The 47,548-nt window shown below is 50.6% G+C and carries 36 protein-coding genes and 2 pseudogenes (1 of these 38 only partly in view); 19 read left to right on the plus strand and 19 right to left on the minus strand.

Annotated features, from left to right (window positions below):
* Nucleotides 1-1,706: the 3' portion of a TonB-dependent receptor domain-containing protein gene (locus B880_RS0107290; RefSeq protein ID WP_017346734.1), read on the plus strand. It extends 298 nt beyond the left edge of the window; 1,706 of the gene's 2,004 nt are visible here — the last part of the coding sequence; its start codon lies beyond the left edge, outside the window; its stop codon occupies nucleotides 1,704-1,706.
* Here B880_RS0107290 and B880_RS0107295 read toward each other — a convergent pair.
* From B880_RS0107295 to tnpA, 3 genes and pseudogenes are all read right to left on the minus strand, one after another.
* The gene (locus B880_RS0107295) at nucleotides 1,694-3,025 is read right to left on the minus strand and encodes an ATP-binding protein (protein WP_237760994.1); all 1,332 of its coding nucleotides are present in this window, start codon (nucleotides 3,023-3,025) and stop codon (nucleotides 1,694-1,696) included. The two genes, B880_RS0107290 and B880_RS0107295, sit on opposite strands and share 13 nt — an antisense overlap.
* Complete coding sequence (locus B880_RS0107300) at nucleotides 3,022-3,744, minus strand: response regulator transcription factor (RefSeq protein ID WP_017346736.1); 723 nt, start codon at nucleotides 3,742-3,744, stop codon at nucleotides 3,022-3,024. The genes B880_RS0107295 and B880_RS0107300 overlap by 4 nt, the downstream gene beginning before the upstream one ends.
* Nucleotides 3,745-4,301: 557 nt before the next feature.
* A pseudogene (tnpA, locus tag B880_RS27320) lies at nucleotides 4,302-4,635 on the minus strand (IS200/IS605 family transposase); the annotation flags it as partial.
* 66 nt (nucleotides 4,636-4,701) lie between these two features.
* On the opposite strand from tnpA, the gene B880_RS0107310 reads away from it, so the two are divergent.
* Nucleotides 4,702-5,793: an RNA-guided endonuclease InsQ/TnpB family protein gene (locus B880_RS0107310; RefSeq protein ID WP_026042476.1), complete on the plus strand. Its 1,092-nt coding sequence runs from the start codon at nucleotides 4,702-4,704 to the stop codon at nucleotides 5,791-5,793.
* 195 nt (nucleotides 5,794-5,988) lie between these two features.
* Here B880_RS0107310 and B880_RS0107315 read toward each other — a convergent pair whose 3' ends face one another.
* Complete coding sequence (locus B880_RS0107315) at nucleotides 5,989-8,259, minus strand: FepA family TonB-dependent siderophore receptor (protein WP_017346739.1); 2,271 nt, start codon at nucleotides 8,257-8,259, stop codon at nucleotides 5,989-5,991.
* Between the two features lie 211 nt (nucleotides 8,260-8,470).
* On the opposite strand from B880_RS0107315, the gene B880_RS0107320 reads away from it, so the two are divergent.
* Nucleotides 8,471-9,331 (plus strand): helix-turn-helix domain-containing protein, encoded by an 861-nt coding sequence (locus tag B880_RS0107320; protein ID WP_192841074.1) that lies wholly within the window; start codon nucleotides 8,471-8,473, stop codon nucleotides 9,329-9,331.
* A gap of 77 nt (nucleotides 9,332-9,408) precedes the next feature.
* On the opposite strand, the gene B880_RS0107325 is transcribed toward B880_RS0107320, so the two are convergent.
* Nucleotides 9,409-11,370 (minus strand): sigma-54-dependent Fis family transcriptional regulator, encoded by a 1,962-nt coding sequence (locus tag B880_RS0107325; RefSeq protein WP_017346741.1) that lies wholly within the window; start codon nucleotides 11,368-11,370, stop codon nucleotides 9,409-9,411.
* Nucleotides 11,371-11,597: 227 nt separating this feature from the next.
* Here B880_RS0107325 and B880_RS0107330 point away from each other — a divergent pair, with 227 nt between their 5' ends.
* From B880_RS0107330 to B880_RS0107340, 3 genes are all read left to right on the plus strand, one after another.
* The gene (locus tag B880_RS0107330) at nucleotides 11,598-12,617 is read left to right on the plus strand and encodes a Gfo/Idh/MocA family oxidoreductase (protein ID WP_017346742.1); all 1,020 of its coding nucleotides are present in this window, start codon (nucleotides 11,598-11,600) and stop codon (nucleotides 12,615-12,617) included.
* Entirely contained in the window at nucleotides 12,617-13,396 is a 780-nt protein-coding gene (locus B880_RS0107335; protein WP_017346743.1) for a TIM barrel protein, read from the plus strand. Before B880_RS0107330 ends, B880_RS0107335 begins: the two co-directional genes overlap by 1 nt.
* An 88-nt stretch (nucleotides 13,397-13,484) precedes the next feature.
* Complete coding sequence (locus B880_RS0107340; protein WP_017346744.1) at nucleotides 13,485-14,402, plus strand: substrate-binding domain-containing protein; 918 nt, start codon at nucleotides 13,485-13,487, stop codon at nucleotides 14,400-14,402.
* 65 nt (nucleotides 14,403-14,467) lie between these two features.
* Here B880_RS0107340 and B880_RS0107345 read toward each other — a convergent pair whose 3' ends face one another.
* The 5 genes from B880_RS0107345 to B880_RS0107365 all read right to left on the minus strand — a co-directional run bounded on the left by B880_RS0107345 (nucleotide 14,468) and on the right by B880_RS0107365 (nucleotide 21,348).
* Complete coding sequence (locus B880_RS0107345) at nucleotides 14,468-15,769, minus strand: c-type cytochrome (RefSeq protein WP_017346745.1); 1,302 nt, start codon at nucleotides 15,767-15,769, stop codon at nucleotides 14,468-14,470.
* Between the two features lie 10 nt (nucleotides 15,770-15,779).
* Nucleotides 15,780-17,552, minus strand: coding sequence for a GMC family oxidoreductase (locus B880_RS0107350; RefSeq protein ID WP_017346746.1), 1,773 nt, complete (start codon nucleotides 17,550-17,552; stop codon nucleotides 15,780-15,782).
* A gap of 13 nt (nucleotides 17,553-17,565) precedes the next feature.
* The gene (locus B880_RS0107355) at nucleotides 17,566-18,297 is read right to left on the minus strand and encodes a gluconate 2-dehydrogenase subunit 3 family protein (protein WP_017346747.1); all 732 of its coding nucleotides are present in this window, start codon (nucleotides 18,295-18,297) and stop codon (nucleotides 17,566-17,568) included.
* A 189-nt stretch (nucleotides 18,298-18,486) separates the two neighbouring features.
* On the minus strand, nucleotides 18,487-19,503 hold the full coding sequence (locus B880_RS0107360; protein WP_017346748.1) for a LacI family DNA-binding transcriptional regulator: 1,017 nt from the start codon (nucleotides 19,501-19,503) through the stop codon (nucleotides 18,487-18,489).
* A gap of 387 nt (nucleotides 19,504-19,890) precedes the next feature.
* On the minus strand, nucleotides 19,891-21,348 hold the full coding sequence (locus B880_RS0107365; protein WP_017346749.1) for a sugar porter family MFS transporter: 1,458 nt from the start codon (nucleotides 21,346-21,348) through the stop codon (nucleotides 19,891-19,893).
* A gap of 802 nt (nucleotides 21,349-22,150) precedes the next feature.
* On the opposite strand from B880_RS0107365, the gene B880_RS0107370 reads away from it, so the two are divergent.
* Nucleotides 22,151-22,888: a YoaK family protein gene (locus B880_RS0107370; protein ID WP_017346750.1), complete on the plus strand. Its 738-nt coding sequence runs from the start codon at nucleotides 22,151-22,153 to the stop codon at nucleotides 22,886-22,888.
* Between the two features lie 33 nt (nucleotides 22,889-22,921).
* Here the strand turns inward: B880_RS0107370 and B880_RS0107375 are convergent, their stop codons facing one another.
* The 4 genes from B880_RS0107375 to B880_RS0107390 are packed head-to-tail and all read right to left on the minus strand — an operon-like array spanning nucleotide 22,922 to nucleotide 26,270.
* On the minus strand, nucleotides 22,922-23,755 hold the full coding sequence (locus tag B880_RS0107375; RefSeq protein ID WP_017346751.1) for a metal ABC transporter permease: 834 nt from the start codon (nucleotides 23,753-23,755) through the stop codon (nucleotides 22,922-22,924).
* On the minus strand, nucleotides 23,748-24,608 hold the full coding sequence (locus B880_RS0107380) for a metal ABC transporter permease (RefSeq protein ID WP_017346752.1): 861 nt from the start codon (nucleotides 24,606-24,608) through the stop codon (nucleotides 23,748-23,750). The genes B880_RS0107375 and B880_RS0107380 overlap by 8 nt, the downstream gene beginning before the upstream one ends.
* Nucleotides 24,592-25,383, minus strand: a complete 792-nt coding sequence (locus B880_RS0107385) for a manganese/iron ABC transporter ATP-binding protein (protein ID WP_017346753.1) — start codon at nucleotides 25,381-25,383, stop codon at nucleotides 24,592-24,594. The genes B880_RS0107380 and B880_RS0107385 overlap by 17 nt, the downstream gene beginning before the upstream one ends.
* Nucleotides 25,380-26,270, minus strand: coding sequence for a metal ABC transporter substrate-binding protein (locus B880_RS0107390; protein ID WP_237760996.1), 891 nt, complete (start codon nucleotides 26,268-26,270; stop codon nucleotides 25,380-25,382). Before B880_RS0107390 ends, B880_RS0107385 begins: the two co-directional genes overlap by 4 nt.
* 464 nt (nucleotides 26,271-26,734) lie before the next feature.
* Here B880_RS0107390 and B880_RS0107395 point away from each other — a divergent pair, with 464 nt between their 5' ends.
* From B880_RS0107395 to B880_RS0107405, 3 genes are all read left to right on the plus strand, one after another.
* Nucleotides 26,735-28,711, plus strand: coding sequence for a ligand-gated channel protein (locus tag B880_RS0107395; RefSeq protein WP_017346755.1), 1,977 nt, complete (start codon nucleotides 26,735-26,737; stop codon nucleotides 28,709-28,711).
* Nucleotides 28,712-29,072: 361 nt separating this feature from the next.
* On the plus strand, nucleotides 29,073-30,026 hold the full coding sequence (locus B880_RS0107400; protein WP_017346756.1) for a glycosyltransferase family 2 protein: 954 nt from the start codon (nucleotides 29,073-29,075) through the stop codon (nucleotides 30,024-30,026).
* Nucleotides 30,023-31,555 carry a glucosyltransferase domain-containing protein gene (locus B880_RS0107405; RefSeq protein WP_017346757.1) on the plus strand — a complete coding sequence of 511 codons (1,533 nt, stop codon included), beginning with the start codon at nucleotides 30,023-30,025 and terminating at the stop codon, nucleotides 31,553-31,555. The genes B880_RS0107400 and B880_RS0107405 overlap by 4 nt, the downstream gene beginning before the upstream one ends.
* 116 nt (nucleotides 31,556-31,671) lie before the next feature.
* Here B880_RS0107405 and B880_RS0107410 read toward each other — a convergent pair whose 3' ends face one another.
* Nucleotides 31,672-33,084, minus strand: coding sequence for a coniferyl aldehyde dehydrogenase (locus tag B880_RS0107410; protein ID WP_017346758.1), 1,413 nt, complete (start codon nucleotides 33,082-33,084; stop codon nucleotides 31,672-31,674).
* A gap of 103 nt (nucleotides 33,085-33,187) precedes the next feature.
* Between B880_RS0107410 and B880_RS0107415 the strand changes: the two genes are divergently transcribed.
* From B880_RS0107415 to B880_RS0107425, 3 genes and pseudogenes are all read left to right on the plus strand, one after another.
* Nucleotides 33,188-34,087: a LysR family transcriptional regulator gene (locus tag B880_RS0107415; protein WP_017346759.1), complete on the plus strand. Its 900-nt coding sequence runs from the start codon at nucleotides 33,188-33,190 to the stop codon at nucleotides 34,085-34,087.
* Between the two features lie 258 nt (nucleotides 34,088-34,345).
* Nucleotides 34,346-36,646 (plus strand): TonB-dependent siderophore receptor, encoded by a 2,301-nt coding sequence (locus B880_RS0107420; protein ID WP_017346760.1) that lies wholly within the window; start codon nucleotides 34,346-34,348, stop codon nucleotides 36,644-36,646.
* Between the two features lie 596 nt (nucleotides 36,647-37,242).
* A pseudogene (locus tag B880_RS0107425) lies at nucleotides 37,243-37,497 on the plus strand (LysR family transcriptional regulator); the annotation flags it as partial.
* Nucleotides 37,498-37,508: 11 nt separating this feature from the next.
* Here B880_RS0107425 and B880_RS0107430 read toward each other — a convergent pair.
* Complete coding sequence (locus B880_RS0107430; protein WP_017346762.1) at nucleotides 37,509-38,576, minus strand: MFS transporter; 1,068 nt, start codon at nucleotides 38,574-38,576, stop codon at nucleotides 37,509-37,511.
* Between the two features lie 410 nt (nucleotides 38,577-38,986).
* Between B880_RS0107430 and B880_RS0107435 the strand changes: the two genes are divergently transcribed.
* From B880_RS0107435 to B880_RS0107450, 4 genes are all read left to right on the plus strand, one after another.
* A complete protein-coding gene (locus B880_RS0107435) occupies nucleotides 38,987-40,225 on the plus strand; it encodes an MFS transporter (RefSeq protein ID WP_017346763.1) in 1,239 nt (412 codons plus the stop codon).
* 16 nt (nucleotides 40,226-40,241) lie between these two features.
* On the plus strand, nucleotides 40,242-41,306 hold the full coding sequence (locus B880_RS0107440; RefSeq protein WP_017346764.1) for a sugar phosphate isomerase/epimerase family protein: 1,065 nt from the start codon (nucleotides 40,242-40,244) through the stop codon (nucleotides 41,304-41,306).
* Between the two features lies 1 nt (nucleotide 41,307).
* On the plus strand, nucleotides 41,308-42,453 hold the full coding sequence (locus B880_RS0107445; protein WP_017346765.1) for a Gfo/Idh/MocA family protein: 1,146 nt from the start codon (nucleotides 41,308-41,310) through the stop codon (nucleotides 42,451-42,453).
* 98 nt (nucleotides 42,454-42,551) lie between these two features.
* Nucleotides 42,552-43,532 carry a LacI family DNA-binding transcriptional regulator gene (locus B880_RS0107450; protein ID WP_017346766.1) on the plus strand — a complete coding sequence of 327 codons (981 nt, stop codon included), beginning with the start codon at nucleotides 42,552-42,554 and terminating at the stop codon, nucleotides 43,530-43,532.
* Between the two features lie 6 nt (nucleotides 43,533-43,538).
* Here the strand turns inward: B880_RS0107450 and B880_RS0107455 are convergent, their stop codons facing one another.
* Both B880_RS0107455 and B880_RS0107460 read right to left on the minus strand, forming a co-directional pair.
* Nucleotides 43,539-44,387, minus strand: a complete 849-nt coding sequence (locus B880_RS0107455) for a sugar phosphate isomerase/epimerase family protein (protein WP_017346767.1) — start codon at nucleotides 44,385-44,387, stop codon at nucleotides 43,539-43,541.
* 205 nt (nucleotides 44,388-44,592) lie between these two features.
* A complete protein-coding gene (locus B880_RS0107460) occupies nucleotides 44,593-45,207 on the minus strand; it encodes a TetR/AcrR family transcriptional regulator (RefSeq protein ID WP_051005684.1) in 615 nt (204 codons plus the stop codon).
* A 58-nt stretch (nucleotides 45,208-45,265) separates the two neighbouring features.
* Here B880_RS0107460 and B880_RS0107465 point away from each other — a divergent pair, with 58 nt between their 5' ends.
* On the plus strand, nucleotides 45,266-46,294 hold the full coding sequence (locus tag B880_RS0107465) for an MDR family NADP-dependent oxidoreductase (protein ID WP_017346769.1): 1,029 nt from the start codon (nucleotides 45,266-45,268) through the stop codon (nucleotides 46,292-46,294).
* Between the two features lie 95 nt (nucleotides 46,295-46,389).
* On the opposite strand, the gene B880_RS0107470 is transcribed toward B880_RS0107465, so the two are convergent.
* The gene (locus B880_RS0107470; protein WP_017346770.1) at nucleotides 46,390-46,854 is read right to left on the minus strand and encodes a nuclear transport factor 2 family protein; all 465 of its coding nucleotides are present in this window, start codon (nucleotides 46,852-46,854) and stop codon (nucleotides 46,390-46,392) included.
* A gap of 137 nt (nucleotides 46,855-46,991) precedes the next feature.
* Between B880_RS0107470 and B880_RS0107475 the strand changes: the two genes are divergently transcribed.
* The gene (locus tag B880_RS0107475; RefSeq protein WP_017346771.1) at nucleotides 46,992-47,399 is read left to right on the plus strand and encodes a winged helix-turn-helix transcriptional regulator; all 408 of its coding nucleotides are present in this window, start codon (nucleotides 46,992-46,994) and stop codon (nucleotides 47,397-47,399) included.
* Nucleotides 47,400-47,548 lie beyond the last annotated feature (149 nt).

Below are 47,548 nucleotides of genomic sequence, written 5' to 3' on the forward strand. Positions count from 1 at the left end.
AGATCACCATGCGCGGCATGGCAAGTGACTACACGCTCCTGTTAGTCGATGGAAAGAAGGTGGATATGCGTGAGAGTGAATCTGAAACCACCACCACGGGATATCAGTTTTTGCCAGGTATTGAGGCCATTGATCATATTGAAGTGATTCGCGGCCCCGCGTCATCGCTGTATGGTTCTGATGCGATTGGCGGGGTGATCAATATCATCACTAAAAAATCGAATCGCCAAACGTGGCATGGATCGGTGACTGCGGGCTCAATGATCCAGGAGCACAGTCGTTCTGGCGATGTTAATCAAACCAGTATGCATCTTGATGGCCCCTTAATTAAAGATCAGCTCAGTATGAAACTGGATGGGACTTTCCAGCAGAGAAATGAAGATAACTATGACGGTGGAGCAGCAAAGCGAAAATTACTCAACGGTGGGGTCGGTTTTACCTGGACACCGGACGTCGATAATATCATCGACTTTGATGTGACCCGCGCGTTGCAGGAGCAGCTCGCAACCACTAAAACGTCGGGTGGTATTACGAATCATACCTATACGCGTACCAACTACACGCTGAGCCATAAAGGTTATTACGGCATTCTGGAAACCAGCTCTTACGCACAGATCGAAGATTCAACTAATTCCAGCAGCAACATTACCGGGCGCAATACCACGCTTAATACCATTGATAAACTCTACCTCGGTGACAGCCACACCCTCTCTGTGGGGGCCATGTTCCTGAATGAGACCATAAAAGACGCCAACAATGTGATTAAGGTGGACAGTGGCGATCCGGCGTCAAAGCTGGATCGTAATAGCTGGGCGTTAACGGCTGAGGACCGCTGGAACATTATTGATCCGTTTGATTTAGTGCCAGCGATTCGCCTGGATGAAAATGAAAAGTTTGGCTCGCACGTCACGCCGAAACTTTATGGCGTCTGGAGCATTAATCCGCAATGGACAGCCAAAGGAGGGATTTCGGGTGGCTATAAAAACCCAACGCTCCGCCAGTCGGCCTCCAACTGGGCTGACTCGGCCGGGTCCGGTCATCGTGATGGTGTGAGTATTGGTAATCCCGATCTTAAACCGGAAACCAGCACCAACTATGAGCTGTCACTTAACTGGGATGCCGGTGATATCAAAGCGGGTGTGACCGGGTTTTACAGCAAATTCAGGAATAAAATTGAGTTAGAGACGTTGTGTACCGGCGATGCCGGATCTTATGCCTGCGACTATAATGGCGAAAAATATGATTTTGTCTCCTCGTACTACAACGTCAGCAAGGCGATGATGCGTGGTATTGAAAGCACCTTTGCATGGGACATTCTCAGTAACCTGCACTTGAATACGTCTTACACCTATACCGAAACCAAACAGCAGTCAGGCGAATATGCTGGCCAGCCTCTGAACCAGCAACCGAAGCATTTGATCAGCGCGCGACTGGATTATGATTTCTCGCAGGATATTAGCCCGTGGATGCGCGTTTACTATCGTGGCAAAACGTCTGAGCACTATGCCGGTAACTCGCGTTCAATGATGACCGAAGGATATCCAGCTTACACGCTGGTGGATTTAGGGGTAAACGTTAAGCTGACGCCAAAAGTAAACCTCAATACCAGCGTCTCCAACCTGTTTGACAAGTATATTGACAGTGACACCTATGGCGGTAACGTCGATGGCCGTCGCTACAATGTCAGCCTGACTTATAATTTCTGAGGACTTGTTTCGCCCTGGCGTGCCAGGGTGATTCGTGCAGTCAACCCCTGCGGAAAGCGATTGAACAGCTCAAGCTTCCCACCGTGCAAACGGGCGATATCACTGACAATCGCTAATCCCAAACCTGCGCCGCCCCGGTTTTGTTGCCGGGCGGCATCGATGCGATAAAACGGTTCTGTCACTTTTTGCAGCAAGCCTGCAGGAATGCCTGGACCATTATCGCTAACCTCAATCAACGTCAGTTGTTCGGTTTGCCAACTCTCTACCGTTATTCTTGTGGCGACTACGGCGGCGTTATCGATCAAATTGGTCAATGCACGCTGTACGGCATCGGGTTTACACCACAGAGTAAGGGGGTCCGCAGATTGATAACTCACCTGAATACCTGCATCTTCATAATCATCGCAGAGGGTGGTAATCATTGAATCCAGATCGCACCATTCGGCCGATTCGCCATCGGAGCCGGTTTTAATAAACGACAGCGCACTGCCAATCAGCTTATTCATCAGGTCGATATCGCGGACTAATTTCTCTCGTACGCGAGTGGGCTCCGTATCCTCAAGACATAAGCGCATCCGAGTGAGCGGGGTACGCAAGTCGTGGCTGATCGCGGCCAACATACGGCTTCGGCTGTGCATCTGTTCGGCGATGCGTTCCTGCATCAGATTCAGCGTATGGGCAACTTTACGGATCTCTGTCGGGCCTTCTTCTTTCACTGGCATCAACGTCAGTTCACGTCCAAAGGCATCAGCATGGCGTGAGATTTCTCGTAGCGGGCTGATGACGCGGGCAATCGCCCAGACTGACATCACCACAATCCCGGTGAACAGGAACACCATTGCGCATAGTGTAGGAAAAGTTAAGCGCGTCGGTTCCCGGCCCATGTTGTCTATCATCGCGATCAATTGGCGATCACCAAGAGAAACCCGTACCTGGATGTCCTTACGCGGATTCTGCGCATTACAGGACGCTACGCTGACCTGCTGCTGGCCGCCCAATTCCCAGCGCAGCGTTTTGGCTAAATCCCAGGTATTAAATGTTTCGCTGGTGCAGATGGGTGGCTGGGTTGCCAGCGCATAATGCAACCCGGCATCACTCTGTGACGCAGCCAGAATGGCTGGACGATAGGCTTCAGGGGTGTGATTGAGGATTTTTACCAGGCTGGCAATGCGATAGGTGGGCTGCCAGGGCCACGGCGGGCCTGGTGGGCCTTTCGGAATAAACAACAGCGTGCTTAATGCGGTGAAAGTGATGAGGGTGGAACAGCCAATAATGAGCAGAATCTGACCGAGCATGGTAGAGAAAAAGCGGCGCATCATAGCCCTCTGACTTCCGGCCTGAAAAGATAACCGTTGTTGCGGAAAGTCTGGATCAACTCTTCTTTCATATCGTCAAACACCAGCTTACGCCGCAATCGACTAATTAACAGGTCAACCGAACGCATAGAAGCGGCGCTGCCATTCTCACCTCGCATCAAATCGATAAGATCTTCACGCGACAGCACTTTTTTCCCGTTTTGACACAGCACCAGCAGCAGATCCGTTTCACCTGCGGTTAATGATTTACGTATGCCCGTTGGGCCGTGTAGATAACGGCGCAGCGGATAAAACGTGCAGTTAGCAAAATGGATAACGTGCTCGCCGCCTGTTTTCACTGCTGCTTGCTCTGCTCCGTTCACACGACGTAATACGGCCCGAATACGTGCCAGCAACACGCTGAGATCAAAAGGCTTAGCAACATAGTCATCAGCACCCAACTCCAGCCCGACAACGTTATCAATCGGATCGTCAAGCGCGGTCACCATAATAATTGGCGGGCAGTAACCTCCACGCAGACGACGGCATAAATCCAGGCCACTCTCTCCCGGTAGCATGATATCCAGCAGAATCAGGTCAGCTTTATGACTTTTCAGCCACTGTTGTGCGGATTCAGCAGATTCGCAGGCAACGACATGATAGCCATTGTTCATCAAGTAGTTTGCCATTGGGGTGCTGATATCAGGATCGTCTTCCACCAGCAGTAGCGTTGCGTCATTCATGGATAAGCCAGGTAAATCAAGAGGTAAGCTTTGACGATTGTACCAGTTATTGATAATGAGAGGCGTTTGCAAAAAAGGATTTTCCGATCGGATTCTGTAAAAAATCCGTATTGATCAACGATGAATCATTCGCGGGATTGAATCTGATAATGGAAAAAACGGCCATTCCGCGCGTGCTGACGCTGATACCTTCAGGTCATTTCATGCAGCAATTTCCTGCTGTGCAGGTCGTTTATTGCAGCGGATTTAACCAGCGATGCGCAGCGGCAACGCATCGTGGCGGAACTGCTTGAGCGGATGGGGGGCTTTGTCGCGATTACCCCACCGACACCGCAGATCCATCTCAGCGGTGATATCGCGCTTCTCACCGGCGAAACCTGCAATGTCGTTCGACTGCTGAAAAGTGGAGAAAAGGCGCAACGGGTCGGTTTCTCCACGTTGGTCTGGCGATGCACTGCCAACGGCTGGTACCGACTGTTATCCCAACTCACCAGAGTTTTTCGCGGGAATCCCTTTCCTTTTAGATGGGGTGGAAGAGCGAAGCCCGCGCAAGCGGGCTAATGAGAGCGGCTCTGTTGATCATTGTATTTCTTAATGACTTCAAGTGGCGCACCGCCCACGCTATCTGCGAAATAGGACGGCGACCAAAGCGCGTCTGACTTCCAGGCGGGCTTATGCAAACCGGGATTATGCCATTTCATCTTGCGACTGCTAACCCCTTATAGGCTGTTAGCCCGCGTGCTGAACGTCACCTTCGGCGGGAAGTTAAACAGCATATGAACTTGATCCGCCCCCCCCGTTAAACGCCACTAACTCGCACTTAAATGGCGCTTATGCATTACTATAAATTCTATCAATAGTTTCCAGATGTGCGGCGTTGAATACCGTCCCGCCCGATAAGTAAACTTCATAAACTCACCTTGAATGATTCAATTTTGACCTGTAATTTAGCGCCCTATGAGCATCCAGACCAAAACATTGTCAGTCAGGGTTAAAGACAAGCACGCCGCCGTATTGCGGCAGATGGCCTTTGAGGTTAATCAGGTCTTTAATCTGGCAAATGAGTTAACCAGCGCGGCTTACAGCAACGCTGGCGCTTTTGGTGCGCAGGTTCCCAGATGGCTATCGGCGTTTGATGTTCAAAAACTGACGGCGGGGATTCAGAAAGCACGCGGCTATACCATTGGCAGCGCGACCGTACAGGAAGTGATCGCCGACCATGGCAAGGCACGGAAGCAGTGTAAACGTTCCCGGCTGAGCTGGCGTGTCACTGGTGGCGCTCGCCGTTCCCTGGGCTGGATCCCGTTTAAATCGCGGGCGGCGCAGTGGCAGAACGGCTGCGTGAAGTTCGCGGGCCACTATTTTAAGGTCTGGGACAGCTACGGTCTGGCAGGTTACACCTTCCGCGCGGGGAGCTTTTCAGAAGACAGCCGGGGGCGCTGGTATTTCAATATCTGCGTGCAGGTCGATACCGCGTCGACCACCGGCACAACTGCTGTTGGTATAGACCTGGGATTAAAAGACTACGCCACCCCGTCAGAGGGTGAAGCGCTGGTTGCAGGGCGTTTCTATCGCGACCTGGAGCCCGCGTTAGGCAAGGCGCAGCGGGCAGGCAAGAAAGCCCGTGTCCGCGCCATTCATGCAAAAATCAAGAACCGCCGCAAAGATGCCCTGCACAAGTACAGCACGGCGCTGGTAAACCGCCATGCGGCAATCTTCGTGGGCGACGTGAGCAGCAGCCAGTTAGCCAAAACCAGAATGGCGAAGAGCGTTCTGGACGCTGGCTGGGCGATGCTCAAAACACAACTGGAATACAAAGCGATTGCGCGGTCAGTGGTGTTTGAAGTGGTCAACGAAAAGTATTCCACCCAGGCGTGTTCGTGTTGCGGGGCTATCTCCGCTAACAGTCCGAAAGGTAGAGCAGGCCTGCGAATAAGAGAATGGACTTGTTGTGAGTGCGGAACCACTCATGACCGCGACGTAAACGCCGCAAAGAACATACTCGCGGCAGGACATTGCCGTCTGGAAGCAGGAATCCTTGCCCTTTAGGGCGGGGAGGATGTCAAAACTGACTTCGGTAACCGGGGATGTGTGAATTTAGATATATCGTGTTAATAGATATATCTCATTGAGTGTCTGCAATTGGAGATCGGGCGCACAATTTATGATCAAAGCCGTAAATTGCTGTGGGGAAGGCGGCAGAAAAAAACCGCCCAGCAGGGGCGGTTTATCATAGGTTATTGATTAGAAAGAGGTAGTGATGCCAACGTAGTAATAACGGCCCGGTTCGTTGAAGGTATAAGCACCTTCGTTGGAACGATAGATCTGTTTGTCAAACAGGTTACCAATCCCGGCGTTGAAGCGAACGTTGTGGTTCAGATCATATTTGAGGTTCCAGCCGAAAATAGAGTAGGCCGGCAACTCCGTATCGGTGGTGCTGTCCCGGCGGTGCTCTGCGTGGGTACGCGGATGAATTCGACCGTACATAGTCCAGGAAATGTTGGTTGAGAGATTATCAGTAACATTCCAGTCCAGCATGTGGTTCAACGTATATTTCGGTACTAGCGAGAGTGGATTGCCGGTCGATTTTTGCTTCGAGGTAAACATATAGGTCGCGTTTGTACGCCACGTCAGTTTATCCGCTACCAGAGGTAAGGTCAGGTTCCCCTCCAGGCCTTGAGTGACAGCTTTACCGCCATTCTCCCAGCGATAAACGTCATACCATTCTGAGTAGTAGGTACTGTTGACGTAGACTGACTGCACCGTATCGGTACCGGAAACGATTTTGTTCTGATAGTCGTTACGGAAATAGGTCAGACCGGCGGCAAAGCCACTGTCATTCCACTGAATGCCGATATCTTTATTAACGCTGACTTCAGGATGCAGATTGCCATTACCCATTAAATAACAGCCGCTGGTGCTATTAATTGCACAGCCGTTGCCGCTGCTGGCTAACAGATAGCCTTCACTCGATTGATACAGGTTAGGGGCTTTAAAGACGCGCGCAATACCGGCTTTCAGGCTGAAGTGGTCGCCTAAATCCTGCGAAAGGTTGAGGCTGGGGCTCCAGTTGTTGCCAAATTTATCGCTGTAGTCGAAGCGAATACCTGGAATCAGCGTGGTGCCTGGTAGCACATCAATGGTGTCTTCCAGGTAGATAGCGCTAAGCTGCTGGCTATTTTTGCTGCTGCGCAGGGCCGAGTTTCCTGAGACACCCCCGACAGTGGTGACATCAACGTTGGTGGAGGTCGCTGCGGGATCATTTAATGCTTCACGATCCCACTCGAAGCCAGCCGTAAGGGTATTGTCTACCCACAGAGTGAACGGAACTGTAAATTCCTGGCTGGCACGCCAGGTTTTGTAGTTACTGTCGCTGAACTGGGTATTGGTGATGGTGCCATCAATACCGCCGGTCAGCCCTTCGTTCATGCGTGAGTTTTTCGTGCGCTCGTAGCTCAGAATGGTTTTTGACTGCCCCCAGTCCCAAATACCGTTGTGCGTCAGGCTGTAGTTCTGACGATACATCCGGTTGGTCTCCTGGCCCACCAGCGACTGGGGCAACGTAGTGCGCCCGTTGCTGTATTGCGTGTCACCGGCATAAATATTGCCCTGGCGGCTAAAGCCGTAATCAAAATCAACGTACTGGCGGGGATCTATTTTCCAGGTCAGCCCGGTATTAATATCGCGGTTACGTACGCCTTCACGGCCAGCGGCGCTGGTTCCGTTCTGCGCTTTGTTGATGTCATAGGCATCGCCATCGGTTTTGTTGATGTTGCCGTACATACGCATCGTTAATACATCTTTGACCAGCGGACCGCTTAAGCTAAAGGTCGAGCGCTTAGTCGCACCTTCTTTGTCATCCTCGGGCTGGCTGGTAAACAGTGACAGTGAGCCATGCCAGTCATTGGTTGGGCGCTTGGTGACGATGTTGATCACGCCGCCCATCGCGCCTGAGCCGTAATGCGCCGCCGAAGGGCCACGCAGAATGTCGATATGATCCACCATCTCCGGGGGTACCCAGTTGGTATCACCACGGGAATCACGCTCACCGGTCCAGGCATAGCGAACTGACGCACGAGACGTGACCGGTACGCCATCAATCAGAATCAGGGTATTTTCCGGTCCCATGCCGCGAATATCGATCTGCCGATCGTTGCCGCGAGCACCGGTCCCGCCGTTACCGGTGTAGTTAATGCCGGGCATCTTGCGGATGATTTCTGACAGATCATTCACCGGAGGCTGTTTTTCAATATCCTGCTGGGTAATTAGCGACGCGCCCGCTTGCTGCTTGAGGGCTTCTTCAGGCTTTGCGGTAACCAGCAGCGTCCCTGCATCCTCTTCGATAAGCGCTTTATTATTGTCTTTCCTGGTGCTGGTCGTGGTTTTTGCTGGCGCAGAATCCACCAGACTCAGCGTTTCGGCGGCAGGGGTGCCAAAAGATGATCCATACAAAACAACGCCAACCGCGACGGCCAGACTGGTTTTTACCGGCCTGGGGGTGAAGCAAACACGCATGAGGTATCCTTGAGTAAACGCTTTACAAGCAAATGAGAATCATTATTATCGCTATGCGCAGGGCTCTAAAGATTAGACTTTTGTGCAGTCGTCAGTTGCCGCCAATTTGGCTAGGCTATTTAGCAGTCAATATTAAAAATAAAAATCATCATCAGAATGAATTGATGCCGTCTGGGGAAGGGAAATGATAAAAAGCAGTATTGATAATCTGGTGGAGTGGATTGAAGAACATAAACATCTGCCACTCAGAATAGATGACATCGCTTCACGATCAGGTTATTCAAAGTGGTATTTGCAGCGCGTATTTACAGAGGTAACAGGGATTAATATTGCTACGTATTGCCGCCGTCGCAGACTCGCACTGGCCGCGCAGGTGGTTAAATACTCTTCTATGCCGCTGGCTGAAATTGCCTCATGGTTTGACTATGACTCACAGCAAACGTTAAACAAAGAGTTTATGAAACACTTTCGGTTAACGCCGGGGCAAATCAGACAGAACAGTACGATGAACTGGGAAATACTGTATCCCACGTTGCAAAAGTATGATCCAGAATTTCATCATCCCGTTACGCTGACGTCAGCGCCTGTCGCCAACTTACAGGGGTTGTATCATAGCTACATGCTGAGTCCCGAGGAGTTGGACAAGCATCCCGTGGCACAACGAAAAAGCAAATGGGATAACTTTCTGGCGCAGTTTTCGGTAAAGCCTGACAAGGTCTATTGCCTCACTGGACCCGAATTGTCAGGCATTGAACTGCATGGCGTAAAATATGGCTATATTACCTGTGTACCTCCGGAGGCGATGGAGAGCTACACCGGCTCAGCCACCTCCGAAATTCCGCTGATCGGGGATGCCTGTTATGCGAAATTCACCTTTCGTGGCCATTACACGCGAGTGGAAAGCTTTATTAAGCATATTTACAATGTCAGATTACATGATATGCAATTAAATCGCGTCGATGGCATGGATATCGAAGAGTTTATTTTACAGGGCAGGGCACGTTTCGGTGATGAGCAGGGGAACGTCGCGTTAAATTATTATGTGCCAGTAAAAGCCGTGTTGCAGAGCTAGCCTGTAACCGATGCGGAGGAATGATTCGCATCGGTTATCTGTTCAAGCATTTTGTCCCGCATATTCTCGCGCTGTCGTTAAGACTTGCGCAGTGCCGCCATATCGATGCCCCATAAATTCAGCTTGTTATACAACGCAGTGCGTGAAATGCCCAGTACCTGCGCGGATTGTCGTAAATTGCCCTGCATCTGGGCGATCACCGTGAGGATATGCTGACGCTCACTGTCTTGTAATGAGGAGAGGGTGTGTTCTGACGAGCTGACATGCCGGTGCTCGGTCATCTCTTCCGGCAAGTCCTGTAGCGTGATTTCCGTCTCCTGGCAAAGATTGACCATGCGTTCGATCAGGTTCTCCAGTTCACGCACGTTACCCGGCCAGTGCCACGCTTGCAGACACTGCATCGCTTCGGGTGACATCTGCGGCGGCATACGTTTCAGGCGGGTACAAAGGGCATGAATAAAGGTATTCACCAGTGATGCAATGTCCTCCTGGCGCGCACGCAGCGGCGGAATTTCCAGCGAAATTACGTTGAGGCGATAGTAGAGATCGCGACGAAACGCGCCTTTTTCCACGGCATCCAGTAGGTTGCAGTGGGTCGCGGCAATGATACGCACGTTAACCGCAATTGGCGTAGCAGCACCGATGCGTAATACTTCGCTCTCCTGTAGCACGCGTAGCAGGCTGGTTTGCGCTTCCAGCGGCATTTCACCAATTTCATCAAGAAACAGCGTGCCACCATCGGCCAGCTCAAATTTCCCTGCGGCACCGCCGCGTCTTGAGCCGGTGAAAGCCCCATCAACGTAGCCAAACAGCTCACTCTGCACCAAATCGCGTGGCAACGCGCCGCAGTTGAGCGCGATAAAGGGTTCGGCGTGACGTGCGCTGGCGTTGTGAATGGCCTGGGCGAACAGCTCTTTGCCCGTGCCACTCTCCCCGTTCAGTAACACGGTGCTGTCACTCCGGCTGCTGGCGCGCGCTTTCTGAATCGCCTGCAACAGGCGGGGGGCGATACCCTGAATCATCTCAAAGGTATAGCTGGCACTTGAGCCCATCACTTTACGGCTAATGGCCCGAATGCGCTGAACTTCGCGCAGAGAAAGAACCCGCCCACCGTCCGGTGCCGGGATCAGCGAAATCAGGCAGGCAACCGGAGCCATGCCTTCCGGATGGAACAGCAGTTCGCGATCGTTGCAAAACGGCAGCGTAAGCAGAGAAGCATTTTGTGGCTTGAGCAGGACGTCGATTGGCCCCGCTTGTGGGTCGAGGCCACCAAATAGCTGACGGGCATAGCGGTTCAGGGTTTTGATCCTGCCGAGGCTATCACAGACAATCACGCCTTCATTCAGGGTTTCCAGAATCGACTGTTGCTCGGCCAGCAAACGGCGCAAGATAAGCTGCTGCCCGACAGCCTCTGCTGCCGCCTGCACGGTACCCAGAGTATGCGCATTAAAGTTATCGGGCGTTGCCGTCAGGGTTAGCACGCCAATTAGCTTCCCGTTGGCCGCACGCACTGGCGCGGCCGCACACTGGAAGTGACGTTTACGCAGATCGAGTTTCCAGTTTTCCCCGCTCAATACATAGACCAGCCGCTGTTCGATCAGGCAACGCGCGGTGCAGTTCGTTCCGAGCACATCTTCGCGCAAAATACTGCCAACCGGGGTGAGATCAGCGCCGCAGTAGTGCAGCGTCACGCCTTGCGCATCCGTCAGATTAATATGGCCATCCGGGTTATAGGCCAGCAAATTTTCCATGATGCTGCGTGCCACCAGCACCAGCTCGGCGTTGTATTCCAGGATAGCTGCAAGCTCCTCGGCAGGCGGTGAGATGTAGCTAAAATGCGCCGGATCGATCTGTCTCTGCTGTGAACGTTGCCAGGAGTGGAGAATACTTTGTCGCATCCAGCCTGGGTGCTCGCCCCGTTGGAAGCTTTGCCACCCCTGCCACAGCAGGCTGTGCCACTCCGCAGCCTCAGCGGAATCAGGCAGGCTGAAAATCGGATCGCTTTCATCTTTGACCGGAAGTCGAATTTGCGTCTGCATAACGGATCCCACTGGGCGAGGTATGTTCATTATCTTTACATGTTAAGTTGACATGTAAAGTTTACTGCCAATCCCACCTCTGTTCCTGCGCCTCTCGTCACAGAAAACCCCGATATAAACCTGGCATCAGGTTTGCAATTTCATCTCCAGACAGGTGTTTAAGCCAATCTCAATGTGGACAACACCAACCCTACCGCTGCATAACGCTTAAATAACAAGGAGTAACGATGACATTATCTACTCAACCTGTTCGTGTTGGCCTGATTGGCGCGGGCCGAATGGGCAGCTTCCACGCGGAGAATTTGGCCTGGCGTATTCCCGGTGCAGTGTTAGCGGCTGTAGCCGATCCTGTTGCCGGTGCGGCGGAGAAACTGGCTCAGCGGCTTGGCGTAGCGAAGTTTTACAGCGATCTCCATGCGCTGTTACAGGATGCCGATATTGATGCGGTTGTCATTGCGGCTCCGGCGCGTACTCACGCGGAATGGGTGATTGCCGCTGCGCAGGCGGGCAAACATGTGTTTTGTGAAAAGCCGATGGCGGTGACGTTAGAGGAAGCGGACCGGGCAATTGCGGCGGCTAAACAGGCGGGGGTGGTGTTGCAAGTCGGTTTTAACCGTCGCTTCGACAGCGGCTTTGCTGCCGCTATCACCGCCATCAAGACCGGTGAAAATGGGACAACACAGCTGAGCCGTTCATTGACGCGAGATCCTGGCCTGCGCGATCCGGCTCCGATCCCGCAGTGGACCATTTTCCTCGAAACCCTGATTCATGACTTTGATACTTTGCTGCACTTCAACCCAGGAGCCCGTCCAACGGAGGTCTATGTACTGGCCGATGCCTTAATTCGTCCAGACTACAAAGATAAAGGTCTGCTGGATACTGCGGTTGTCACCCTGCGCTTTGACAACGGCGCGATCGCTATCGCGGAAGCCAGTTTCCAGGCGGTCTACGGTTATGACGTACGCGGTGAAGTGTTTGGTAGCAAAGGGATGCTGCAGGCGGGACATATCAATGCCAATCACTGTGTGCGCTACCACCAGGACGGTATTGCTATCGAAACCTCGCGTCTCGATTCCGATCTGCTGAATGCGGCTTATGTCGCGGAACTCACGGAGTTTGCACGCTGTATTCGCAGTGGCGAGGTGCCACGAGCAACCGGCGAAGATGCCCGCAATGCGCTGGAAATTGCTCTGGCCTGCATTGAGTCAGCCCTTCAGCAGCAACCGATCAAGCTGGGAGGACACTAATGGCCAGCTATTCACTCTCAGTTTGTGCCGAAATGGTGTTTCTCGATCTTCCGTTTGTCGAGCGGGTTAAACGTATTCATCAACTCGGATTTGGCGTCGAGATCTGGGGCTGGGCGAATAAAGATATTGATGCACTGGCGGCAACCGGAGCGCGCTTTACCTCAATGACCGGCTACCTCAGCGGCAATTTGACTGACGACGCGGAGATTGCACAGCTATTACATAGCGCAGAAGCCTCACTGGCCGTGGCTGAACGGTTAAATTGTCCTGGCCTTAACCTGCATGGGACCGGGCTGAATGACAAAGGCTTGCCGGTGAAACCCGTAGAGGTCGTCACGGGGGCCATGTGGCTGAAAGCGGCTGAGACACTGCGGCAGGTTGCCAAACTGGGCGAAGCGGCGGGGCGCGTTTTCACCCTTGAAAATCTCAACTTGCCGGTTGACCATCCGGGCACACCTTTTGCGCTGGCGGCGGATACCCTGGCGCTGGTGGAAGCCGTCAATAGCCCGGCACTCAAAATGAATCTGGATCTTTATCACGCACAGATTGGTGAAGGGAACCTGATTGAATTACTTCGCCGCGCGGGTTCGGCCATCGGAGAAATTCAGGTGGCGGATGTCCCAGGCCGCCAGCAGCCAGGGACGGGAGAAATTAACTACCGCGCCATCGCCCGAACGCTGAATGACATGGGTTACCAGGGCACGGTCGCGATGGAAGGCTGGGCCAGCGGAGACAGCACGGCTGCACTGGAGCAGTTCCGCGATCATTTTACGCTGTAAATCTGTGGCCGCCGGGTATTTGCCTGTTGCCAGGCGAACTGCATGGTATTGAAAAAAAAATAATATCTCACCCCTACAGGAATACCTTATGAAAACCAGAAATCTGATGATTTTGCTCTGTTCGCTGCTGCTTAGCTTGAGTGTGAGTGCCAAGACCTTCACCGTGGGTGTTGCACTGGCGAACTTTGATCTTAACTTTGTCTCTATTCTCCGTACCCAGATGGAGAAGGAGTTAAAAGACAACCAGCTCAACAGCCAGTTTGTTGATGCCAAGGGGGACGTTGCCGTTCAGGTTCAGCAAATAGACGATTTTATTAATCAGGGTGTGGATGCAATTATCCTCAACCCGGTGGATACCCAGGGTGTTCAACCCATGATTGCTGCGGCAAAAAATGCCGGTATCCCGCTGGTGTTCGTGAACCGTAAACCTGAGGTGAAACTGCCAGAAAATATGGCGTATGTGGGCTCTGATTCTGCGCTGGGTGGTCAAATGCAGATGGAGGCCCTGGCGAAGAAAATGAATTACAAAGGTAATGTCGCGATTTTAATGGGAGCGCTGTCAAATGAGGAAGCCCGTGAACGTACCAAAGCGGTAGAGGCGGTTATCGCTAAGTATAAAGACATGAAAGTGATCGAAAAACAGAGCGCCAAATGGCAGCGCAACGAGGCGGTGGACGTGGTCTCTAGCTGGCTGTTGAATCAGCGTCCGATTGATGCGATTGCGGCTAATAATGATGAAATGGCGATCGGGGCTATCATGGCATTAAACCAGGCGAAGAATGAGAAGGTTCTTGTAGCAGGTATCGACGGCACGCCAGATGGTCAGCAGTTTGTGAAAAACGGCAAAATGACGCTGACCATTTTCCAGGATGCCAAAGGGCAGGCGACCGGGGCCGTGCAGGTGGTTAAGGCCTTACTGGAGAAGAAAAAAGTGGAAACCTATAACTGGGTGCCTTATCAGACCATTACGCCAGAGAACTACACCCAGTTTGCGGCCAAAAATTAACAGCGCACGCCTGGATGATGAAAAACCCCCACTGCTGTGGGGGTTTTCTTTAGTTACGGCGGTAGTTATTCAGCATGACCTGCCCAGGGCTTCGCATGGGTGGCTGCTCGGGCTTTCGCAACGTCTTGCTCCGAAACCGCTGTGGCAGCATTACCCCAGCTATTGCGAATGTATGTCATTACATCAGCAACATTGCTGTCAGACAGCTTCCAGTCAAAGGCCGGCATCCCCGCAGCAGTCGGGTTAGCATGAGTCAACGGCCCCTCGCTGCCGTTAAGCACGACATTCAACAGGCTGGCTGGATCTGGCGCATTAACCTGACTGTTTCCGGCGAGGGTCGGGATCATCTGTCGGATGCCTGAACCGTCTGAAACATGGCAGGCGCTACACTGCGATTCAAAGACCTTTTTGCCCACAATCATCGGCTCGCTGGTACTGGCGACGGCGGCAGGAACCGGCGTATTCGATGCAGGCAGCGATTTGAGATAGCTGGCGATAGCGTGCAGATCGGCATCTGTCATGTATTGCGTCGAGTTCTCAATCGCCTCGGTCATCGGGCCAGAGGACGCCGTTTCACGGTTGGTGCCAGAACGCAGATAGCTGACGATATCCTCATTACTCCATTTACCCAAACCCGTGTGTGGATTTGAGGTGAGATCTGGCGCATTCCAGCCCTGCAAGGCACCGCCCTGCAAGTAAGCGGAAGAGTCACCACCCAGCAGGTTCTTCGGCGTATGGCAAGAGGCACAGTGGCCCGGACCATCCACCAGATAAGCCCCACGGTTGATTTCAGCCGTGGATAACTCCTGCGGTTGGAACACCTGATCGTGGAAGAACATCAGGTTCCAGCCTGCCAACGTCCAGCGCTGGTTGAACGGGAACGGTAGCTGGTTTTCAACCACCTTATTCTTCACTGGAGCGATGGTGCGGATATAGGCCCAGAGATCGGCCAGATCCTGATCGGTCAGTTTGGCATAGGCATTGTAAGGCATGGCCGCATACAGATAACCATGTGAACCCACCCCATGGCGCACCGCGCGATCAAACTGCTCCTGATCCCAACCGCCAATCCCGGTCTCTTGGTCCGACGTAATGTTGGAGGACAAAATGTCACCAAACGGCGTATGTAAGGTATAACCACCAGCAAACGGTTTGCCGCCTTCCTGCGTGTGGCAAGCCGTACAGTCCGACAGACGGGCAACATATTCGCCCCGTTTAATTTGATCGGCAGAAGCCGTGTCTGCCACCTTAATGGACTGCGGATAGCTTTTGTGTAATCCGTACTCGACCAGTGCGGTGTAACCCAGGGCACCGGCCACCACGACTGCGCCAACCGCCAGAGCAGCGCTACGTAATTTAATCGCCATTTTCTTCTCCTCAGCTCACCATTGGACCTGGATTTTTCAGGTAGGTATTCACGATGGCGTGAGCCGTCCACAACGTCAGCGCGCTCAAGGTAATCGTCGGGTTATAACCGCCATTGTTCGGGAACGAAGAGGCACCCATGACAAACAGGTTGTGGGCATCCCAGTGTTGCTGATAGCGGTTCAACACGGACGTGGCAGGATCTTTACCCATTACGGCACCACCAATGGTGTGCGAGCTGTCGTAGGCGCGGAACGGAGAGTTATGTTTATCCGGGAAAGACTCGGTCTCCCACGAGGTCGCGCCAGATACCTTCGCAATATCTTCGATGCGATCGCGGATATAGCGTGCCATCAGGCGGTCGTTCTCGTTGTAGTCAAAGGTCAGGCGCAATAATGGCTGGCCATTCTCGTCGCTGTAGTTAGGGTCCAGCGACAGATAAGAGTCACGGTGGGAGTAAGATGTTCCCTGACCCTGGATCTTGGCGTAGTTCTGGTAGCTCTTCTGGAAGGTTTTTTTCCATTCTGAACCCCACATCTTGCTGCCTGGTGGCAGGCGATCGGTCATGCCCAATGGTGTTCCCTGATCGGACAGCGCCTGAATGCCAGCACCACCCAGGAAGCCCAGACCGGTGTGATCAAAGTTATCGCCGTTGAAATCATCGATCTGGGTGGAGAGCGCGCCGGTAGAAATGAACGGGTTCATCTGTTCATTTTCATAGTAGAGGTAGCCCATGGACATGGTCTGGTAGTTATAGGCACGTCCCAGCGTCCCTTCACCAGTTGCGTGATCATACGCTTTACCAATTTTGGACAGCAGCAGCAAACGGACGTTGTCCAACTGGTAAGCGGTGAGACAGACGATATCTGCCGGTTGGAAACCGGTATTGCCATCGGAATCCAGGAAGGTCACACCCGTGACGGTTTTGCCGTCTTCAGCCTTATCGATATGCAATGCGGTGCATTCAGTCAGCAGGGTAAAGTTGGTGCGATCCATCAATGCCGGAACTACGCAGATGTTAGGTGATGATTTGGACCAGTTACCACAGCCGTAAAAACCGCAATAGCCACAGTAGGTGCAGGGGGCTAAATTAATTCCCAGTGGGTTGGTGTAGGCTGCGCCAATGGTGCCTGCCGGGATCGGGAAGGGGTGGTAACCCATTTTTTCGGTGATCTGATGGAATTTGTCGTTCCAGTGGGAGCGAATCAACGGCGGTGTGGGATATTCGCTGCTGCGGCTTCCTTCAAAGGGATTTCCGCCATCCTGTTTCTCACCGTTGAGCACGCCTGCTTTACCTGAAATACCGGCAATTTTTTCGATGCGATCATAGAACGGCTCAAGATCCTGGTAGGTTACGCCCCAGTCCTGAACAATCAGACCGTCTGCCAGCTTCATGTTGTGATAGCGTTCACGCAGGCGGGTTTCCATTTCGAAATCTGAAGGGTTAAAGCGCCAGGCGTTCGCAGCCCAGTGCTTGCCCGCGCCACCGACGCTGTAACCCATCTGGAAGGCGTTCCAGTCGCGGGCCGGCAACGCCTTTTGGCTGCTGTCGTTACGGAAGGTCAGTGTTTCAACGCGGGTGGGCTTGAGGATTTCGCGACGTACACCGTAGCGTAATTCATCAGCAGCAATCGCCGGAGAAAAGTTAGTTTGGGTTTGTTCCCACGGGCCGCGTTCAATGGCAACGACGTTTAATCCTGCTCGGGTCAGTTCTTCAGCCATGAGTGAACCGGCCCAGCCGAGGCCGATAATAACGGCATCCGCTTTTGGTCTGGTGTAATTCATAATATTCTTCTTATTAAGCTTTCAGGAGTTGAATAATGCTGATGGGTTCAATATTAAGTTTCTGTCCCTTGAGCGGGGCGTAATCGCGATAGTCATATCTCGCGCCTGGGAAACCAATCATGCGCCAACCCACCATATTACGGTTGCCACCGTAAACAGGATCGGCGAGGAAGCCTTCCTGAACATTCGTTAAGAACTGACTAAATAGCTCTTTTCCTGAAATTGAAGTATAGCTGAAGTTATTTGCTTCCATTTGTTCGAGATAATGATCTTTCGCGGCATCATCGAGGTCAGTGAAAGATTTACCGGTCAGGCTCTTACAATGCGTATCCAGTTCGCTCAACCCGTGGCGATAAATTTCAGCCGGCGTTAAAGGAGACTGGTTACCTTGAGAATCCGTTCCTTTTTCAAATGGCCCGGTATTGTAGCGCCAGCTGGCTTTGCCATAGCTGCCAGCCAGTTGGTTATCAATGAAGACCACACAACCCGCCTGAGAGGCGCTGATGCTTAATTCATCAGCTGGGATCAGACGATCGAAAATAGCCGTGACTAATTCATACTCACGTTGGTTGAGGTACATTTTTTTTGTAGGATCGGCCGGGGTAGGCGGCAGTGTTTCTTTTGCTCGCCATAGCTTGCCACCGTTATAAATTTTTTCTGCCGCCCCTGCCGGTTTAAATACCGATGCGGCTGTCCCTGTTGTTGCCAGAACCAAACCTGCTTTAATGAAACTACGACGTTCCATACGATGCTCCATAGAATAAGAGTCACCGACTACATGGAAACAGCCTCGCTTAAATAAAATTCAGGCGAAGTAATCCACTAGACAGTGTTAATTATGAGTTTTTTAATTTGAAGTGAGCTGCTATTACTGGGATGTGAAATATTCTCCTTATATTAAGGCTCGCCATTGGAAACAATGGCGAGCAGGACGTCAAATTTTAATATGTGACTGCCTGACGTGTAACTCACCGTTCTTCCATTGCTGGTCAGCGCCCGGTTTATTATCAAGCAACCGGCTGAGTGCTTCGCTAATTTGTAAGTCGGCGCGCTGATTCCAACTGGTCAGATTCCAGGTTGAGGTACGTGCTTCATCAATATCATCAAAGCCAACAACACCCATGTGTAACTGTGGGTCAAAATCACGCATTGCTTGCATGGCACCAAACGCCAGTACATCGTTTTCACAAAACAGCGCATCGATGCGTTGAGACGCCGGAGTGGTGCGCAGATACTGCAACATCTCTTCATAGCCACGATCGCGGTCGTAGCTTCCGGCGACTAAAACGGTATCAAGTTGCTGACCACCTTCTTCTAATCCTGTCGCGTAGCCTTCCATGCGCATCAGATGGCTTGATGAGGTATCCGGTCCTTTCATGTAGCCATAGCGCTGATATTTTTGCTCCATCAACAGCTGGCTTAAACGCTTACCTGCGGCAAATCCATCAATATTTACGACTTCAACATCTGCGGCGTTGGTGTTTCGGAACACATGGACTGCCCTGATGTGATGAAGCGATTTGGTAATGGTCAAAAACTCTTCACTCACGATGGTGGCAAAATAAATCAGCCCATCTACCTGCAACTGACTGGCCATCTGTAATACCGAATCATAGTTCTCAGCGGATTCAATGTTCAGCAACATTGACATGTACCCACGCTGGTTTAGCTGCTGTGTAGCCTCTTTTAACATTCTCAGGGTATGCGGATTACTAAATTCATCGGCCACGATCCCCACGATGTTGGTTTTGCTCTGTTTCAGGCCTCGTGCCAGCAGGTTGGGTCTGAAGCCCAGTTCATTTGCGGCGGCCATCACTTTTTCTCGTGCTTCGGGCGAAATGGAGGCGCCGGGTTTAAATGCACGCAACACGGTCCATTTGGAGACTTCAGCAATACGTGCAACATCATCAGCTGTGGCTTTTTGTGGTTTTTTTTCGTCGTTATTCGTCATGAGCACATTACGCTGTGTAGGGAGACATCGAACCCCACAGCATAAAGCAGTCACTGCATATCCCCAAATCTGAAACCGTCGGTGTGGTCACAAATCATTCCCACAGCAACTGTGCTGATACCAGATGTTGCGATTATGTTTAGTGATGCCAACGTTGGCAATCACTTTTGCCAACGTTGGCAAAGATGTAGTGCGGAAGTATTAAGCGGTGGCGGGATATTTTTTGATTTAAATCAATAAATTGGTAATCCCTTCAGTTGATGTGTGCTAATTGTTACCAAATGTGATTCTCCGGTTAACAGAGAAGAAAAAGTCAATCGTGGTGGTGTTTTGGCGATAAATCAGCCCGGACAGTGCTGCCCGGGCTGATAGCGACGTTAAATTCAATCAGTGGCGCGGAATATCGTAGGATGAGGTGTTCTGTGTCACCGTCGTCTCGGGTAACTCAGCTTCTACATTGAATTTTTCCAGCACCAGACCATGAATCTTCTCGAGTGAAACACCTGCGGTCTCCGGCAAATAGCGGAAGGTGAAGACGTACATGCCCAGTGAGAAGATGGCGAACAACAGCAGCGGGAAACCACCGTGGAACACTTCCAGCAGGAAGGCATTGCTGTTAAGCAACGGGAAGGTGGTGCTGATGATAAAGTTCGCCATCGACATGGCACAGATTGAAATACCCACACAAATTGAGCGAATTTCGGTTGGGAACAGTTCGCCCAATACGGTCCAGACCAGTTGCCCCCAGCTGATGCCGAAGAACACCATGTAGGCGAACAGACCGACTACCGCTAAAACGCCAGGCAGGTGATAGTAGAACGCAAAGAACGAGTAGGTTAAAAACAGGCTAGAGGTTAATGCGCCAATCAGCAGCAGCTTGCGGCGACCAATCTTATCCACAATAGACATGCCGATCAGCACGCCAGCGAACTGACAAACCGACAACCAGAAGGTCTGAATCAGGGCTGAATCTACGCTGCCGGTGACATTTTTCAGCAGTGAAGGGCCAAAGTACTGAATCACGTTAATACCGCTGATTTGGTTACCAACAGCCAGCCCAATGCCAAGTACCAACAAAGGGACTGTGGTTTTATTCAGGCTGAAGCTTTTCTTTGGTCCTGAATTACTGGTTTGGAATGACCCTTTGATTTCGTTAAATACCACCTCGGCGTGGGTGCTATTAGAAATTTTCGCCAGGGTTTTCATCGCCTCTTTATAGCGGCCTTTTAAGACATCCCATCTTGGCGATTCGGGAATAAACGCAATCAGCAACATGAACAGAGCGCAAGGGATCAGCGCGGTGGCCAGAATGTAACGCCAGCCCATGGCGACCATTGCTTCCGGGAGCAAAGATTTGGTAATAAAATAGTTGGTCAGTAAAACCACTGACTGCCCGCCCACACAGCATACAGAGTAGAGCGCTGTTGTTCTCCCACGGTACTTGGACGGGGAAAGCTCAGCCAAATAGATCGGTGAAATCACCGATGCCAACCCAATCGCCAGCCCGCCAATGATGCGGAAGATAACAAAGGTGGTGAAGTTGTGCGCCAGCGCGGTGCCAAGCACGGAGATGGTAAATAGCAGTGCTGTAATGGCGAGGGAGCGTTTACGGCCGAATTTATCGCTAAGGCGAGGTGCAATAAAACACCCGACCAGACTGCCGAGTAAAATATTGGCGACGGCCCATCCTGTTTCAGCGGGGGATAAAAGGAAATACTCACTCAGGGGCTCAATGGCACCAGAAATGATCGATGAGTCGTAACCCATTAATAATCCGCCAAATGCTGCGACGGTACAGCATAACATTACATACTTCAGGTTATACCGGTTTTGCCTGTTTTCCATAGAATATCCTTACCTCTAATACACAGACATTACCTGTCCAGTAAGAGGAGTGGTGTAGGGACAGCGGTTAGGGGTATTCGCAGTTGAACGCTTAAATGGAATATACTTTCTAAAATTAAATATTTGGATTTTATGATTCAAAAGTGTGACGTAAGTTGCGTATTTTTTCGAACCTGCAAAATGAATGATCATGTAATATTCTGATTATTAAGAATAATTTACATCACCCTAATGCGAGCCTGATAATTCAGATTACACGCATCTTTTTTTTGGAATATAAATTTCATTTTAGTGTGAGGACGTAGCGGATTAACCCGCAACCCGGTTTGCCTCCTGGTGGGCGTTCATCGGGCAAGGCATCTCATGTTCTTCTTTTGTTCTTCTTTATGAGAGGCGTGACGACAGAAGTGGATTCCGTGTCCAAAGGCGGTGGGTTGTTGTTTAAATGTTAAGTAATGGTTGTGATTGAAAGTAAATAACTTAAGTTATCCTTAAATTTTTTTCTGCTCTACCCTGGAGAATTAGCAGGCAATTAGTCTCTTCCTGCAATAGTAACGCATGGTATCACCAGCCTGTTTAAGGCTTAATAAAAATAGGGGTAATGCATAGTACACAGATAGATATAGGTTTTTCTTATCAAATCCTGTGGGATTATTTACGTATGTATATAAAACTTTAGCTTTTATTGCATTTATCGTCACGATTAAAATGATTAATAAAAAATGTCCTTTTTTCTTAACGAAATCTTCTTATAGCTGATGTAACTTTAAATCTGTTTATCTATTTTTGATTGAGGTGTCTCATGCTGATTAAACTAAAGCGTACCCGCACCCATAGCGAGGACAGGAATCTTGCTATCTGGCTGGCTACTGCGGCGGGGATGCTAAATGCTATTGCATTGGGGGCGTTTGGGTTCTTCCCTTCACACATGACCGGGAATACGTCACAACTTTCCAACGAGCTCTCTAACGTTGACCTTCGCAACATGCTCTTTCTCGGCACCACGCTGTTGGCCTTTGTCGGTGGGGCGATTACGGCGCGGATCGCGGTCATTAGCGGCCTGGCTAATGGGAACCGTATCATTTTTTGCCAGGTATTGTTGATTGAGGGGTTTGCTCTGGTGGCACTCTCCCTGTTTGAACTGTTTTATTATTCCCCCGGTAATAACAGGGAGATCATTGTTCTGTTGGGCTTTTTAATGGGGTTACATAATTCAACCTCTACCCAGCTTTCGAGTGGACGGGTACGCTCAACCCACATTACCGGCACCCTAACTGATGCCGGGATTGCGTTAGCCTCGCTGTTTGCGGCAATGATCAGACGCGATCACTCTAAGGAAGTGGTAGCCCAGAGAAAACAGTTCCTTACTCACATCATCACCATTCTCTCGTTCCTGCTAGGCGGTGTGGCGGGGTTGATGTTGTTTAACCGCTTTGGTTTCATGGCGATGTGCGCCATTGGAGCGTTGATTATCTGCCTGTCGCTGGCCTCGATGATCACCACTGTGGTGCGGGTTAACCGGATCGCCAGTCCTCTATAAATAAACAGCCCAGGCAACTGGGCTGTTCGTCTGTCAATTCATCACCTTTTGAACCTTCTTCTCTTTCAGCGTGGCATAACAGAAAACCAGCGTGAACAGCACGGCATACAACACCACAATGGTGGGGCCGGGCGCGCTATCGATGAAAAAGGAGAGATAAACACCGGCAAAACCGGTAACACTCGCAATCAACATGGCTACAAGCATCACCTGCCAAAAACGCCGCGCCAACAGCAGGGCGATGGCCCCAGGTGCAATGAGCATTGAAACTGACAAAATCACACCTACCGCTTTCAAGGCGGCGACAATGGTCAACGCAATCAGGCACAACAATCCATAATGCATCAGTTTGCCATTGATGCCACAAGCGATAGCGTGTTGCGGATCAAAAGCATACAACAGTAAATCGCGCCATTTCGCCCCAATCACCGTGCAAACCAGCAGTGCAATCAACAGGGTCTGCACAATATCAGCCAGGGAGATTCCCAGCATGTCGCCAAACAGGATGTGGTCGAGATGAACTTCCGGCTGTAATTTCAGGTACAGCACTAAACCCGCGCCAAACATGCCTGAAAAGACAATCCCCATCACCGTATCGGGCTTAATCCGGCTATTCTCACTGATATAGCCCGTGGCGACAGCGCAGAACATCCCGGCAACAAACGCCCCAATCGCGTAGGGCAGCCCCAACAGCCAGGACAACACAATCCCAGGGAATACCGCGTGACTCATCGCGTCGCCCAACAGTGACCACCCTTTTAGCACCAAAAAAGCGGATAGCATGGCGCAAGGCAGGGATAATGCCAGCGTCACCACAAACGCCAAATTCATAAACTCGAACTGGAAGGGCGCGAGTAACTCATTCATGGCGTACCTCCTGCACTGCATGTGCACGACGACGCGCAGCCAGAACACCGTGTTTCGGGGCAAATAAGAACGCAGATAAAAAGACCACTGTCTGAGCCACTACAATGATGCCGCCTGTTGCGCCGTCAAGATAATAGCTGCCCCATGCCCCTAAAAAGCTGGTAATACTGCCGATTGCCACCGCGATCAGTAACAAACGCGGAAACCTGTCTGTGAGGAGATAAGCCGTGGCTCCTGGCGTGACGAGGAGACAGATCACCATAAAAGCCCCCACGGTCTGTAACGCCGCCACGGCCGCTGCTGCAAGTAGGGAAAAAAACAGAATTTTAAGCCGCGTCGTGTTCAGGCCAAGGGTTCTGGCGTGGCTTTCATCGAAAAAGGTCACCATCAGATCGCGCCACTTCAACAGCAGCAGTACCAACGTCACCGCACCAATAATGCCAAGCTGCAAGATATCTGCGGGTGTCACCGCAAGAATATTACCCAGAACTATGGTTTGAACATTAATCCCCGTGGGATTGAGTGAGACCAGAAACAGGCCAATACCAAAGAATGAAGAGAAAATCAGACCTATGATCGCATCCTCTTTCAAGCGCGTACGTTGGTTGAGAAACAACATGCTGGCCGCCGCCAGACCACCTGAGAGAAAAGCACCGAGTGAGAAGGGCAACCCCAGCATCGCGGCACCCGCTACACCCGGAACAATGGAGTGGGATAAAGCGTCCCCCATCAACGACCAGCCTTTCAGCATCAGGAAGCAGGAAAGAAAAGCGCAGAGGGTGCCTACCATGGCCGCGATCCACATGGCATTGAGCATGTATTGATAACCGAACGGCTCAAGAATCCAGGACATGATTGGCCTCACTGCGGTTAACCCGTTGCTGAGAGGTTAGGTGGACTGCGTTGCTTGTACCTTCAAAGGCTCTGGCAAGATTTGCCGCTGTGTAGGCCTCTTCAAGTGTGCCGCTGGCTAATACCGTATTTCTTACCAGCACGCAGCGGTCGCAATAGTGCGGGATAGCATTCAGGTCATGGGTGGAAACCAACATGGTGCGTCCTTCCTCGCGCATTTCCTGCAAAAGCTGGCGGATGGCGGTCTCCGTCTGGATGTCAACGCCGGTAAAGGGCTCATCCAGCAAAATCACCTCGCCACTCTGTGCAATTGCCCGAGCCAGAAAAACCCGCTTTTTTTGCCCACCGGAGAGTTCACCAATTTGGCGGTGGCGGAAGTCACTCATACCCACGCGGGCTAATGCCTCATCCACACGTTTTTTATCTTCGGCTCGCGGTATCCGCAGCATCCCCATGTAGCCATAACGGCCCATCATCACCACATCTTCCACCAGAACCGGAAAACTCCAGTCCACCTCTTCCGCTTGAGGTACGTAAGAAACTTTGTTCTGTTTGAGAGCCTGGCGTATCGGCTCACCGCTGAGATGTACCTCGCCGGTCGTCAGCGGCACAAATCCCATGATCGCCTTGAACAAGGTCGACTTACCGGAACCATTGACCCCAATCAGTGCTGTAATGCTGCCTGCTGGCAGGGAAAAAGTTGCCTGTCGCAACGCAGTATGGCCGTTGCGATAGGTCACGCTGAGATTGTTCACGCTTAAAGGAAAGGTGCTCATGGCTTAACCCCCGCTTCAATACCCCGAATCACGGTTTCTGTGGTGACGCGTAGCAAATCAAGATAGGTCGGAACTGGGCCGTCTGGCGCGCTCAAGGAATCCACATACAAGACGCCACCATAATGAATACCCGCTTCACGGGCCACCTGCTGGGCAGGTTTGGCTGAGATGGTGCTCTCACTAAAGATGGTCGGGATATGGTTGGCTTTTACCGCATCAATCACTTTGCGCACCTGTTGTGGTGTGCCTTGCTGATCGGCATTAATTGGCCAAAGGTATAATTCGTGCAGGGAGAAATCCCGGGCCAGATAGGAAAAAGCCCCTTCACTGGTGACCAGCCAGCGTTGCTGTGGGGGTAACTTATCCATTGCGGCGCGAATCGGTGCCAGGGCTTCTTGAATCTGTGCTTTATACCGCTCCGCGTTTGCCTGGTAGATGGCGGCATTTTTCGCATCATACTTTTGCAGTGCATCACGAATGTTATCGATGTAGATCAACGCATTTGCAGGGGACATCCAGGCGTGCGGATTCGGCTTCCCGTTGTAGGGACCGGCATTAATGCCCATGGGTTCAATGCCATGCGTCACCACTACTTCCGGGACGCCTTTGAGACGTTGATAAAAACGGCTAAACCACAGTTCGAGATTAAAACCGTTCACCAGAATCAGATCTGCCCCCTGTGCCCGGCGAATATCCCCTGGCGTGGGTTGATATTCATGGATCTCCGCGCCAGGTTTGGTGATTGACGTCACCTCGGCGGCATCTCCGGCAACGTTTTTCGCCATATCTGCGATCACGGTGAAGGTGGTGACAACTTTGAATTTTTCAGTTGTAGCAATAGCGGGCAAGGATGTAGACAGCAACAAACTCAACAAAAGGCTGAACATTACGCGGGTAGGGAACATGGTGGACTCCGAGTTATAGCACTTGCTATACAATATAGCAGTTGCTAATTAAGAGTCTCTTTTTTACGCAGGTTTTGTCTGGATATTACAAAATTTTACATAGCTGGCGGAGAGGGTCGCGTTATACGTGGACACAGCATGAGGCCGTATCTGTGATGTGAACGGGTATTGATTAAGGCCAGAGAACTGTACGGGGATGGTTTTACACCTCACATTGAGACATGAGCGTTCAGTCTCCAGGCGTATGTGACGTGCTTTTCACTCGCCAACCCCTCAGAAGCGAAAATTTCGCCTGTCACCCTAATGAGAAGGATTATTAATCTCATTCTTTTTTACATTTGGTCATAGATGTGTAAGATTGCATTTCGAAATCCTTACACATTGCGGCGGGTGCTGTGTTGCATGGCATCCGTCGACAGATAATCCTTTGCTTAATGGAATAACGTATGTTTCGCATCAATCTTCTGACCGCCTCGCTACTAGTGACACTGTCACCTTCCCTGCAAGCGGAAGACCAGCAGCCACTGGTGGTTACCGCCACGGGATTCGCACAAAAAATTCAGGATGCTCCGGCATCGATTTCAGTGATTACTCAACAGCAGATTGCAGACAAAGCCTATCGTGACGTGACGGACGCGCTCAAAGATGTGCCGGGCGTAGTGGTAACCGGCGGTGCCAGCAGTAGCGATATCAGCATTCGTGGTATGGCGTCGAAATACACCTTATTCCTGATTAACGGTAAACGGGTGAACACCCGCAGTACGCGCCCCAATAGCGATAACGCAGGGATAGAACAAGGGTGGATGCCGCCACTGGAATCCATCGAACGGATCGAGGTGATCCGTGGCCCGATGTCGTCGCTGTATGGATCTGATGCCATGGGTGGCGTGATTAATATCATCACCAAAAAAATCTCGAATACTAAGCAGTGGGTAGGGTCGCTACACGCGGATGCCACGATTCAGGAGCACCGTGACTCCGGTGACCTGTACCAGACCAATGCTTATGCCTCCGGGCCATTGATTGATAACCTTCTGGGGATGAAAGTCACTGGACTGTTTTCTCGTCGCGCAGAAGACAAAATCATCTCCGGGTACAACGAACAGCGCATGCGTAACGGTGCGGTGGCTTTCAACCTGACGCCCGATGATAAAAATGATTTTGATCTGGAGTTCTCCCGCGAATTACAGGACAGAAAGAGCACCCCGGGTAAATCCTCAGAGAGTGAAATTTGTCGCAACGGCACTTGTTCGCCCAATACGCTGACGGATACTCGATATGAGCACAATACTTACTCATTGACCCATAACGGCTATTACGAAGCGTTAAATACCACCAGCTATATAGAACATGAAATGACCAACAACCCGGTACGCGATATGCGGGCCGAAAACACCACGCTGAACACGCAAAACCAGCTGTTCCTTGGCGATCATACTTTAACCCTTGGTGGTCAATATCTGTATGAAAAGCTGGTGGATAATGGCAACCAGCTCGAAGCCGCGAAAGACCTGAATAAACTCACGCGCTGGAGCTGGGCACTGTTTGCGGAAGATCTTTGGCAGCTCACCCCAGATTTTGCCTTCACCACCGGACTGCGCATGGATCGTGACCAGAATTACGGCAGCAACTGGACACCTCGTGGCTATGGCGTTTGGCATCTGGCCGAACACTGGACGTTAAAAGGCGGCGTGTCTGCTGGCTATCGCGCCCCGGATTTGCGCCAATCCAGTGCCAGTTGGGGACAGGTTACCGGCGGCGGACGTCAGAACGGCATTATTGTTGGCAATCCCGACCTGAAACCAGAAAAGAGCCTGAGCCAGGAAATTGCCCTGATATGGGATAACAATCAGGATCTGAATGCCGGTATCACTCTGTTCAACACGGAGTATAAAAATAAGATCACGGAAGTGCGCCGTTGCAACAGCAGTGCCGATCCACTCTGTCAGATTGGCGGGCAGCGTTACGACTTTATCAGCGATCGAATGAACGTCGATAAAGCCAACACGCGTGGCGTTGAGTCTACCTTTGGCTGGAAAATTACGCCTGACCTCAACTGGACCGCTAACCATACCTTTACCCAGTCCGAACAAAAAAGCGGCCCCTTCGCCGGTAAGCCATTGAATGAGATGCCTAAGCACATGTTCAATACCACGCTTGACTGGCAGGCCACGCAAGATATGGGCGTGTGGACGCGACTCAATTTCCGCAGCCGCACCTCGGAGTATCTGAGCCGCACGTCAATGGCAGAGGGCGTGCCTTCATACAGTATGCTGGATGCGGGTATTCAATATAACGCCACCAAGGCGCTGATGCTCTCAGCGGGCGTGTATAACCTGCTGGACAAACGCATTGATTACACAAGCTACAGCACCGTATTAGACGGGCGCCGCTATACGGTTGGAATGACGTATAACTTCTGACAGTAGCGCTAAAACCCGTTATTTATCATTTAGTTGATCTACCCTATCCGCCGCCTGTGCAAATGGCTGAACAGGCGGCGGGTAAGTAGGGCAAACCCGGCTTTTAAAACCAAAAACGTGATGTCCCGCTAAATAAGAACATATTTTTTAGATCCCAGGCTCCCCGTCTGTGATAGAAACCTTTCCATGGTCTACACTAACCCCATCTCAAAATATCCTTTTGCCTGAAAAAATCCTGGCCTTGAGCGCCTGAGTTATCGACCAGCACCTACATGGATTACCCACAAAAATAACGATTGATATACCACGTAGTCCTTAGCTGGATTGCCAGTAAGTCAGTTATTTACCCGGAGAATGGAGCATGATTTTATCTATTATTGTTCCTGTTTTTAATGAAGAGTCCAGTATCCCTCTATTTATTAATGAGGTGCGAAGTCTGTCCGAGATCTATGATCAATTTTCCGTTGAAATAATTTTCATCAATGATGGCAGCACTGACAAAACCACCGATGTCATCCGTGAAATAAAACCTAATAATGATACTATTACCCTGATTAATTTCAGTCGGAATTTTGGTAAAGAAGCTGCGTTGTTTGCTGGGCTAGAGTTCTCTTCTGGCGATGCTGTTATCCCTATGGATGTTGATTTACAGGACCCTGTGTGCATTATTCCTGAAATGATAAAGCATTGGCAGCAGGGCGCTGATGTGGTACTCGCAAAGCGGACTGACCGCAGCACTGACGGCGTGATTAAAAAAATCTGCGCCAATGGTTACTATTTTATTTACAACCTCCTGACAAGAAATAAAATAGAGAGCAATGCGGGTGACTATCGGCTTCTGTCAAGGAAAACAGTAGACAGAATTATTAGCTTACCCGAGAGTTCGCTGTTCATGAAAGGACTTATGTCGTGGGTGGGGGGTAAGACAGCGGTTGTGGAATACAGCAGGCCAAAAAGAAAGAGTGGGCATTCAAAATTTAACGGTTGGCGACTCTGGAATTTCGCGCTTGATGGCATCACTTCGTTTTCAACCCTTCCGTTAAGAATATGGACATATATAGGACTGGCTATCTCCATGCTGTCTTTACTCTATGGCGTGTGGATAATTATCTCAAACTTAACCTGGGGAAATAACGTACCAGGCTATTCTTCTTTAATGGTTGCTATTCTTTTCCTGGGCGGGGTGCAACTGATAGGGATTGGTGTGATGGGCGAGTATATAGGCCGTATTTTTATGGAGTCCAAGCACAGGCCAAAGTATATACTGGAAGAAATACATGGTTCTAAGAAAACATTTAAAAGTGATGCTAAATGATGAAAAATGAACTGGATTCATTGACGTATAATAATGACCTGAGAGTTCTAAAAGTAAACTTCCTCATTGTGATTATATTTTCTCTGGTGGTCACTTCTCCCATCATTACCGGGAATATATACTACGTTGATGACTATTACAGGTTATTAAATGGTAGCGTGCGTTACTGGTTTTTCAATGGACGACCGCTTGCGGTTTTTCTGACATGGATACTCGATTTTTCCTCCCTGACTACTGATACATCGCCTTTGCCTCTTTTGATTGGATTGATGTCTTGTTCCATGCTTCTCGTTCTCAGCTTCAGAAAGTTACCTGATATGACTGATAGTCTGCGTATACTACTCAGTTTATCCGTAATAATCAGTCCTTTTCTGGCTCAGGGAATGTTGTATACTTTCGATGCTATGGCGATATTGATCTCGGCAGGATTAGCCATCTATGCTATTACAATCATAATAAAGTTTGATTTCATAACGGGTATGGTGGGCTTTCTACTGCTGGTATCCACGTTATGCCTGTATCAGCCATCTATAAACTACAGTGTTATGATAATATTAATCTTATTCACTGTTCATTATAAAGAGGTTAACGCACTTAAACAGTTGGTGATGCGCTTTGGTGTGCTTTTATTAAGTTTGGGTTTTTATAAAATGCTTATCATTCCATTATCAGGCATGGATGCACTCAGTTTACACCGAGGGGAATTGATACCTTTCAGTGTCACTGGATTGTTGCATTTATATGATAATTGTATCTCCGCGTTTAGCAGTGTAAATCTGGCATTTCCAGGTCTAATTAAAATCCCCGTTTTTACTTTATTTTTATCAGGTGTCATTTCCTGCGTGCTGATCTCAGGGGGATTAATCAAAGATAGAAAATACATTCATAGCTTAATCATTCTGGTCAGCCCATGCGTGATACTCATTTTTATTCCGGGATTCCTTCTGCTTTTGGATAATGCCACCTTTGACCCAAGGGTGCTGGGCGCATTTTCCACGGCTATTATTTTCTTTTCTTGTGTCAGCTATTACACAATTGCACCGTTAAGAAAAATACTTTTTATTAGTTTGGTGCTCTATGTGATCTTTTCCGCAGTCTTTATGACGACTTTATTTCGTGCTGCCGTTAATCAAACCCGATTCACTGATGATGTATTGATCAGCATAAGAAACTCGCTCTCACTTTATCCAGAAGGGTCATTTACAGGCATTAGCTTTGTTGGGGCGCTCCCTTACTCACCGGACATTTTGCCTGCCCTACGCCGTTATCCCTACCTGATTAAATACTTCACACCTGCACTGACAGAGAACAATGAATTCAGGTATTACGGCCCAGCCAAAAGAATTATGCTCTATGCACATTTGTATCCGACGACTCAGGCAATGAGAGAGTTCGTGCCCAGTGAAAAGCTGGTCTCTGGATGCATTTACCATCTCTATAAGTATGAAAGTATTGTTGTTGTGAATTTCAAGATGCCAGCATGTGATATACCACAACAATATGTACACCTGGCTCCGCAGGTAAAATAGCCACTTAGACTGTCATCAAAGTAAGACGAAGTTTATATTCAGTCTACTCCGCTTACGCTGGAGTAGACTGGCAAGAACAATATCTTAGCCCCACCATGGTGGGGCTTAATCTGCGATTAGCCTTGTAACAACGCACTGGCCGCAATCAGCTTATCCTGATAGGGCGCGCGCAAACGCAGATTTGTTGTGCCGGCCGCATCCTGAATCACCACTGGTTTTGCATGACTAAAACGGCGGAAGCCATGAACACCGTGATAAGCACCGATGCCAGAAGCACCTACACCACCGAAAGGCAGACTATCCAGCGAGGCATGAGTCATGACATCGTTGATCACCAGTGCCCCGGAAGTGGTCTGGTTTGCCATCTGTTTCTGACGAATCTCATCATAGCCAAAATAGTAGGCTGCCAGTGGACGCGGGTGCGCATTAATGTAATTGATTGCTTCTTTCACATCGGCAGAATAGGTTTTAATCGGCAGCAATGGCCCAAAGATCTCTTCCTGCATTACGCCCATGTCATCATTAGCGTCCAAAATCAGATGCGGGGCTATTTTACGGCTCAGCGCATCAAAATCAGGTTCTCCAGCAGGGGCCAGACTCACCACCCGAGCACCTTTAGCCCGCGCATCCTCTATCAGCTTAATCAATCTCTCATAGTGACGGTCACTCACGATCGCGGTGTAATCACTGTTCTCTTGCAGGGTTGGAAAAGCCTGCTGCATAAACGCTTGTGCGTGTTGTACAAATGCCGCCTGAGCTGCGGCTGGGAGCATCAGGTAATCCGGAGAGATGCAAATTTGTCCGGCATTAAACGTCTTGATGGTCATCGTCCTGGCTGCTGCGAGGGCAACATCCGCATCTGAATCCAACACGACAGGTGACTTGCCACCCAGTTCCAACGTGACAGGCACCAGGTTTTCTGCCGCTGCACGCATAACATGTTTACCCACGGCGGTACTGCCGGTGAAGACCAGATGATCAAATGGCAGGGCGCTGAAAGCCTGACCAACGGCAGCATCACCTAACACCACGGTAAGTTCTCTGGCATCAAAGTAGCGCGGGACCAGCTCAGCCAGTAATTGAGACGTATGCGGTGTGAGCTCAGAAGGTTTGAGCATCGCACTGTTACCGGCAGCAAAAACACCCGCCAGCGGGCCGAATGCGAGGTTAATCGGGAAGTTCCACGGGCTGATAATACCCACTACGCCCAGCGGCTGCGATTCAATCCACGCCTGCATACCTTCAACAGGCACTTCTGCGACTTCCGGTTGCATCCACGCTTCAAGATTCTCTGCCGAGTGCTGCAACATATTCATGGTAGTCAGTAAGTCAGCGGCCAGGGTTTGATAGGCACTGCGATGACCAAAGTCAGCATTAATGGCCGCGTTTATAACCTCATGATTATCACGAATCAGCGCAATACTACGCTGTAAACGATCGCGACGAAGTGCTACTGAAGCGGGGCCAGCCTGCAAATGTGCCTGCTTCATTGCATGTAAAACCTGTTGTAACTCTTGCTGATGCGACATGATTTTTACCTGTCTGATTGCGATACAGGAAGCTTACGCGCACTGGTCTTCTGGCGCTAACAAGGCTATTTTAGTAGGGGTATAAATAAATTTATGGGTCGATATGTCTCTGGTTCGCTTACGTACATTTATCGAAGTTTATCGCCAGCGCTCTATCTCTGCCGCGGCAAGAGCCCTGAATCTGACTCAGCCCGCTGTTTCGCAGCATATCAACGGGCTGGAAGTGGCGCTGGGACGCCCGCTGTTTGAGCGACAGGTGCATGGTGTCGTGCCGACTGCGGCGGCTGATGATTTGGCGGCCGATATTGGTAGCTCACTGGATGTTGCAGAGTCTGCACTCTCATCCGCCCGGGCACGATCGATGGATGTTAGCGGCACGCTGCAAATCATTGGCCACGCCGATTTCATGGCGGAAAAACTGTCAGGCGAGTTATTGCCCCTGTTAGAGAGCGGTATCCGCGTTCATATGCATACCGGAGATGGCTCATTAGTTGCTCAAATGGTGCTGGAAGGCCATTGTGATTTAGGCATCACTGCCCACCCAATAACTGATGAACGCTTAAAGGGGGAGGTGATCTTTCGCGATCGGGTGATTGCTGTCGCCTCACCTCAGGTTGCACATCGGTTGCAGCAGGCAACTGATTTTGCCAACGGATTAATCAATGAGCCACTGTTGGCTTATGATCTCAAACTCTCATTGATCGACCACTGGCTGGACAAAAACCGTATTCGCTATAAAACATTGCTGCCTGCTGTGGTAGGGCAAGATCTGCGTGGACAGCGTAGTCTGTTGTGTCGTGGATTTGGCTGGACGGTAATGCCCGAATTTCTTTGTCGCGAGCAAATAGCACAGGGCGACCTGGTAGAGCTGCCTGCTCCCGTGGGTGATACTGAAATCCGCTACCATCTGTTGTGGCTGCCCAGTGCACTGCGCCAACCGCGTATCGCGCATGCCAGGCAGATTTTAATACAGCAATTAAAATCCTCCACAGCAGATGCCTGATTTAGTGGAATTATAAGCTATTTAATGATAACGGCATTAAATAGCTCAATCAGTTATTAAAGTATTAACAAATATGAATGAAAATTCATTACCCTTAGAAATAATAATGGCATCGATTTTTTTGCAGTGCGAATTTAAAGATATTACACCCGCACAATTAAATAATTATTAAACCCTGACGTTGTAATCAATAATCATTCTCGTTATAGTGCGTTTTTTCATTTTTCTTACAATCACAGGCAGGTGATTAATACCCTTATGAAAATTGCAACTAAATACAGCTTACTGGCTTCGCTTATCGCCTGTAATCTCGGGATGTCTCTGGCATTGGCCGCTGATACCAGCACTGAATCAAAAACCACTAAAGTTAATAACGACGAAAAACAGCAGACCCAACCCCTGACGGTAAGTGATGAAAAAAGCAGTGGCGAAAATGAAATGGTAGTCACTGCGAGGGAACAAACACTCCAGGCTCCTGGCGTTTCGATTATCGACAGTCAGGCAATCAAAAAGCACCCTATTCAGCGCGATCTCTCTGAAATTATTCGCACCATGCCCGGTGTCAACCTGACGGGTAACTCCAACAGTGGCCAACGGGGTAATAACCGTCAGATCGATATTCGCGGTATGGGCCCGGAAAACACCCTGATCATGATTGATGGTATGCCGGTCAGTAGCCGTAACTCAGTCCGTTATGGCTGGAGTGACGAGCGTGACACGCGCGGTGATACCAACTGGGTGCCACCAGAAATGATTGATCGTATTGAAGTTATTCGTGGTCCTGCTGCGGCCATGTATGGCAGTGGTGCGATGGGTGGTGTCATCAACATCATTACTAAACCGGCGGAAAAGGCATGGCACGGAAGTTTTAACACTTACTTCAATGCGCCGGAGCACAAACAAGAAGGCGCAACCAAACGCTATAATGCCAGCGTAAGCGGTGCGTTAACGGATAATCTGACGCTGCGCTTATATGGCAACTGGAATAAAACCCAGGCCGATGGTGAGAATATCAATGCAGGCCATACAGCAGGGCGAACCGGCACCTACGCGGGAACATTACCTTCAGGCCGTGAAGGTTTTATCAATAAAGATATCAATGCGGTATTACATTGGGAATTTATCCCACGCCAGGCGCTGGAGCTAGGATTAGGCTATAGCCGCCAGGGTAACTTGTATGCGGGTGATACGCAAAACACCAACAGTAATGCGCTGGTGAAGGCCAATTATGGCAAAGAAACCAATATTTTATATCGCCAAACGTTAAGCCTGAAATATACCGGCGCATGGGATAACGGTATCACCACCAATAACTACATTCAGTTTGAGAAGACGCGAAATACCCGAATGAATGAAGGGTTATCTGGCGGCATTGCCGGTATCTTCAGTAGTACCAATGAAGGCTTCTCCACCATCAATCTGAATGACACCAATCTGCATTCTGAAGTGAATATTCCGTTCGATCTCTGGGTCAGTCAAAATGTGACCTTCGGTGCGGAGTTTAATCATCAAACCATGAAAGACCCGACGTCAAATACCGAGGCCACCTCTGGCGGATCTGTCCCAGGGATTTCCGATACGGGACGCAGCAAATACAGCTCAGCAGATATCTACGGCGTTTATGCTGAAGACAATATCGACCTGACTGACAGCACCCGCCTGACGCCAGGATTGCGCTACAACCACCAGAGTATGAGCGGTGGTGACTTCAGTCCGGCACTCAACCTTTCGCAAGAGTTGGGTAACGACTTCACGCTGAAGCTCGGGATTGCACGCGCCTGGAAAGCGCCGAACCTTTATCAGACTAACCCTAACTACCTGCTGTACAGCAAGGGGCAGGGCTGTTACGCCAGTTCTGGTGCCTGCTATCTGCAAGGGAACCGTGATCTGAAGGCTGAAACCAGCATCAATAAAGAGATCGGCATTGAGTATAAACACGAGGATGTGCAGGCCGGCCTGACCTGGTATCGCAACGATTACCGCAACAAGATTGAGGGTGGTTACTCGGCGGTTGGTCAGACTACTTCCGGTACCGACATTTATAAATGGGAAAACGTGCCAAAAGCGTTGGTGCAGGGGATCGAAGGTACGCTGAACTTCCCAATCAGTGATACCGTGACCATTAATAACAACTTCACCTACAACATTGAGAATAAGAACAAAACCACCGGGGATTATCTGTCGATCATTCCGAAGTTTACCATCAACTCAACGCTGGACTGGCAGGCGACTAACGATCTCGCAGTTCAGGGAACGATGACCTGGTACGGTAAACAAAAACCGAAAAAATACAATTACAAAGGTGAGCCAACGTCTGGCAGTGAGACCCGCCAGGTTACGCCTTACGTACTGTTTGGTGCCAGTGCAACCTACACCATCAACAAAAATGTCGACCTGACCGCCGGTATCGATAACCTGCTGGATGAACGTCACTACCGTGCCGGTAACGCACAAACCACCGGTAATGCAACCACCGGTGCCTATCTGTATGGTGCGGGTGCATATACCTATAACGAACCAGGCCGCACCTATTATATGGAGCTGGGTGTGCATTTCTGATAGTTCGAATGACTCTGCTGCAGGTGTTCGATCACCTGCAGCCCTTTCCATAGCCCCGCCATTCTCACATCCTAAGCGTCAAATAATTGCCACTTCAGGCTGAAAGCGTCCGCAAGGCTTAACTCCCTTATTAAGGCATGTTTTCGTGATTTTTAGTGGTAGATAGCGCCTTTATCCCTCCAGACTCCAGGATCAATGTCAGGATCAAGTCACGAACAAAACTCCCTAAACTAATATAATTGTGTTTATATTAGTTTATAAATACAGAGTGTTGGGCCGTAACGGCGTGAGGATCTCACTGAGATCGATCAGTCTGGAGAGAGGGCGTTCAAAAATAGCCGGTTCTGGGCGAAGTAAATGTTCAAAATACCGGCAGCGCCTGGCGAATTCTGCTGGGTAATCCCCCTGATAAAATCTCAGAATTCACGTAGCGCGATCATCATCAATCGCACATTTTGTCAGCATCATGAATACAGAATCGCCATACCAGGCCATGATTAACAGAGTTGCCATTTATTCTACAATCCCGCCTCGCATTCGCAGGTACATTATCTGCCAGTGAGGGTAGTTTCATTTCTTATTGAGTTGAAGTGTTCATGCGTACAACCGATCATCTTGGCGGCATTTCCGCTTTTGTAACGACTGCTCAGTCAGGTAGCTTTACTGCTGCTGCGGAGCGTCTTGGTTTGACCAAATCCGCCGTAGGGAAGAGTGTTGGCAGACTGGAAGATCGCCTGGGCTTAAAGTTATTTCAACGCTCAACCCGCACGCTAAGTTTAACGCCAAATGGCGAACGCTTCTTACTGAGCTGTCAGAGTGCAATTGAAACACTGGTTCAGGCAGCGGCCGACGGCTTGCTCGATTAGATGGAGGTTTCTTCTTGTAACGCCACACTGCTGGAACCAGCGCGATGTTTAATCGCGATGGTGAAGAAAGCTAACAGGGCAAAGATGGCACTGCTGATCACCACTGAATGGGTGCCAAGATGCGCAATAAACCAGCCGCCTGTTAACGATCCTACGGTAATCCCGAGGTTTGAAAATGACATATACAGACTGTTAGCAAATTCAGGCGCTTCATGTGCTTCACGCATTAGCCAGCTCTGGCTAATGACCAGCCCTGAAGAGTGGAACGCCCCCCAGAATACAATCAATAATGACATCGCAAAGAGAGAGAAGCCTAACCCCCACACTAAGGCGAATACTAAAATATAGAACAGGGGATAGAGATGGGTAGTTTTAACCAGATTTTTTTGCAGCAGACTGCTAAAAATAAAGTTACCTATAAACCCGCACACACCAAATAAAATCAACATAGCACTAATTAAATTATTATTCAGTGCGGTTACTTTTTCCAGGTAATCCGCGACATAACTGAAGCTGGAGAACATGGCCGCAAATACAAATGTCACGGTCGCGATGGTTAACCACAGCTTGCCTTTACGCAGTACCGAAAGCTGACTTTTAAATGACATTTTTTGTGTTGCTGGCATTGAGGGCATCATGAAAATTACGCCAGTTAATGCCAGCGCACAGGCGGCGGCATGTTTCTCTGCGGGTACAGAATTTGCGGCAACCACTAAAGCAACGGCAAAAAATACCGCATGGGCTAAAGCGGGTAGCACGCGAAATGCCAGGTTCAGATGGAAAGAAGAGCTGGTGGCGTAAGTCAGGTTTGAAATTATAAACACCACTAATATGGTCAGCATGACGGTCTTTTTATTAAAACCTGACAGCATTAAGGTAATAAAAGGCCCGGTAGCGGCCACCACCAACGCGTAAATGCTAACGAGAAATCCGACCTGCGCCGGAGTGACATTAAGTTGAGAAACCAGTTTCGGTAATAAGCCAATAATTGCTATTTCAGTTGTGATAACGCCGAACACTGCTACTGATAACGCCAGTAACAGCAGTGAGCTATTTTTCTGCACAGGATCACCATTAATAAATGATTATAAAATTCACATGCGGCATTTGCCGTTGAGATATTGTGAAAGTATTTATGCCTTGAGTGAATAGGGTTTTCGGCGTTACTGAGTAGCTATAAATTCTACAATTGATTTAAAATCGCTGTGGTTGTGGTGATTTTTTAGCTTGGTGGAATGCCTGTAACATCACCAATAATTCTCAGATATTTATCGTTCCCCTTCCTGGTGGTTTACTGATGCTCGTCCATTCCATGAGCACGCGTTACCAATAATGCTGTCATCCTGAAGCTCCTTCGAGGCCAGGGCCAATAATCTTCAAACTGTGATCCAGACAGAGGAATCCTTTTTTGTAATCGATTACTTTATGGGTCGAAAAGAAATGTAATCGATTACTTTGTTGGTGAGAGGCCACTATGGTGACAACAGTAACGCGTACCGAGAGCATGGAAAAACAGCACCAGATGTTGATCCCAAGACTCTCTTTAATGATGTTTATGCAGTTTTTCATCTGGGGTAGTTGGTCGGTCACGCTCGGTCTGGTGATGACGCAACACAACATGTCCTTATTGATCGGCGATGCGTTTTCAGCCGGGCCGATCGCCTCGATCCTGTCTCCCTTTGTGCTGGGTATGTTGGTAGACAGGTTCTTCCCGTCGCAGAAAGTCATGGCCGTCATGAACCTGGCAGGAGCGGCGATCCTCTGGTTTGTGCCTTCGGCGCTGGCTTCAGAAAACGGTGCTCAGCTCATCGCCTTACTGTTTGGTTATACGTTGTGCTTTATGCCGACGCTGGCGCTGGCAAATAACATTGCCTTCCACAGTCTGGCGAAAAGTGACAAAAGTTTCCCTGTGGTGCGCGTGTTTGGCACCATTGGCTGGATAGTGGCGGGGATCTTTATCGGCTTCACCGGCATTGCTTCCAGTGCTTCCATCTTCACCCTCGCGACCATCTGCTCGGTGGTATTGGCGGTATACAGCCTGACGCTGCCGCATACGCCCGCGCCTGCCAAAGGGATGCCGTTAAAAGTACGCGATCTATTCTGTGCCGACGCCTTTGCTTTGCTCAAGGTGCCTCACTTTTTCGTGTTCGCACTGTGCGCCACGTTGATCTCCATCCCCCTGGGCACCTATTACGCTTATACCGCCTCCTGGCTGGCAGATGCAGGCGTGACAAACATCAGTACCGCAATGTCCTTCGGCCAGATGTCTGAAATCTTCTTCATGCTGGTGATCCCCTTGCTGTTCAGACGTTTGGGCGTGAAGTACATGCTACTGGTCGGCATGTTGGCCTGGTTTGTACGCTATGCGCTGTTTGCCATCGGGATGGGCGATGAGGGGCGTGCGCTGATCTATCTGGGCATTCTGCTACACGGTGTCTGTTATGACTTCTTCTTTGTAGTGGGCTTCATCTACACAGACCGCATTGCAGGTGAAAAAGTAAAAGGGCAGGCGCAAAGCATGGTGGTCATGTTCACCTACGGCATCGGCATGCTATTGGGTTCGCAAATCTCCGGCGCACTCTACAACCGATTGGTTGCGGGGCAAGGCACGGCTGAAAACTGGGCAACATTCTGGTGGATCCCCGCCATTGCGGCGGCTGCGATCGCCATTATTTTCCTCTTCACCTTTAAGTACCGGGATGAAAAGGGTTGATTAACTGGAGGTGTACGTGAAAACGTTGAAAGGACCTGGTATTTTTCTGTCGCAGTTCATCGGGGAGCAGGCCCCGTTTAATACCCTGGAAGGACTGGCACAATGGGCATCGGCGCTGGGCTATAAAGCATTGCAGATCCCCTGTAATCACCGGTCGATCTTTGATTTGGATCTTGCGTCCACCAGCCAGGCCTACTGCGATGACATCACGGGACTACTTGGCACATACGGGCTGGTGGTGAGCGAGTTATCGACCCATCTTGAGGGACAGCTGATTGCTGTCCATCCGGCGCATGATGTGGCGTTTGATGGCTTCGCACCGCCTGAGGTACGTGGTGATAATGCCAGGCGAACAGCATGGGCGATTGAAAGCGTTAAAAAAGCGGCGGCGGCATCGGCGAAGCTGGGGCTGCGTGCACATGCCACTTTTTCCGGTTCGCTCGCCTGGCCGTACGTCTATCCCTGGCCGCCACACAATCCGGCGCTGCTTGAAGAAGCCTTCGCCGAGCTGGCGCGCCGCTGGCTGCCTGTGCTAGAGGTGTTTGATGGTTACGGTGTGGATGTGTGCTATGAGCTGCATCCGGGAGAAGACCTGCATGATGGCGTGACATTTGAGCGTTTCTTAGCGGCCGTAAATCATCATCCACGCTGCAATATTCTGTTTGATCCCAGCCATCTGCTGCTACAGCACATCGATTATCTGCAATTTATCGATATCTATCATCAGCGCATCAAAGCCTTCCACGTCAAAGATGCCGAATACCAACCAAATGGCCGAAGTGGCATATACGGAGGCTATCAGCGGTGGGTTGAGCGTGCCGGGCGTTTTCGCTCACCCGGTGACGGTCAGGTCGACTTCAAAGGGATATTCAGCAAGCTGGCTCAGTACGATTATGACGGCTGGGCGGTACTGGAGTGGGAATGCTGTCTGAAAGACAGTGACGTCGGGGCGCGTGAAGGCGCCGAATTTATTCAGCATCACATTATTCCTGTCGCCAACCGCGCGTTTGATGATTTTGCCGCCCAGCACGATGCTACATCCAGCGTTCGCGCACAGCTTGGCCTGAAACAAGGAGCCTGAAGTGATTAACGTAGGAATTATTGGCACGGGATTTATCGGGCCAGCACATATTGAAGCATTGCGTCGCCTGGGCAACGTTAACGTTGTTGCCCTCTGTGATTCAAACCAGAACAGTGCTGAATCCCGCGCGGCCCAGCTGAATGTGCCGCATGCCTACAGCGACGTCACCGCGTTTTTACAACATCAAGGATTGGATGCGGTGCATAACTGCACGCCCAACCATCTGCACGCGGCGATAAACCGGCAAATCATAGCGGCGGGCAAACATGTGTTTTCGGAAAAGCCGTTGTGTATGACGATGGACGAAGCCAGAGAGCTGGTGGCACTGGCAGAGCAGGCGGGGGTGGTGCATGGCGTGAGCTTTGTCTATCGCCAGTTTGCCATGGTACAGCAGGCCGCGAGCATGGTGCGTTACCAGCAACTGGGGCGACTTTTTTCAGCACAGGGCAGCTATCTGCAAGACTGGATGCTGGAAGAAACCGATTACAACTGGCGTGTGGATGCCACAAAGGGTGGGGCATCACGTGCGGTGGCGGATATTGGCTCTCACTGGTGCGATACCATCCAGTTCGTGACTGGACGAAAAATCGTGGAAGTGATGGCCGATCTGTCCATAGTCTGGCCTACACGCAAGGCAAGTCTTGCTGAAGCCGGTACTTTTGGCGCACTGGTCGACGAAACACAGTATGAATCCCGCGAAGTGGCCACGGAAGATATGGGCTTTGTGCTGTTCCGTTTTGATGATGGCAGTAAGGGAAGCTTCAGCGTGTCGCAAGTTTCAGCCGGGCGTAAGAACCGGCTCAGCCTTGAGGTGAACGGCAGCCTTGGCTCACTGGCCTGGGATCAGGAAACGCCGCAGCAGCTGTGGTTGGGTCACCGGCACAAGGCGAACCAGTTGCTTTCGGATGACCCCACGCTGATGAACCCGGATGTGGCTGGCAGAGCACGCTTCCCGGGTGGGCATATTGAGGGTTGGCCAGATGCATTCCGTGCCATGATGCAACAGTTTTATCAGGCTGTCGCGCAGGGCAAACCCTCGTCAAACACCAGCTTTGCCACGTTCAGGGATGGTGCGCAGGTGATGGCGATTGTTGATGCGATTGTGCAGAGCCATCAGCAGCAGCGCTGGGTGCGTGTAAGTCTGTAATATCCGGCCCGATCGGTTTCCAACCGATCGGGCTAACTTATTGTTCACGCGGAATTATGGTAGCCTGCGTAACATCTGATTCAGTATGAGTTGCTGCCATGTCCATTCAAAAAATCGCTCGTCTGGCGGGGGTTTCCGTCGCGACGGTGTCACGTGTGTTGAATAACAGCGACACGGTTAAAGATAAAAATCGCGAGAAAGTACTGCAGGCGATCAAAGAGAGCAACTATCAGCCCAATTTACTGGCCCGCCAACTGCGCACCGCCCGTAGCTCAATGATTCTGGTGATGGTCTCCGACATTTCAAACCCTTTCTGTGCCGAAGTGGTGAAGGGCATCGAAGAGGAAGCGGAGAAGAACGGCTATCGTATTCTGCTGTGTAACTCCGGATCCGATATCGAGCGTTCCCGTTCCAGTCTGCAGCTGCTGTCCGGCAAAATGGTCGACGGCATCATCACCATGGACGCCTTCAGTAAACTGCCGGAGTTAAGCCACTTGATCGCCAACACCCCTTGGGTACAGTGTGCCGAGTACGCGGATGCGGGAGAAATTTCCTGCGTAGGTATCAACGACAGCGATGCCTCACAGCAGGTGGTGCGATATCTGGCGGATAAAGGCCGCAAGCGTATTGCTATCATCAATCATGATCTCAGCTATAAATATGCACGGCTGCGTCAGGAGGGATATCTGGCGCAACTTGAGCGCGATCGGCTTGAGTGGCAGGCGATAAGCTATGCCAGCGAACTGAGCTTCAGCGCCGGTAAAGAGGCGATGATTGCATTACTGGAGAGGAAAGAGCGGCCCGATGCGGTGTTTGCGGTGTCAGATACGTTAGCGGCTGGCGCGATGGCAGCGATTCAGGCAGCGGGGCTACGCGTCCCGGAGGATATTGCCGTGGCTGGCTTCGATGGCACCGAGTTGGCGGAGATGGTCACGCCACCGCTGACAACCCTGGCGCAGCCATCGCGTGATATCGGTCGTCAGGCTTGCAGGTTGGTCCTGCAAAAAATTGATCAACCGGAATCCTCTCCTGAAAGGGTGATCCTGCAAGGGCACCTGATTGAGCGTGCCAGTGCATAAGCGGGCTTAGTGCGGCAACTTTTGCAGTGCCGCGCGGAGATTCTTCAGCGAAGTCGTGATGATGCTCCAGGCATCCTTCGGCTTGTCATGTTCTATGATGAACCATCTCACACCATTGGCTTTCGCCGCAGGTAGAATGGCTGACCAGTCCAACAGACCCTCACCCAGCGGCGCGAAGTTCATCTCATCGTCCCGAATGCCGATGGAGGCGTTATCCTTGGCATGGATGGCATAGATTCTACCGGGATATTCCTGCAGAAAGCGCACCGGATCCTGACCGCCACGCGACACCCAGGCGGCATCCATCTCCAGCTTCAGGTTGTCCCGTGAGGTGTGATTCATCAGAATCTCCAGCGCGGTCACGCCGTTGTACTTCTTCATCTCAAAGTTGTGGTTGTGATAGGCCAGTTGTATGCCGTCATGACGCAGTTTCGCACCCATCGCATCTAAACGCCTGGCGTAGTCAATCCAGCCGCGGGTACTGTCCGGGCGATCTTTTGGTTCAATCCACGGAACGATGATGACCCTGTTACCAACGGATTTATTGAATGCCACGGTAGGTGCGTAGTCATTTTCCAGTGCCGAGAGCTGGACGTGGGCAGAGGTCACCGTCAGGGCATTTTTTTCCAGTAAAGATTTCATCTGTTGCGCGCTGAGATCATGGGTTCCCACGATTTCAACATGTTTGAAACCGGCGTCATGCGCCATAGCGAACTGTTTTTCCGCCGTACCGACGTTTCTCAGGGTATACATCTGCAGCGCTATTTCGTCATCAATCTGCGCCGCCGAAACGGCCATTGAACTCAGTGCAGCAGAAGCAAGCAGACAGGTACTGAACAGTAATCGGGCAAGCATAGTATTTCCTTTAATGAAAAGTAATCGATTACAAAGAAGTTTAAAAGTAATCGATTACTTTTAAGGTGGCTTAACTCTTTCTGAGAAATGTGATGCGTTTCATACAATTTCGGCGTGGTCGTCACAGAGTTGCACGCAGACTCTAAATCACAGAAGTGGAGGGTGCATCAGGCGGCCGGTAGCATCGTCAACATAGACAAACAGGTCATGCTGTTAAATAACTTTTCACCAGCAAAATTAATTCATTTTTCAGCTCTGATGACAGCAATTGTTCACGCCGTAGGGCATCATGCACCACGCCCTCTATAGCAGAAGCCAGCACCTGACTGGCGATTTTAGCGCGAGCTGTGCCCACCTGTCGGGCGGTAAACGTCAGGTAAAATTCAGCATAGCGGCACTCAAACTCCTGGTGTGCATCGCGCCCGGAGAGCGGTACTTCATCAAGCAAGATGCGGTGCAAACGTGGATTAATGAGGTGGGCGGCAATAATGCCGTCAATCATACGTTCAACGTCGGCACTGAAGGTGTCAGCCTGAGCCGGTTCGTTAACCTTAATCGTGTCAAAAACCGCGAGTATCGCCGCGAGGTGCTGCTGGCGGATCGCCTCTGCCAGCGCCAGTTTATTGGGAAAATACTGGTACAGCGAACCAATGCTGACGCCCGCGGTGCGCGCCACGTCATTAGTATTAAATTTTGCCCATCCTTTTTCAGCCAGAATGCGAGTAGCAACATCAAGGATGATGCCGACCAGAAATCGCGAGCGGCTTTGCTGCGGCATTTTTCGCATGGTTTGCGGCGTCTCTGGAACACGAGTATTCACGTAATGGCTCTCCGACTGATAATGCGAGTATTAACTCACATATATAAAAGGAAATAAAATGGCGTCTCCATTTCAGCGCAATCGGAAAATTAACCTACTCAAACGCTCTTCAGGTATGCCTGGCTCCGCTAACTTCGCCATCGTTGAGCAGGATGAACTGGCGTGGGGTGCAAATCAGGTATTAGTGCGCAATCGCTGGTTTCGCGTCTCCATCTCAACCCGCCTGATGATGAGTGAAGAGGCTGAAAGCGTGAAAGGCATCCCGTTTCCGCCGATTAACGTTGGCGATACGCTGGCCGACGCGGCCATTGGTCAGGTTGTTTCAGCACCTGCGGACAGCGGTTTGCAGCCGGGTGAATTTGTGCTTCATCCGTTGGGATGGCGGGAATATGCCGTTGTTAACGTCGGCGATTGTACCCGGTTAGGCACCCGACAGCCGAATCCCGTGGCCTGTCTCGGACACGGATGGACAGCGTATGCGGCCCTGACGCGTGCCACCCAGGTTAAACCGGGTGATGTGGTCTTTGTTTCCAGTCGTGCCGGAGCCATTGGCTCTATGGCCGGACAAATTGCCCGTAAGCTGGGTGCCAGTCGTGTTATCGGGAGTACCGGCACGCCTGATAAGGCGCTGTGGATGAAACAGACGTTGGGCTACGACGAAGTCATCTTGCGAGGTGAGGGCAGCATCAGCGAGCAACTGCATCGCTATGCGCCTGATGGCATTGACGTGTTTATCGATATTGTCGGGGGTGAACAATTAGAAGCTGCGGTTTCGCATACCCGTGAAGGTGCGAGACTGGTACTGCTTGGAGCATTATCTGCTGAACTGGCGAATGCAAAGTCGACTAAATATGCCCCGGTGGAAATCGATGCATTTGCCTTGATTGTTAAGGGCGTGACCCTGCGTGGCTACAGTGCGGATGAAAATCCCGAAGTCTTTGCTGAATGGCTAGCCTGTGTATCACAGCCTTCATGGGCGGACATCGAATTTCCAGTTACCCGGTTTACAGGACTGGAAACCGCACCGCTGGCGCTGGAAGAGACCTGTTCCGGCAAGGCGCGTGGATTGGTTTTGGTTGAGCTTTGAAGTTCCAAGCGTGAAGACCTGAAAGAGAATCTCGCTGGTAAACAAAAGGGCATCATTAAGGAGTGGCCCGATTTAACGGGCCACTCCTTTCTGGATCAGAACATCGTGTTGCTATTCGCCGATTTTTCCGGCACGTCCTGGATAACATCCCAGTGCTCGACGATCTTTCCATCCTTAACGCGGAAAATATCCAGCACGGCCTGGCCCCGATCGTGAGCACCGTTGGTAGAGTGAACCTGCAACCAGACCAAATCGTTATCTACTGAGCTGCGTATCACCTTAGCCCGTGAGTTGGGATTTGCACGGAAGAAGTCTTTGAAATAGTTAACAAACGGCGCTTTGCCATCCGGCACATCCGGATTGTGCTGGCGGTAATTCTCCGCGATTACGCCTGCGGCTTTATCAACATCATGATGATTAAAGAAGCGGTCATAGAAATGCAGCACCAGCTGGCGGTTTTCCTCGGTATTCACTGTTGGGGTTTCGGCTGCGGCGGCCACGGTATTCACGGTTGCAAGCAGAATACCTGCCAACAGAACGCGTTGAATAATTTTCTTCACTGATATTCCCTCTTTTTTAATGTCTGGTCACAAAAATAGACTGCTTGAGATCCGGATGGTACATTCAGCCAGGACCTTCAACAAGAAGTCAGGATTTATTCACCTGGTCACATCGGTGTGACTATTGGAGAGCACAAATGTCAGTTGAAAAGTGGGAAGGCAGTGAAAATGATATTGCAGAGTTCGGACAGGCCTGCCCAATACGTGATGTGCTGGATAAAATTGGCGATCAGTGGAGTTTGCTCATTCTTGAAGCGCTGACCGAAAGAACAGTACGTTTTAACCAGTTGAGCCGGGAAATCGATGATATTTCCCGCCAGATGTTGTCGCGTACGCTCCGACGACTGGAAGCAGATGGCTATATTAGCCGGAAGATCTATGCAGAGGTTCCCCCTCGCGTCGAGTATGCGCTGACGGACTTGGGTCGATCTTTCCTGGTACCGATGCAGCAGCTGGTGCAATGGGCAGAAGATAATCATGCCCGTATCTGTCGGGCTCGCCGGTTACAACATGAAAAAATCCTGTCTGAACAGGGAGATGAATAACCTAAAGCGCTCCGGCGAGGGTCGTGAAAATTCTGGCGCGAATCCATGTTGCAATGCTGGCAGTGTCTGAGAATGTCCTCAGACTTGCTACACCGTGCGTTAGCAATCAGATTAACGATCGCGTTTCACCAGCCGCTGAACCTGACGCT

Source organism: Pantoea sp. A4 (assembly GCF_000295955.2).
Lineage (GTDB): Bacteria > Pseudomonadota > Gammaproteobacteria > Enterobacterales > Enterobacteriaceae > Pantoea > Pantoea multigeneris.

Coding starts and splice junctions, on each gene's coding strand:
- B880_RS0107400 (WP_017346756.1), top strand. CDS start 29,073: ATGATTTTATCTATTATTGTTCCTGTTTTTAATGAAGAGTCCAGTATC.
- B880_RS0107420 (WP_017346760.1), top strand. CDS start 34,346: ATGAAAATTGCAACTAAATACAGCTTACTGGCTTCGCTTATCGCCTGT.
- B880_RS0107365 (WP_017346749.1), bottom strand. CDS start 21,348: ATGGAAAACAGGCAAAACCGGTATAACCTGAAGTATGTAATGTTATGC.
- B880_RS0107315 (WP_017346739.1), bottom strand. CDS start 8,259: ATGCGTGTTTGCTTCACCCCCAGGCCGGTAAAAACCAGTCTGGCCGTC.
- B880_RS0107325 (WP_017346741.1), bottom strand. CDS start 11,370: ATGCAGACGCAAATTCGACTTCCGGTCAAAGATGAAAGCGATCCGATT.
- B880_RS0107390 (WP_237760996.1), bottom strand. CDS start 26,270: ATGTTCAGCCTTTTGTTGAGTTTGTTGCTGTCTACATCCTTGCCCGCT.
- B880_RS0107380 (WP_017346752.1), bottom strand. CDS start 24,608: ATGTCCTGGATTCTTGAGCCGTTCGGTTATCAATACATGCTCAATGCC.
- B880_RS0107415 (WP_017346759.1), top strand. CDS start 33,188: ATGTCTCTGGTTCGCTTACGTACATTTATCGAAGTTTATCGCCAGCGC.
- B880_RS0107405 (WP_017346757.1), top strand. CDS start 30,023: ATGATGAAAAATGAACTGGATTCATTGACGTATAATAATGACCTGAGA.
- B880_RS0107360 (WP_017346748.1), bottom strand. CDS start 19,503: ATGACGAATAACGACGAAAAAAAACCACAAAAAGCCACAGCTGATGAT.
- B880_RS0107310 (WP_026042476.1), top strand. CDS start 4,702: ATGAGCATCCAGACCAAAACATTGTCAGTCAGGGTTAAAGACAAGCAC.
- B880_RS0107395 (WP_017346755.1), top strand. CDS start 26,735: ATGTTTCGCATCAATCTTCTGACCGCCTCGCTACTAGTGACACTGTCA.
- B880_RS0107335 (WP_017346743.1), top strand. CDS start 12,617: ATGGCCAGCTATTCACTCTCAGTTTGTGCCGAAATGGTGTTTCTCGAT.
- B880_RS0107300 (WP_017346736.1), bottom strand. CDS start 3,744: ATGAATGACGCAACGCTACTGCTGGTGGAAGACGATCCTGATATCAGC.
- B880_RS0107345 (WP_017346745.1), bottom strand. CDS start 15,769: ATGGCGATTAAATTACGTAGCGCTGCTCTGGCGGTTGGCGCAGTCGTG.
- B880_RS0107475 (WP_017346771.1), top strand. CDS start 46,992: ATGTCAGTTGAAAAGTGGGAAGGCAGTGAAAATGATATTGCAGAGTTC.
- B880_RS0107375 (WP_017346751.1), bottom strand. CDS start 23,755: ATGAATGAGTTACTCGCGCCCTTCCAGTTCGAGTTTATGAATTTGGCG.
- B880_RS0107465 (WP_017346769.1), top strand. CDS start 45,266: ATGGCGTCTCCATTTCAGCGCAATCGGAAAATTAACCTACTCAAACGC.
- B880_RS0107355 (WP_017346747.1), bottom strand. CDS start 18,297: ATGGAACGTCGTAGTTTCATTAAAGCAGGTTTGGTTCTGGCAACAACA.
- B880_RS0107295 (WP_237760994.1), bottom strand. CDS start 3,025: ATGATGCGCCGCTTTTTCTCTACCATGCTCGGTCAGATTCTGCTCATT.
- B880_RS0107330 (WP_017346742.1), top strand. CDS start 11,598: ATGACATTATCTACTCAACCTGTTCGTGTTGGCCTGATTGGCGCGGGC.
- B880_RS0107340 (WP_017346744.1), top strand. CDS start 13,485: ATGAAAACCAGAAATCTGATGATTTTGCTCTGTTCGCTGCTGCTTAGC.
- B880_RS0107410 (WP_017346758.1), bottom strand. CDS start 33,084: ATGTCGCATCAGCAAGAGTTACAACAGGTTTTACATGCAATGAAGCAG.
- B880_RS0107385 (WP_017346753.1), bottom strand. CDS start 25,383: ATGAGCACCTTTCCTTTAAGCGTGAACAATCTCAGCGTGACCTATCGC.
- B880_RS0107370 (WP_017346750.1), top strand. CDS start 22,151: ATGCTGATTAAACTAAAGCGTACCCGCACCCATAGCGAGGACAGGAAT.
- B880_RS0107435 (WP_017346763.1), top strand. CDS start 38,987: ATGGTGACAACAGTAACGCGTACCGAGAGCATGGAAAAACAGCACCAG.
- B880_RS0107450 (WP_017346766.1), top strand. CDS start 42,552: ATGTCCATTCAAAAAATCGCTCGTCTGGCGGGGGTTTCCGTCGCGACG.
- B880_RS0107455 (WP_017346767.1), bottom strand. CDS start 44,387: ATGCTTGCCCGATTACTGTTCAGTACCTGTCTGCTTGCTTCTGCTGCA.
- B880_RS0107350 (WP_017346746.1), bottom strand. CDS start 17,552: ATGAATTACACCAGACCAAAAGCGGATGCCGTTATTATCGGCCTCGGC.